The sequence below is a fragment of the Mycolicibacillus koreensis genome, assembly GCF_002104795.1.
In the GTDB taxonomy this organism is placed as follows: domain Bacteria; phylum Actinomycetota; class Actinomycetes; order Mycobacteriales; family Mycobacteriaceae; genus Mycobacterium; species Mycobacterium koreense.
In genome coordinates, this window is sequence record NZ_NCXO01000021.1 from 1 (window position 1) to 56449 (window position 56449).

The following is a 56449-nucleotide window of genomic DNA, read 5'->3' on the forward strand; positions in this document are numbered from 1 at the left end:
GGCCAGCGACCGCACCACCGCCAGCTGGTCGCTCAGCTGCGCGTCGTCGACCCCCGACGAGATCGCGGCGTTGCTGCAGGTGGAGCATCTGCTCGACCAGCGCTGGGGGGAGACCCAGATCGAGCCGAGCCTGACCCGCATCAACGCCCTGCTGGATCTGCTCGGATCGCCGCAGCACACCTACCCGTCGATCCACATCGGCGGCACCAACGGCAAAACCTCGGTCGCGCGGATGGTCGATGCCCTGCTCACCGCGCTGCACCGGCGCACCGGCCGGTTCACCAGCCCACATCTGCAGTCCGCGGTCGAGCGGATCTGCATCGACGGCGCGCCGATCAGCCCGGCCGGGTATGTGGCCGCCTACACCGAGATCGAGCCGTTCGTCCAGATGGTCGACGAGTCCTCGCGGGCCGCCGGGGGACCCGCGCTCAGCAAGTTCGAGGTGCTCACGGCGATGGCGTTCGCCGCGTTCGCCGACGCTCCCGTCGAGGTGGCCGTCATCGAGGTCGGGATGGGTGGGCGCTGGGACGCCACCAACGTCGTCGCCGCGCCGGTGGTGGCGATCACCCCGATCGGGATCGATCACGTCGACTACCTCGGCCCCGAGCTCACCGGGATCGCCGCGGAGAAGGCCGGCATCATCCACCGCGCCGGCGAGCAGCAGCAGGTGGAGACCGTCGCGGTGATCGCCCGCCAGCACCCCGAGGCGATGGCGGTGCTGATGGACCAGGCGATGCGCACCGAGACCGCCGTCGCCCGCGAGGGCTCCGAGTTCGCGGTGCTGGACCGCGCCGTCGCCGTCGGCGGGCAACTGGTGACCCTGCAGGGGCTCGGCGGCGTCTACGACGAGGTGTTCTTGCCGCTGCACGGCGAACACCAGGCCCACAACGCGGCGGTGGCGCTCGCGGCGGTCGAGGCCTTCTTCGGCGCCGGCAAGGATCGCCAACTCGACCTCGACGCGGTGCGCGCCGGGTTCGCCGCGGTGCGCAGCCCGGGCCGGTTGGAGCGGGTGCGCGCCGCACCGACGGTGTTCCTCGACGCCGCCCACAACCCGGCCGGGGCGGCGGCCCTCGCCCAAGCGCTGAGCAGCGAATTCGACTTCCGCACCCTCGTCGGGGTGATCGCGGTGCTCGCCGACAAAGACGTCGACGGCATCATCGCGGCGCTGGAACCGGTGTTCGACCAGGTGGTCGTGACCCAGAACGGCTCGCCGCGCGCCCTCGACGTCGAGGAGTTGAGCCTGGCCGCCCAGCAGCGGTTCGGCCCGGACCGGGTCACCGCCGCGGCGACCCTCGCCGATGCGATCGAAGTGGCCACCGCGATCGTCGAGGACGCCGGCGGGGACGGGACACTGGCGGGGGCCGGCATCGTGATCACCGGGTCGGTGGTCACCGCCGGCGCCGCCCGCACCCTATTCGGAGGTGAACCGCAATGACCGCGCAGCCGGCCGACCCGTGGAAGAGTTTCCGCGGGGTGATGGCCGCCACGTTGATCCTGGAGGCCATCGTGGTGCTGCTGGCGATCCCGGTCGTGGCGATGGTCGGCGGCGGGCTGACCGCCGGGTCGCTGAGCTATTTGCTCGCGGTGGCGGCGGTGCTGATCGTGCTCACCGGCCTGCAGGGCCGGCCGTGGGCGATCTGGGTGAACCTGGCCGTGCAGATGGCGCTGGTGATGGGGTTTGCCGTCTACCCCGGGGTGGGGTTCATCGGGGTGCTGTTCGTGTTGGTGTGGGTGCTCATCGCGTACTTCCGCGCGGAGGTCCTGCGCCGGCAGCGTCGCGGCCTGCTGCCGGGTCAGCGCGCCGATCCCGGCCCGGCGGACGGCGCCGCCTGAGCGGGCGGCCGCGTCGGTTACGCTGTGCGCCGTGACGCGGCCGCGACCAGCGCAGCGCGTCGGGGGAAGACCTGCTTTGTGGGGGAGAAGGAGTGGCGCACAGTGACTGAGCGGACCCTGGTGTTGATCAAACCCGACGGGGTGCAGCGCCGACTGGTGGGTGAGATTCTCCGCCGGATCGAGAACAAGGGCCTGACGCTGGCCGCGGTCGAGCTGAAGAACGTCTCCGACGAGGTGGCCCGGCGCCACTACGCCGAGCACGACGGAAAGCCGTTCTTCGCGTCGCTGCTGGAGTTCATCACCTCCGGGCCGCTGGTGGCCGCGGTGGTCGAGGGGCCCCGCGCGATCGCCGCGTTCCGGCAACTCGCCGGCAGCACCGATCCGGTCGAGGGCGCGGCGCCGGGAACGATCCGCGGTGATTTCGGGCTGGAAATCCAGTCCAACCTGGTGCACGGCTCCGATTCGGTGGAGTCGGCGCGCCGCGAGATCGACCTCTGGTTCCCCGGGTTGTAGCGCCGGGTTGGTCGTCTTGGTCCGGTCCCGCGCCGCAGTGTGGGATACTGGACCCCGGTGAACGACGCCGAACCGGTGTCTGACACCCGGATGACGGCTTGGACAAGCGCGACCACCGCGACCCGCGATGCGGCGCCCCCTGTCGAAGTAATCATTCAGCCCAGGCACTGAGTGGGTTCCACCCGAGCCGCTCGGAGCGAGACCACCACAAGCCCGGGATGTGACCCGGGTACATAAACGGAAGCCCCCGTGCAGGCCGCGTTGACACACGCGCCCGGGGGCTCAAGGAGACTTACGTGACCGATGATGTTCAATCCGCAGACACCTCCGAAAACCCGCAGCCGGGAGAGCTCCCCGAAAAGCTGAGGGTGCATTCCCTGGCCCGCGTGCTGGGGACCACCAGCCGCCGCGTACTCGAGGCGCTCGCCGAACTCGACGGTCGGATGCGCAGCGCCCACTCCAGCGTCGACCGCGTCGACGCGGTCCGGGTGCGTGACTTGCTGGACGCCGCCGCCGAGGCCGCCCCCGAGACCCCCGAGACCCCCGGGGTTGCACCCGAGAGCCCCGAGGCCGCACCCGAGAGCCCTGAGGTCGCCGAGCCGGAATCGCGGTTGATGCTGGAGACCCCACCGCCGACCCCGGCGGGCGAGCAGCCCGGATACATGCCGCTGTTCGTGGCGCCGCAGCCGGTCGAACCGGCCCGGCGCGCCGACACCGACAGCGCTGAGGACAGCGACAGCGCCGACCCCGGCACCGACCGCGACGGCGACAGTGACACCGACGGCGACGACGCCGACCGTCCCTCGGGTCGGCGCCGCCGCCGCGGCCGTCGTGGCCGGGGCCGCGGCCGCGGGGAGCAGAACGGCGACGACGACGGCGCCGAGGACTCCGACAGCGGGGAGACCACCGGCACGGGCGGTGCGCCCAGCGGCGGGGACGCCGACGGCGCCGAGGACTCCGACGGCGGTGACGGATCCGACGACAACGGCGGTTCGGACCCCGGCAACCGGCGCCGCCGCCGGCGCCGCCGCCGCAAGAACGGCTCCGGGGACGGCGGCGACGAACCGTCGGCCGACGACCCGCCGAACACCGTCGTCCACGAGCGCGCCCCCCGCAGCGCCTCCAAGGACTCCGAGATCCAGGGCATCAACGGCTCCACCCGCCTGGAGGCCAAACGGCAGCGCCGCCGCGACGGCCGCGACGCCGGGCGCCGCCGGCCCCCGGTGCTCTCCGAGGCCGAATTCCTGGCCCGCCGCGAAGCGGTGCAGCGCACCATGGTGGTCCGCGACAAGGTGCGCACCGAACCGCCGCACGAAGGGTCCCGCTACACCCAGATCGCGGTGCTCGAAGACGGCATCGTCGTCGAACACTTCGTCACCTCCGCGGCGTCGGCCTCCCTGGTGGGCAACATCTACCTGGGGATCGTGCAGAACGTGCTGCCGTCGATGGAGGCCGCGTTCGTCGACATCGGCCGCGGCCGCAACGGTGTGCTCTACGCCGGCGAGGTGAACTGGGAAGCCGCCGGGCTCGGCGGGGCGAATCGCAAGATCGAGCAGGCCCTCAAACCCGGCGACTACGTGGTGGTGCAGGTCAGCAAGGACCCGGTGGGGCACAAGGGGGCGCGGCTGACCACCCAGGTGTCGCTCGCCGGCCGCTACCTGGTCTACGTGCCCGGCGCGTCCTCGACCGGGATCAGCCGCAAACTGCCCGACACCGAACGTCAGCGGCTCAAGCAGATCCTGCGCGAGGTGGTCCCGCCGGAGGCCGGGGTGATCATCCGCACCGCGTCGGAGGGCATCAAAGAAGACGACATCCGCGCCGACGTCACCCGTCTGCAGGAGCGCTGGAGTCAGATCGACGCGACCGCGGCGCAGACCAAAAAGAAGGCCGCCGGGGCGGCGGTCAGCCTCTATGAGGAACCCGACGTGCTGGTCAAGGTCATCCGCGACCTGTTCAACGAGGACTTCTCCGAGCTGATTGTCTCCGGCGACGATGCCTGGACCACGATCACCGACTATGTCAACGCCGTCGCGCCGGAACTCATCGACAAGGTCACCCGCTACGCCCCGCCGACCGGACCCGAGGGCCAGCCCGGCCCGGACGTGTTCGCGGTGCACCGCATCGACGAACAGCTCACCAAGGCGATGGACCGCAAGGTGTGGCTGCCGTCGGGGGGCACCCTGGTGATCGACCGCACCGAGGCGATGACCGTCGTCGACGTCAACACCGGCAAATTCACCGGCGCCGGCGGCAACCTCGAGGAGACCGTCACCAAAAACAACCTCGAGGCGGCCGAGGAGATCGTGCGCCAGCTGCGGCTGCGCGACATCGGCGGGATCGTGGTCATCGACTTCATCGACATGGTGCTGGAGTCCAACCGCGACCTGGTGCTGCGGCGGCTCACCGAGGCGTTGGCCCGGGACCGCACCCGCCACCAGGTCTCCGAGGTGACCTCGCTGGGCCTGGTGCAACTGACCCGCAAACGGCTCGGCACCGGGCTCATCGAAGCGTTCTCCACCTCGTGTCCGCACTGCGCCGGCCGCGGCATCACCGTGCACGCCGACCCGGTGGACTCCGCCCCCTCCTCCGGGGGACGCGGATCGGGTTCCGGCGGGCGGCGCAACCGGCGGTCCCGCAAGGGCCGCTCCGACGAGCCGGTGGTGGCCAAGGTCCCGGCGCACACCGCCGGGGACCACCCGATGTTCAAGGCGATGGCCGCCGCCAGCCAGGCGGACGAGACCGACGAGGACACCACCGAGCAGCAGGGTGAATCCGCGACCGCCGCCCGCGCCCGGCGGGAGGCCGACGCCGCGGTCGGCGACGTCGACGAGGCCGCCGCGCAGGCCGGCGACACCGCCGCCGACCGCACCCCGCCCGCGGCGTTCCCCGAGGAATACACCGACGAGGATCCCGACGACGACTACGAGGATGCCGACGACGATGCCGACGACGAGACCGACGAGGACGAGGAGGAGTTCGACGAGGACTACTCCAGCGACTTCGACGACCTCGAGGACGACACCGACGACGACACCGAGGACGACTCCGACGACTCCGAGGACTCCGACGACGCCGACGACGCCGAGGATTACGACGAGCAGGACGAGGACGATTTCCCGCCGGCGCGGCCCCGGCGGCGTCGCGCCGCGGCCCGTCCCGCCGGCCCCCCGGCGCACGACGGGTGACCCCCTACCGGTTTGACCCCGTCCGCGCTGGTCACGTACCCTTGAGCAGTTGTCGCCAGGCCCGTCCGACGAGGGGCACCGTGGCCGGCACATCCCAGACCCCGCCCGCGCACCCCCGGGTTGCGCGCGCACCGATGAGCGAAGCAGAGGAACACACACGATGGCGACGTACGCAATCGTCAAGACCGGCGGCAAGCAGTACAAGGTCGCCGTCGGGGACGTGGTCAAGGTCGAGAAGCTCGACGCCGAGGCCGGCAAGTCGGTCTCGCTGCCGGTCGCGCTCGTCGTCGACGGCGCCACCGTCACCACCGACGCGAAGGCGCTGGAGAAGGTCGCGGTCACCGGTGAGGTCCTCGAGCACAAGAAGGGCCCCAAGGTGCGCATCCACAAGTTCAAGAACAAGACCGGCTACCACAAGCGGCAGGGCCACCGTCAGCAGCTGACCGTGCTCAAGGTCACCGGAATCAAGTAGCAGGAGTCAACGACATGGCACACAAGAAGGGTGCGTCCAGCTCACGGAACGGGCGGGACTCCAATGCCCAGCGCCTCGGGGTGAAACGCTTCGGCGGCCAGGTGGTCAAGGCCGGCGAGATCCTCGTCCGCCAGCGCGGCACCAAATTCCACCCCGGCGTCAACGTCGGGCGCGGCGGCGACGACACGCTGTTCGCCACCTCCGCCGGTGCGGTGGAGTTCGGCGTCAAGCGCGGCCGCAAAACCGTCAACATCGTTCCGGCCGGTACCGCCGACTGACGTCGGGAGCGCCGCGAGCGTGCACCCACGGCGACCCTCGGCGCTGACCGTCGCCGTGCGGACACACTCGACGCACGAGAGGTAGTGTCCGATGCCCCGCTTCGTTGACCGTGTGGTCATCCATGCGCGGGCCGGTTCCGGCGGCAACGGATGCGCCTCGGTGCACCGGGAGAAATTCAAACCGCTCGGCGGGCCCGACGGCGGCAACGGGGGCCGCGGCGGCAGCATCGTGCTGGTCGTCGACCCGCAGGTGCACACCCTGCTGGACTTCCATTTCCGGCCGCACGTGGTCGCCGCGTCGGGCAAACAGGGCATGGGCGGCAACCGGGACGGTGCTGCCGGTGCCGACCTGGAGGTCGCGGTGCCCGACGGCACCGTCGTGCTCGACGAGCACGGCACCCTGCTGGCCGACCTGGTCGGCGCCGGCACCCGCTTCGAAGCGGCCGCCGGCGGGCGCGGCGGGCTGGGCAACGCCGCGTTGGCCTCCCGCGCCCGCAAGGCGCCCGGGTTCGCCCTGCTCGGCGAGCAGGGCCAGACCCGCGACCTGACCCTGGAGCTGAAAACCGTCGCCGATGTGGGCCTGATCGGGTTCCCCTCGGCGGGGAAATCGTCGCTGGTGGCGGCCATCTCGGCGGCCAAACCCAAGATCGCCGACTACCCGTTCACCACCCTGGCGCCCAACCTCGGTGTCGTCTCCGCCGGTGGGCAGACGTTCACCGTCGCCGACGTGCCGGGGCTGATCCCCGGCGCGGCGAGCGGACGCGGACTCGGCCTGGACTTTCTGCGGCACATCGAACGCTGCGCGGTGCTGGTGCACGTGGTCGACTGCGCCACCCTGGAACCGGGCCGTGATCCGGTCTCCGACATCGACGCACTGGAGGCCGAACTGGCCGCCTACACCCCCACGCTGCAGGGGGATTCGACGCTGGGGGATCTGGCCGAGCGGCCCCGCGCGGTCATCCTGAACAAGATCGACGTTCCCGAGGCCCGCGAGTTGGCCGAGTTCGTCCACGACGACGTCGCCGCGCGTGGCTGGCCGGTGTTTTCGGTGTCGACCGCGACCCATGAGGGGCTGCGCCCGTTGACGTTCGCGCTGGCCGAGATGATCAGCGCCTATCGGGCGGCGCAACCGCCGGTGGTGCCGCGGCGCCCGGTCATCCGTCCGGTGCCGGTCGACGACTCCGGGTTCACCGTCACCGCCGCCGGGCCGGGCCGGTTCGCGGTGCGCGGCGCGCGCCCGGAGCGCTGGATCCGCCAGACCGACTTCGACAACGACGAAGCCGTCGGCTACCTCGCCGACCGGCTGGCCCGCCTCGGGGTGGAGGACGAACTGGTGCGCCTGGGCGCCCAGCCGGGCGCGGAGGTGACGATCGGGGAGATGACCTTCGACTGGGAGCCGACCACCGCCGCCGGGGTCGACGTGCCGCTGGGTGGGCGCGGCAGCGACCCGCGGCTGGAATCCACCGACCGGGTGGGCGCCGCCGAACGCAAGGCGGCGCGGCGGGCTCGCCGGGAGCCGGGCCGGTGAGCGAGGCCCGCGCGCTCATCCGCGACGCCCGCAGCGTGGTGGTCAAGATCGGCACCACGGCGTTGACCGGAACCAACGGGATGTTCGACGCCGGTCGGCTGGCCGCGCTCGTCGACGCGATCGAGGCCCGGATGGCCGCCGGATCCGACGTGGTGATCGTGTCCTCCGGGGCGATCGCCGCCGGACTCGAGCCGCTCGGGCTGACCCGCCGCCCCGGCGATCTGGCCACCAAGCAGGCCGCCGCCAGCGTCGGGCAGGTGGCGCTGGTCAACGCGTGGAACGCCGCGTTCGCCCGCTACGGACGCACCGTCGGACAGGTGCTGCTCACCGCCCACGACATCGCCCGGCGCACCTCGCACACCAACGCCCAGCGCACCCTCGACCGGTTGCGCGCGCTGCACGCGGTCGCCATCGTCAACGAGAACGACACGGTGGCCACCACCGAGATCCGCTTCGGTGACAACGACCGGCTCTCGGCGCTGGTGGCCCATCTCGTCGGTGCCGACGCGCTGGTGCTGCTCTCCGACGTCGACGGCCTCTACGACGCCGACCCCCGGCGATCCGACGCCCGGTTCATCGCCGAGGTGAGCGGCCCGGCGGATCTGGCCGGGGTGGTCGCCGGGGAGGGCAGCTCGCTGGGCACCGGCGGCATGGCCTCGAAACTGTCCTCCGCGCTGCTGGCCGCCGACGCCGGGGTGCCGGTGCTGCTGGCCGGGGCGGCCCACGCCGCCACCGCGCTGACCGACGCGTCGGTGGGCACCGTGTTCACCGCGCGGGGCAACCGGATGTCGGCACGCAAATTCTGGGTGCGCTACGCCGCCGACACCGCCGGGGCGCTGCGGCTCGACGCCGGGGCGGTGACCGCGGTGACCGAGCGGCGTGGATCGCTGCTGGCGGCCGGGATCACCGCGGTGACCGGTGCGTTCAGCGGCGGCGACGTCGTCGAACTGTGCGGGCCCGACGGTGCGGTGGTGGCGCGCGGCGTCGTCGGCTACGACGCCGCCGAGCTGGCCGAGATGGCCGGGCGCTCCACCTCCGAGCTACCCGCCGAGCTGCGGCGGCCGGCCGTGCACGCCGACGACCTGGTCGCGCTCTAGGGACGGGACCGGCGCGTAGAGCGCCCCACGGACGATCGTGGTCAGCGCCTGGGCCAGCGCGGCGTCGTACTCCGGCGGGCGGTTGGGCAGCTCCTGCTGGCAGGTGCGCTCCACCATCCAGGTCAGCGCGCCGGCGGTCACCTCCGCCGGCAGTGCGGCGTCGATGGATCCGTCGTCCTGTCCGGCGACGATCACCGAGGTCAACTCCCCGGCGATCCCGGTCAGCAGCCCCCGATACGTCGCGGCGACCTGCGGGTCGTAGCCGGACATCTCGCTGAGTGCGATCAACAGCCGTTGGTGGCGCCGGTAACCGGCGACGATGCCGGTCATGCCGCGGTGGATGTCGGCGGGGTCGTTGCGCCACGCCACCCGCCACCAACTCTGCGCCGCCTCGGTCAGATCCCCCAGGACGTGGGTGGCCAGACGGCGCAGCAGCTCACCCTTGTCCGTGAAGTAGATGTAGAAACTGGCCCGCGAGATCCCGGCCTCGGCCGACAGCCGTTCCACGCTGAGCTCGGTGAAACTGGCGCCGCGGCTCATCAGCCGCTCGGTGGCGGCAAGCATGCGCTGCTCGATGCGGCCGCGGCGGGCCTGCCGGCCCGCCTGCGGTTTACGGGTCACCGAGGTCATGGATTGAGCCTAACGCCGGATGCGACATCTTGACTAGACACTGTGTCTAGTCATAGCGTCGGTGTGGTCCCCGTCACGATGCCTGGAGGTTTGTATGGCCGCCGCACCCGCCGCCGAGCGCGACTACGATCCGATCGACCTGTCCTCGCAGGCGTTCTGGTCGATGACCGCCGCCGACCGGGAACGGTCCTTCGCGGTACTGCGCGCCGAGCGTCCGGTCAGCTGGCATCGGCCGGTCGACGGGTCGATGTTGGAGGATCCGGGCGACCCCGGATTCTGGGCGATCACCCGCCACGCCGACATCGTCGAGGTGAGCCGCACCAACGAGGTGTTCCTGTCCGGTAAGGGGGTGATGTTCGAGAACTTCCCGGAGGAGACGCTGGAGACCACCCAGTCGTTTCTGGCGATGGATCCGCCCCGACACACCATGCTGCGCAAACTGGCCACCGCGGCGTTCACCCCGCGGCAGGTCCGCCGCATCGAGAGCGCCATCCACGACAGCGCCAAAGACATCGTCGCCGAACTGCGCGCCGCCGGCAGCGGCGCCGATTTCGTCGAACACTGCGCCAAGGAGTTGCCGCTGCGCACACTGTCGGCGATGGTGGGCATCCCCGAGTCCGACCGCGAGCAGGTGGCCCGCGCCGCGGATGCGTTGGTCTCCACCAACGACCCCATCTTCCTCGACGGGCGCAACCCGCTGGAGGTGATGATGGAGAACATCGTCTACCTGCACCAGGTGGCCGGCCGGCTGGCCGCCGAGCGCCGCGAGCACCCCACCGACGACCTGGTCAGCGGCCTGGTCAACGCCGAAGTCGACGGTGATCGCCTCACCGACGCCGACGTCGCCGCCTACTTCGTGTTGTTGTGTGTGGCCGGCAACGACACCACCCGCCAGACCACCAGCCACGCGCTCAAGGCGCTCACCGATTTTCCGGAGCAACGCGCCTGGCTGATGGACGATTTCGACAACCGGATCGGCACCGCCGTCGAAGAGTTCATTCGCTGGGCGACTCCGGTGATGACGTTCCGGCGAACCGCCGCGGTCGACTATCAGCTCGGCGGACAGCAGATTTCAGCCGGAGAGAAGGTGGCGATGTTCTACTCCTCCGGCAACCGCGACGCGACGGTGTTCGATCAGCCCGAACGGTTCGATCTGAGCCGCGACCCCAACCCGCATGTCGGATTCGGCGGCGGGGGAGCCCACTACTGTTTGGGCACGCACGTGGCGCGGGCTCAGCTGCGCGCCATCTTCGGCGAGCTGCTGCACCAGCTGCCCGACATCGCCGCCGGTGAGCCCGCGTATCTGGCGGGCAACTTCATCCACGGCATCCGCACCATGGCCTGCACGTTCTGACGGCGGTCAGGTCGGTGGTGCGGCGTCGGCCGCCGGTGCGGCGCCGAACTCCCGCCCGGTGGCGTCCTTGCCGACCGCGGCCAGCAGCACCACGATCAGCAGCACCGGCACGATCGTGACGGTCAGCGCGAACGGATAGCCGCGGGAGGCGGCCAGATGCTCCTGGATGGGCAGGTTCAACGACGCGAACAAATTGCCGAGCTGATAGGTCACGCCCGGGTAGAGGCCGCGGATCGCGTCCGGCGACATCTCGTTGAGGTGCGCGGGGATCACCCCCCAGGCGCCGACCACGAAGACCTGGATCAAAAACGCGCCCAGGCACAGCAGCGCCGCGTTCGGGGAGAACGCGAACAACGGCACAATCGGCAGGCCCAGTGCGGCGCAATAGATGATCGTGTTCCGGCGCCCGTACCGTCCGGACAGCGCGCCGAAAAGCACCCCGCCGATCATCCCGCCGATGCTGTAGATCACCACGATCCACTTCGCGGTGGTGCTCGACAGCGCCGCTCCGCCGTGCTCGGTGGCCTGCAAGAAGGTCGGGTACACGTCCTGGGTGCCGTGGCTCATCCAGGTGAACGCCGTCATCAGCACCACCAGGTAACCGAACCGGCGGATCGCCGCTGCGTTGGCCAGCACGTCCCGGATCCGGGTGTGGGTCAACTCCATCCGGTCGTGGGTGGCCTCCCACGCCTCGGACTCCTTGACCCGATACCTGATGATCAGACTGATCGCGGCCGGGGCGATGCTCAACGCGAACAGCCAGCGCCAGGTCAACTCCAGCCAGTCCAGCATCAGTAACGCCGCCAGGGTGGCCAGCAGGTAGCCGACCAGATAGCCCTGCTGCAGCAGCCCGGAGAAGAAACCGCGGCGTTCGGTGGGCACCTTCTCCATCGCCAGGGCGGCGCCCAGGCCCCACTCGCCGCCCATGCCGATACCGAAGAGCATCCGAAGGATCACCAGCACCGTGAAATTCGGTGCGAACGCGCACAGAAACCCCGCGACCGAGTAGAACACCACGTTGACCATCAGCGGCAGCCGCCGGCCCACCCGGTCGGCCCACAGCCCGAACAGCAGCGCCCCGACGGGGCGCATCACCAGGGTGGCGGTGGTCAGAAACGCCACCGTGGTCTTGGAGTGCCCGAAGCTCGCGGCGATGTCGGCGTAGACGAACACCACGATGAAGTAGTCGAACGCATCCATCGTCCAGCCCAGAAACGCCGCGACGAACGCATTGCGCTGATCGGGGGTCAGTCGTTGCCGGGGCACTGCAGCATCGTGCCACGACACCGGGCGGGCGAGCCGATACGCTCGACTCGACCCGCCACGGAGCCGAAGGGACCCCCCGATGCCCACCGCCGCTGACCACGAGGCCGCCCGGCGCACGCGGGCGTTCGCGCGGGTGATCGGCCCGTTCCTCGCCGTGGTGGCAGCGGTCGTCGCGGTCCGGGCCCCGGATCTGGCCGACCAGCTCGACAGTTTCGCCGCCGACCCCATGTGGCCGTGGGTGCTGGGGGCTCTGCTGTTCGGCCTCGGCCTGGGGATCGTGGCGTTCCACCAGTACTGGCACGGTCTCGCCGCCGTGCTGATCTCGCTGTTCGGATGGTTTCTGCTGCTGCGGGGTCTGGGACTGCTGGTGGCGCCGGGACTGATCACCGAGGCGGCGCAGTCCGCCAGTGTGGGTGCGGTGCGTGCCGGTTTCGGTCTGCTCGCGGCCTGTGGGCTGTATCTGAGCTACGTCGGATGGCGGCGCCAACGCGACTGAGTCACCGCGGTCGGCCGGTCGCCGACAGCGTCGACGGTGCGTCGGCGGCGGTCATTTCACCGGCGAGCAGTGTCAACAGCGGCGAGCAGCCCCCGTCGACCTTCACCGTCGCCAGTGCATCGCCGCGGGTGGGGCCGCGGTTGACGATCGCGACCGGGATGCCGCGGGCGGCGGCGTGGCGGACGAACCGGTATCCGGAGAACACCGTGAGACTCGATCCGGCGACCAACAGCGCCTCGGCCTCGTCGATGAGGCAATACGCTTGCCGGACGCGGTCTTTGGGGACATTCTCACCGAAATAGACGATGTCGGGTTTCAGGATCCCGTCGCAGCGTGGGCAGTCCAGAAAGCGGAACGTGGCCGTGTCGGCGACGACGGCGTCGGCGTCGGGGGCCACCGCGATCCCGCCGACCTGCTCGGCGGACTCGAGGAACCCCGGGTTGAGGTTCTCGAGGCGCTCGGCGAGGGTGGCACGGCTCAGCGTGTATCCGCATCCCAGGCACACCACCTGCGCGTAGCTGCCGTGCAGGTTGATCACCGCCCGGCTTCCGGCCTTGGTGTGCAACAGGTCCACATTCTGGGTGATCACCCCGCTGACCACCCCGGCGCGCTCCAGGGCCGCCAGCGCGCGATGCCCGGCGTTGGGTGCGGTGTCGGCCATGTGCCGCCACCCGACGTGATTGCGGGCCCAGTAGCGTTGCCGAAACACCGCGTCGGCGGTGAACTGACCGATCGTCATCGGGTTGGCCGGCGGTGAGTCCGGCCCGCGATAGTCCGGGATGCCGGAGTCGGTGGAGATCCCGGCGCCGGTGAGCACGGCGATGCGCCGGCCGGCGAGCAGTGAAACCAACTCCGGGGACTGCGCTGCGGTGCTCACCGTGTCGAGGGTAGGCGCTCGTCGAGGCAGTGCGCCGCGCTCGTCAGCGACGCTGCCATGTTGCGGCGCATCATCTCCAGCGCCGCGCGCGCCAACCCGGCATCGATGTGGGCGACGGCGTCGGTGGGTACCACCACGTCGAGATGGCGCACATAGGCGTCCAGCGCGCTGTAGAGGATGCACTGCTCGGTGACCTGACCGGTCACGATGACCCGCGACGTCGCACCCCGGTCGAGCAGATACGCCAACGGGGTGGAGTAGAACGCGCTGTGGCGCACCTTGGTGATCACCGCGTCGTGCTCTTCGGGCACGATCGGTTCGACCAGATCCGGGCGTCGCCCATCCAGTGCCGCGTCGACGAGATCGGCGAAACCGGCGGTGAAATTCCCGTAGTTGTCGTTGACGTAGATCACCTGGACGTCGTCGCGCCGCCGCGCCCGCCCCACCAGGTCGGTCAACGGACCCAGGATCTGCGCCACATGCGGTATCAGCAGGTCGGCGTCGGGATGGCGGTAGGCGTTGACCATGTCGATGACCAGCACAGCGGTGTCGCACATGGTTGTCTGATACCCAATGGCTCCGCGACCACACCGCCGGGGGGAGAATACCGACACGATGAGCTTCCAGAACGCGAGCTTCTACAACGCCTACCGGCACGGTTTCGTCCGTGTGGCCGCAGCGACGACCGTCACCGCGTTGGGCGACCCGGCCGCCAACGCGGCGGCCGTGCTCGAGGTGGCCCGGGACTGCCACGACGACGGGGTGGCGTTGGCCGTGTTCCCGGAGCTGACCCTGTCGGGCTATTCCCTCGACGACATCACCGTGCAGGACACGTTGTTGACCGCGGTCACCGCGGCGCTGGAGACGGTGCTCGCCGGGTCGGCGGACCTGCTGCCGGTGCTCATCGTCGGCGCCCCATTGGTGCACCGCAACCGGGTGTACAACACCGCGGTGGTCATCCATCGCGGGGTGGTGCTCGGCGTGGTCCCCAAGTCGTATCTGCCCGGCTATCGGGAGTTCTACGAGCCCCGCCAGTTCGCCGCCGGCGCCGGCGAGCACGGCACGATCCGCCTCGGCGAGCGTGACGTGCCGTTCGGCGCGGATCTGCTGTTCGCGGCGGTCGATGTGCCCGGGTTCGTGACGCACGTCGAGATCTGTGAGGACATGTTCGTCCCGGTGCCGCCGAGCGCGCCGGCCGCTCTGGCCGGGGCCACCGTGCTGGCGAACCTGTCGTCGAGCCCGGTCACCATCGGGCGCGCCGACGAACGCCGTCTGCTGGCCCGCTCCGCGTCGGCGCGATGTGTGGCCGCCTATCTCTACGCCGCAGCCGGGGCGGGGGAGTCCAGCACCGACTTGGCGTGGGACGGCCAGACCGGGATCTTCGAGAACGGTGCCGTGCTCGCCGAAAGCGAACGGTTCCCCGACCGGGCCCGCTGCAGCGTCGCCGACATCGATGTGGCGCTGCTACGGGCGGAACGGCTGCGGGTCAACACCTTCGATGACAACCGGATCCATCGAAGCCCCGAACCGTTCCGGCGCATCGATTTTCGGTTGCGTCCCCCCGACGGCGATCTGGGTCTGCGCCGTGTCGTCGAGCGTTTCCCGTTCGTTCCCGCCGATCCGGCACGGCTGCAACAGGACTGCTATGAGGCCTACAACATCCAGGTGGCCGGCCTGGAGCAGCGACTGCGCGCACTCAACCACCCGAAGATCGTCCTCGGGGTCTCCGGCGGCCTGGACTCGACGCATGCACTGATCGTCGCTGCGCGGGCGATGGACCGGGAGAACCGGCCCCGCAGCGACATCCTGGCGTTCACGATGCCGGGTTTCGCGACGTCGACGCAGACCAAGGACAATGCGCGTGCGCTCAGTGAGGCACTGGGGGTCACGTTCGAAGAGATCGACATCCGCGCCACCGCCCGGCTGATGCTCACCGAGATGGGGCACCCGTTCGCCCGCGGGCAGGAGGTCTACGACGTCACGTTCGAGAACGTCCAGGCCGGTCTGCGCACCGACTACCTGTTCCGTATCGCCAACCAGCGCGGCGGGATCGTGCTGGGCACCGGGGATCTCTCCGAGTTGGCGTTGGGCTGGGCCACCTACGGGGTCGGCGACCACATGTCGCACTACAACGTCAACGGCGGTGTGCCGAAAACCCTGATCCAACACCTGATCCGGTGGGTGATCTCCTCGGCGCAATTCCCCGCCGACGTCTGCCGGGTGCTGGCTTCGGTGCTGGACACCGAGATCAGCCCGGAGTTGGTGCCGTCCACCGATGAGCAGGCTTTGCAACGCAGCGAAGACACCGTCGGGCCGTACGCGCTGCAGGATTTCTCGCTGTTCTACGCGTTGCGCCACGGATTCGGGCCCGCCAAGATCGCCTTTTTGGCCTGGCACGCGTGGCGCGACGCCGGGGCCGGACGCTGGCCGCCCGGCTATCCCGACGCCGACCGCAACGCCTACACACTGGCCGAGATCCGGCACTGGCTGACGGTGTTCGTGCGCCGGTTCTACGCGTTCAGCCAGTTCAAACGCTCGGCGCTGCCCAACGGCCCCAAGGTGTCCGCCGGGGGATCGCTGTCCCCGCGCGGCGACTGGCGCGCACCGTCGGACTTGTCGGCGCAGATCTGGCTTGCCGAGATCGACCGGGAGGTCCCCGGGGGCTGAGGCCACCAGGTCAGCGGCCGGGGTCAGCGGTGATCGGCGGCCACCGTCGCCGGGTCCTCGCCGGCGAGCACCCGATCGACCGCCGCCGCCGACGGCGCACACCCACCCGCCCCGGGAACCAGGGTGGCCAGCGCCGCGGCCGCGACGGCGCGGCGCAGCGCCGGTTCTGCTCCGCCGGTCCACCAGGCGGCCAGCACCCCGGCGAACACGTCGCCGGCCCCGGCGGTGTCGACCGGGGTGAGCCTCGGAGCCGGCACCGAAAGGCCCGTCGCCGCGCCGCGGTAGCGCGCCCCGGCCGCGCCGGCGGTGACGACCCGATGGGCCACCGGGTGATGCCAGTGCCGCGACTCGGGTTCGTTGACCACCACCACGTCGACACGGCCGGCCAACTCGGCCACCGCGTCGCTGTCGCCGTCGCTGCGCGGCAGCGGGGAGGCGTTGAGGATCACCACGGCCCCGGCGGCACGGGCCCATTCGGCGGCGGTGATCGCGGTGGCCACCGGAATCTCCAACTGCAGCAACAGCACCGAGCAGTCGCCCAGCGCGGTGCGCAGCTCCGCCGACGGAACCACCTGGTCGTTGGCGCCCGGTGCCACGACGATCGTGTTCTCCCCGGAGTCCTCCACCAGGACCACAGCGGTGCCGCTGGGCCCGGACACGGTGGCCAGGGCGGTGACGTCGACGTCGTGCTCGCCCAGATGGGCTCGCAGCAACCGGCCGGCGGCGTCGTCGCCGACGGCACCGACGAAACGCACCCCGGCGCCGGCGCGGGCCGCGGCCACGGCCTGGTTGCCGCCCTTGCCGCCGGGGTTCTGACCGGCGGCGGTGGCCATCACCGTCTCACCGGGCGCGGGCAACCGGCGCACCGACAGCACGGTGTCCAGGTTGACGCTGCCCACCACACAGACCCGGTCGGCGCCCATCACCGAAGGTTAGAACACGATCGTCTGGTTGCCGTGCGCCACGATGCGGTCCTCGCAGTGCCACTGCACCGCCCGCGACAACACGGCGCGCTCCACGTCGGCGCCGACGCGCACCAGGTCGGGCAGGGTGTGGGTGTGGGAGACCCGCACCACGTCCTGTTCGATGATCGGCCCCTCGTCGAGGTCCTCGGTGACGTAGTGCGCGGTCGCGCCGATGAGCTTCACCCCGCGCTGCTGGGCCTGCTGGTAGGGGTTGGCGCCGATGAACGCCGGCAGAAACGAGTGGTGCACGTTGATCAGCGGGCAGCCCAGCCGGCGCAGAAAATCCGGGGTGAGGATCTGCATGTAGCGCGCCAGCACCACCAGATCGACGTTGCCGGTGAGCAACTCCAGTTGACGCTGCTCGGCCTCGGCCCGGTTGGCCGCCGAGGCCGGGATGTGCACGAACGGGATGCCGAACGGGCGGACCCGGTCGGCGAGGTCGGGATGGTTGGAGATCACCAGCACCACCGACATGTCCAGCTCGCCGCGCTGGTTGCGCCACAGCAAATCCAGCAGACAGTGGTCGGTTTTCGACGCCATGATCGCCACCCGTTTGCGGTGGGCGGCCTCGGTGAGTCGGTAGTCGATGGCGAACTCGGCGGCGACGGTCGCACCGAACTCCGCGGCCAGCGCGTCGCGCGCGGCGGCCAGCCCCGGCAGGTAGAACAGGGTGCGCTGCAGCAGCGTCCCGCCGACCGGCTGGGTCGAATGCTGGTCGAGGGAGACGATGTTCGCCCCGGCGCGGGTCAGAAACGTGCTGACCGCCGAGACGATGCCGGCCCGGTCCGGGCAGCTCAGCAGCAGCCGACCCATGTCGTGGGCCGGCAGGGACTGCTGTGGCGTTGCGGCAGCAGGGGGGCCGCCCATCGCATCCGCCTCACGTCGTCAAGCCGAGTTCTCTGCGCGGTAGCTTACGGCAGCAGCCGGGCCGCACGGTCAGGTGCGGGACCGGGGCCCGGCGACGCCGGATATCCTGGACCGATGAGTGTGGACGCCGTGCCGAGCAGTGCATCGACCTCGCCGCAGCAACCCGACCTGCGTCAGCAAGTCCATGACGCGGCCCGTCGGGCCCGGGTGGCCGCCCGGGTGCTGGCGTCGCTGCCCACCGCGGTCAAAGACCAGGCGTTGCGGGCGGCGGCCGCGGCCATCGAAGACCACGCCGAGAAGATCCTGGCGGCCAACGCCGAGGACGTCGACGCCGCCCGCGCCGCCGGCACCCCCGAGGCGATCATCGACCGGCTGGCGCTGACCCCGCAGCGCATCGACGGTATCGCCGCGGGGCTGCGTCAGGTGGCCGGGCTGCCCGACCCGGTCGGCGAGGTGCTGCGCGGCTACACCCTGCCCAACGGGCTGATGCTGCGCCAGCAGCGGGTGCCGCTCGGGGTGGTCGGCATGGTCTACGAGGGCCGGCCCAACGTCACCGTCGACGCGTTCGGGCTGACCCTGAAATCCGGCAACGCCGCGCTGCTGCGCGGCAGCTCCTCGGCCGCGCAATCCAATCAGGCGCTCGTCGACGTGCTGCGGGAGGCGCTGATCGGCGAGGACCTGCCCGCCGATGCGGTGCAGCTTCTCGACAGCACCGATCGAATCAGCGTCACCCACCTGATCCAGGCCCGCGGCCTGGTCGACGTGGTCATCCCGCGCGGCGGGGCGGGGCTGATCGAGGCGGTGGTGCGTGACGCGCAGGTGCCGACCATCGAGACCGGGGTGGGCAACTGTCACGTCTACATCCACCAGGCCGCCGATCTGGACTTGGCCGAACAGGTCGTGATGAACTCCAAGACCCGCCGGCCCAGCGTCTGCAACGCCGCCGAATCGCTGCTGGTCGACGCGGCGATCGCCGAGCGTGCGGTGCCGCGGCTGGTCGACGCGCTCACCGCCGCCGGGGTGCGTGTCCACGGCTCGGACGGCGCGGTCGACGACGAGCAGCTCCGGGCGGAGTTCTTGTCGATGGACATCGCGCTGAAGGTCGTCGACGGCATCGACGCGGCGATCGCCCACGTCAACGAATACGGCACCGGGCACACCGAGGCGATCGTCACCGCCGACATGGCGGCGGCGCGCCGATTCACCGACCAGGTCGACGCCGCCGCGGTGATGGTCAACGCCTCCACCGCGTTCACCGACGGGGAACAGTTCGGGTTCGGCGCCGAGATCGGGATCTCCACCCAGAAACTGCACGCCCGCGGCCCGATGGGGCTGCCGGAGCTGACGTCGACCAAATGGATCGTGTGGGGTGACGGCCACACCCGCCCGGCCTGATCGCGTGAGGAGCCTGCCATCGTGAGCCTGCCCGCCCGTCCCGAGGCGCCGCTGTTCGCCGACATCGACGACGTCGCCGCCCGACTGGCCGCCACCGGGTACCTGCCCGACACCGCCACCGCCACCGCGGTCTATCTCGCCGATCGCCTCGGCAAGCCGCTGCTGGTGGAGGGGCCGGCCGGGGTCGGCAAAACCGAGCTGGCCCGGTCGGTGGCCCAGGCCACCGGGTCGGGGCTGGTGCGGCTGCAGTGCTACGAGGGGGTCGACGAGGCCCGGGCGCTGTACGAGTGGAACCACGCCAAACAGATCCTGCGCATCCAGACCGAGTCCGGCGATTGGGACGCCACCAAATCCGACGTGTTCTCCGAGGAGTTCCTGCTGTCGCGGCCGTTGTTGACCGCGATCCGGCGCACCGACCCGACGGTGCTTCTCATCGACGAGACCGACAAGGCCGACATCGAGATCGAGGGTCTGCTGCTGGAGGTGCTCTCCGACTTCGCGGTCACCGTGCCCGAACTGGGCACCATCACCGCCTCCCAGACCCCGTTCGTGGTGTTGACCTCCAACGCCACCCGCGAACTGTCCGAGGCGCTCAAACGGCGCTGCCTGTTTCTGCACATCGACTTCCCCGACCCGGATCTGGAGCGGCGCATCCTGCTGTCGCGGGTCCCGGAGCTGCCCGAGCACCTGGCCGCCGAACTGGTGCGCATCATCGGGGTGCTGCGCGGGATGCAGCTCAAGAAGCTGCCGTCGGTCGCCGAGACCATCGACTGGGGGCGCACGGTGCTCGCCCTCGGCCTCGACACGATCGACGACGCGATGATCGCCGCGACCCTCGGCGTGGTGCTCAAACACCAATCCGACCAGGTTCGCGCCGCCGGCGAACTGCACCTGAACTGAGCCGACGATGGCCTCCCGCCGCATCCGGCCCCCGCAACCGCTGGCCCCGCACGGCATCCCGGGGCATGTGGTGGGCTTCGTCGGCGCGCTGCGCGAACACGGCATCGCGGTGGGACCGTCGGAGACCGTCGACGCCGGTCGGGTGCTCACCGTGCTCGGCCTCGGTGACCGCGAGGCGCTGCGGGAGGGGCTGGCGTGTGCGGTGCTGCGTCGCCCCGACCACCGCGACACCTACGACGCGCTGTTCGACCTGTGGTTCCCGGCCGCGCTCGGCGGGCGCACCGTCATCGCCGACGCCGACGCCGACGCCGACGCCGACGCCGACGCCGCCGGTGCCGTGGTCCCCCCGGACGACGCCGAGGCGATGCGGGCGATGCTCGCCGATCTGCTGGCCGCCAACGAGGATCTGGCGGACCTCGACGAGCGGCTGGTCGCGATGATCGCCCAGATCGTCCAGGCCTACGGGCGCTACACCTCCAGCCGCGGCCCGTCGTACTCGGCGTATCAGGCGCTCAAGGCGATGGCGCTCGACGACCTCGAGGGCCGGCTGCTGGCCGGGCTGCTGGCCCCCTACGGCGACGAACCGACCCCCACCCAGGAGCAGATCGCCAAAGCGGTCGCCGCCGAGCGCATCACCCGGCTGCGCAGCCTGGTGGAGCAGGAGACCAAACGCCGCACCGCCGAGCAGCTCGGCCGTGACCACGTGCAGATGTACGGCATCCCGCAGCTCGCCGAGAACGTCGAGTTCCTGCGTGCCTCCGGTGATCAGCTCAAACAGATGCGCCGCGTGGTGGCCCCGCTGGTGCGCACGCTGGCCACCCGGCTGGCGGCCCGGCGCCGCCGCGCCCGAGCGGGGGCGATCGACCTGCGCAAAACGCTGCGCAAATCGATGTCGACCGGCGGGGTGCCGATCGACGTGGTGCTGCGCAAGCCGCGCCCGGCACGCCCCGAACTGGTGGTGCTGTGCGACGTGTCCGGCTCGGTGGCCGGGTTCAGCCACTTCACCCTGCTGCTGGTGCATGCGCTGCGCCAACAGTTCTCCCGGGTGCGGGTGTTCGCGTTCATCGACACCACCGACGAGGTGACCCACCTGTTCGGGCCGGACGCCGACCTGGCGGTCGCGATCCAGCGCGTCACCCGCGAAGCCGAGGTGTACACCATCGACGGGCACTCCGACTACGGGCACGCGCTGACCTCGTTCGCCGAGAACTTCCCGCACGTGCTGTCGCCGCGCAGCGCGCTGCTGGTGCTCGGCGACGGCCGCAACAACTACCGGGACCCCGCCCTGGGCATGCTGGCGCAACTGGTCAGCGCCAGCCGCCACGCCCACTGGCTCAACCCCGAGCCGCGCCACCTGTGGGGTAGTGGGGACTCGGTCGCGCCGCGCTACGCGGAGCTGATCGCCATGCACGAATGCCGCTCGGCAAAACAGTTGGCGGGTGTCATCGATCACCTGCTGCCGGTCTGAGCCGCTGACGTAAGCTTGCCGGGCTGGCCGGGCCGGCCGGGCCGGCCGACATCCGCGACACGGGCGGCGACACCCGCCGCCTTCAGCCGAGGGGGCACCGACGTGACGACCATCGACCCGCAGGCCCCGGTGCTGGTCACCGGCGCCAGCGGCTACATCGCCAGCTGGATCGTGCGCTACCTGCTCGAGGACGGCCGCCGGGTGCGGGCCACCGTGCGCGACCCGGACAAGCCGCGCGGCCTGGAGCACCTGCACGCGCTGGAGCGCGCCCACCCGGGGCAGCTGAGCCTGCACCGCGCGGATCTGCTGGAGCCGGGCAGCTTCACCGCCGCGATGGCCGGCTGCCAGCTGGTCATCCACACCGCCTCCCCGTTCCTGCTGGGCGACGTCGACGACCCGCAGCGTCAACTGGTGCGCCCCGCGCTGGAGGGCACCCGCAACGTGCTGACCAGCGTCAACGACACCGACTCGGTGACCCGCGTGGTGCTGACCAGCAGCGTCGTCGCGATCTACGGCGACAACGCCGACATGGAAGGCAAGGACTGTTTCACCGAGGCGGACTGGAACACCACCAGCAGCCTCGACCACCAGCCCTACCCGTACTCCAAGACCGTCGCCGAACGCGAGGCCCGCACCATCCAGCAGGCCCAGGACCGCTGGGACCTGGTCACCATCCACCCGTCGCTGGTGTTGGGTCCGGCGCTGACGACCGCCAGCGCCTCGGGCAGCATGACCACCATGCGCCACTTCGTGGACCTGTCGATGGCCGCCGGCGCACCGGCCCTGCAGATGGGTGTGGTCGACGTGCGCGACGTGGCCCGCGCCCACATCGCCGCGGGCTTCACCCCGGCGGCGCACGGGCGCTATGTGGTCAACTCCGCGGTGGTCAGCATGCTCGACCTTGCCACGATGCTGCGGCGCCGCTTCGGCCGCCGGCTGGGCTTCCCGGCGTGGGAGCTGCCCAAGTTCGTCGTGCGGCTGGCCGCCCCGGCCGCCGGGCTCACCCGCGCCTACGTCGACCGCAACGTCGGCTGGCCGCTGTGTCTGGACGGCACCCGGGCCGAAACCGAGCTCGGTGTCGCGTTCCGTCCCGTGCAGGAGTCCGTCGTCGAGCACTTCCAACAGATGATCGACGACGGGTTGGCTCGGCGCTGACCCCGCGCCCGCAGCGGCGGATCCGGGCGGTTGTGACTCCAGTAAGCTGGCCAATCGTGCACACGCGACGTCGGCTGGGGGTGATGGGCGGCACCTTCGACCCCATCCACAACGGTCACCTGGTCGCCGCCAGTGAGGTGGCCGACCGGTTCGCCCTCGACGAGGTGCTGTTCGTCCCGACCGGGCAGCCGTGGCAGAAGAGCCGGCACGTCACCGCCGCCGAGGACCGCTACCTGATGACGGTGATCGCCACCGCCGCCAACCCGCGCTTCTCGGTCAGCCGCGTCGACATCGACCGCCGGGGCGCCACCTACACCAAGGACACCCTGCGCGACCTGCACGCGGCCAACCCCGACGCCGAGCTGTACTTCATCACCGGCGCCGACGCGTTGGCGTCGATCCTGTCGTGGCAGGACTGGGAGGACCTGTTTGCCGTCGCCCGGTTCGTCGGGGTCAGCCGCCCCGGCTACGACCTCAACGGCGATCACCTCGGTGACGTGTTGACCACGCTGCCCGCCGATGCGCTGACCCTCATCGAGGTTCCGGCGCTGGCGATCTCGTCCACCGACTGCCGTCGCCGCGCCGCCGACGGCCGGCCGATCTGGTATCTGGTGCCCGACGGCGTGGTCCAATACGTCGCCAAACGCCGGCTCTACAGCGATCACGCCGGCCACGCCGAGGGGGTGCGCCGATGACCGCCACCACCGAGGCCATGGCGTTGGCCGGGATCGCCGCGGAGGCCGCCGCCGCCAAACTCGCCACCGACGTGGTCATCATCGACGTCTCCGACCAGCTGGCCATCACCGACTGTTTCGTGCTCGCCTCGGCCGCCAACGAACGCCAGGTCGGCGCGATCGTCGACGAGGTCGAGGAGAGGATGCGCCGCGCCGACGCCAAACCGGCCCGGCGCGAAGGCACCCGGGAGGGACGCTGGGTCCTGCTGGACTACGTCGACGTCGTGGTGCACATCCAGCACCGCGACGAGCGGGACTTCTATGCGCTGGACCGGTTGTGGCGCGACTGCCCCATCACCCACGTCGACACCGGCCCGCCCCCGGAGGCCGCGCCGTGAGGGTTCGTCGGCTGGTGATGCTGCGCCACGGGCAGACCGAGTTCAACGCCGACAGCCGGATGCAGGGCCAGCTCGACACCGAGTTGAGTGATCTGGGCCGCGCCCAGGCCGTCGCCGCCGCCGACGTGCTCGCCAAACGCCGGCCGCTGCTGATCGTCTCCTCGGACCTGCGGCGCGCCTACGACACCGCGGTGACCCTCGGCGACAAGGCCAATGAGCCGGTGCGTGTCGACGCCCGGCTGCGGGAAACCCACCTGGGCGACTGGCAGGGGCTGAGCCACACCGAGGTCGACGCCAGCGCGCCGGGTGCGCGGCTGGCGTGGCGCGACGACGCCACCTGGGCCCCGCACGGCGGGGAGTCACGGATCGACGTCGCCGACCGCAGCGTGCCGCTGGTCGAGGAACTGCTCGCCGAACAGCCCGACTGGGGTGTCGACGATGCGCAGCGTCCGGTGGTACTGGTCGCCCACGGCGGGCTGATCGCGGCGCTGACCGCCGCGCTGCTGGGGCTCCCGGTCGCCAACTGGCCGGCACTCGGCGGGCTCGCCAACGCCAGCTGGGTGCAGCTCAGCCGTCACGGCGGCGCCGACCGGCCGGCCGGCTGGCGCCTCGATGTCTGGAACGCCTCGGCACAGGTGGCCAACGATGTCCTCTGACGCGCCGCAGCGGCCGACACTGCTGATCTTCGCCGACTCGCTGTCCTACTACGGGCCCAGCGGTGGGCTGCCCGCCGACGATCCGCGCATCTGGCCGAACCTGGTGGCCGCCCAACTGGGCTGGGATGTCGAGCTGATCGGCCGGATCGGTTGGACCAGCCGCGACGTGTGGTGGGCGGCGACCCAGGACCCGCGGGCCTGGGCGGCGCTGCCGCGCGCCGGGGCGGTGATCTTCGCGACCAGTGGGATGGACTCGCTGCCGTCGGTGCTGCCGACCGCGCTGCGTGAGTTCATCCGTTACCTGCGGCCTCCCACGCTGCGCCGCTGGGCCCGGGACGGCTACGGCTGGCTGCAACCGCGGTTGTCGCCCGTCGCCCGATCCGCGTTGCCCCCGCGGCTGACGGTGGAGTATCTCGAACAGACCCGTGGCGCACTGGATTTCAACCGCCCCGGGCTTCCGATCGTGGCATCGCTGCCGTCGGTGCACATCGCCGACACCTACGGGCGTGCCCACCATGGTCGCGACGGCACCGTAGCGGCGATCACCGAATGGGCCGGTTCACACCAGATTCCGCTGGTCGACCTGAAGGCCGCGGTGGCCGAGCACATCATGGCCGGCCGCGGCAACCCCGATGGCATCCACTGGAACTTCGAAGGCCACCAGGCGGTGGCCGAGTTGATGCTCAAGGCGCTTGCCGAGGCCGGCGTGACCGGGGCCGCCGTCGACGGCGAGTCCCCTTCGTGACCGTTGTGGTGGTCACCGACTCCGCGGCCCGAATTCCCCGGGAACTGCGGCAGCGGTGGGGCATACGGCAGGTTCCGTTGCACATCCTCATCGACGGCGCCGACCTGCGTGACGACGTCGATGAGCTGCCCGAGGATCTGCTGCAGCGCCGCGAGCTGACCACAGCCGCGGCCAGCCCCGAGGAGTTGCGCGCCAGCTACCGGGAAGCGTTGGCCGCCAGCGGCGGCGACGGGGTGGTCGCGGTGCACGTATCGGCAGGTCTGTCGGGGATGTTCGCGGCCGCGGAGGTCGCAGCCGCCGACACCGACCCGCGGATCCGGGTCGTCGACTCCCGCTCGACGGCGATGGGAACCGGGTTCGTCGCACTGGCCGCCGCCCGCGCCGCCGGCGCCGGTGGGGACGTTGACGCGGTGCGCGACGCCGCGGTGGCCGCCGTCGATCGTGTGCACACCTACGTGGTGGTGCAGCGCCTGGACAGTCTGCGCCGCAGTGGACGCATCAGCGGCGCCGGCGCCTGGCTGGGCACCGCGCTGGCACTCAAACCGCTGCTGCACATCGACGAGGGAAAACTGGTTCTGGCCCAACGGGTCCGCACCTCCGGGCGTGCGGTCACCGCGATGGTCGACAAGATCGTCGCCACGGTCGGGCAGCACCCGGCGACGGTGGCGGTTCATCACGTCGCCAACCCCGACGGGGCCGCCGAGGTGGCCGAGCGACTGACTCAGCAGCTCGCGCTGTGTGACGCTCCGATCGTGGCCGAACTGGCTCCGGTGCTGGCGCTGCACGTCGGCGCCGGTGCGCTCGGGGTCTGCGTCGACGTGGGCCGAACGGGCCCGCATGACGGTGCCGAAGCGACCGCCTAGCCGGCGAAGCGGCCGGTGATCGGCGGCAGATCGGCCAGCGTGACGATCCCGGGTGCGGCGGCCACCACCGCCGGCACCGCATTGGTGACCGGCATCGCGGTGTAAATGGAGCCGAGGCCCTCGAAACTCGGTTCGTCCCAGTCCTTCGGCGGCAGACAGTGCAGCACGGTACGCATATTGGGAACCCCGAAGACCTGGATGACGTGACCGTGGGCGAGCGGCTTGGGTGGGGTGACCTGATCACCCATGGTCCAGTTGAAGCCGACACTGACGACGTTGCGGTCCCCGACCCAGCCGCGGTGGTAGCCGTAGACACTTGCCACCGTGCCGGCCGGGATCGCCATGAACCCCAGGTCGCTGTCGCCGGTGGCCGCGGTGAACTGCACGTCGAAGGTGATGGTGTCCAGACGCGCGCCGATCGCGTGGGCCATCATCGCCGCGGACTCCGCGAAGACCTCACTTTCGACGCGGACACTCTCGGCCAGCCCCGGGGTGTCGGGGTCGCGACCGAATCCCATCGCCGCCATGGTGTCGGCCGATTCGTAGGTGGAGCAGTCCACCGACTCGGTGATGCGGATCTCGTCGACCCGCTGACACGCCCCCGACAGGGCCATCCCGATCAGGTTCGTCATGCCCGGGTGGGCCCCACTGCCGAACATCGTCGACCCGCCGGCGCGGCAGGCCTCGCCGATACGGTCCAGGTCGGCCGGCGACTGTTTGCCGCCGGTGATCCAGGCTGCGCTGGCACACACGTTGATCCCCGCGGACAACAGCGTAACCAGCTCATCGATGTTGGGCCACAACGGGTTATAGCAGCAGGCGTCGGGACGCAACGCCACGAGCTCGGCGATGTCGTTGGTGGCGGCGACCCCGGTCGGGCGCGGCCAGCCCGCCAGTTCGGCGGCGTCGACGCCGACCTTCTCGGCGCTGTGCGCATACACCCCGACCAACTCCATGTCGGGGCGTTCGAGAATGGCGTACAACGAACGCCGGCCGATGTTGCCGGTCGTCCACTGGATCACCCGCAGGGGTGTGCTCATCGCGGTCTCCTGGGTCGGTGTCGATCGGTGAGGATCGCCCTTTGCGGGGCCCTCCTTTGCGGGGCCCTACAGTGCGGCGACGTCGTAGTCCCCGACCTGGCCGGCCAACACCTGCAGCTGATCGGAGGCCGACCCGAGGCTGTGCTCGATCGCGGTGAGCCGTGCGGAGTAGTGCCCGACCGGGTATTCGGCGGTCATCCCGATACCGCCGTGCAACTGGATGGCCTCCTGGGCGATGTGACGACCCGCCCGGTCGATCTGCAGTTTGGCTCGCGCCGCGACCACCGGGTCGACGGTGCCCGCGGCGATCGACATCGCCGCGTACAGATTCATGCTGCGGGCCAGCTCCAGCGACACGTACATGTCCGCGGCACGTTGGGTCAGGGTCTGAAACGTGTTGAGCGTCACCCCGAACTGTTTGCGCGTGGTCAGATACTCGGTGGTCGCGCGCAGCGCCTCCTCCATCACCCCGACCGCTTCGGCGCAGAGCGCGGAGGTCCAGCGCACCAGTGCCGCGGTGATCGTCGCGGTGGCGTCGGTGGCCCCGTCGCCGAGCGGCTGCGCGGCGGCGGCGTCCAGATCGATCTGGGCGCCGTGCAGCCCGTCGAACATCCGGTAGGCGTGCCGGTCGACCGCCTCGCCGTCGACCAGGAACAGCCCTGTCCCGCCGTCGGGCAGGGCGGCGCTGACCACCAGGGTCTGTGCGCAGTGCCCGGCCGGCACCGGGTTTTTGCAGCCGGTCAGCACCCACTGGTCACCGTCTCGGGTGGCGGTGGTGCTCACCGTCGCGGTCGGCGCCCGCATGCCGGGCTCGGTGTGGGCGAACGCCAGCAGCCGCGACCCGCCGGCGACCTCGTCGAGCAGGGCGCGTTGATCCTGGGTGCCGTGTTCGGCGATGAGCGCGCCGGGCCCCAGTGCCCCCGTCCACACCGGTTCGGGGGCCAGGGTGCGGCCGATCTCGGTGAGCACCACCATGATCTCCAGCTGGCCGCCGGAGTCGGCGTCGAACCCCAACCCGAGGATCCCGGTCTCGGCGAGCTGCTGCCACACCGCCGGGGTGTAGCCCGGCTCGGAGTCGACGACCCGGTTGCGGGTCTCGGTGTCGTATGCGCGTGTCAGTAGGTTGCGCGTGGTGTCACGCAGCAGGGTCTGCTCGTCGTCGAGCTGAAAGTCCATGGCTGCCTCACAATCCCAGAATGGTCGACGCGATGATGCTGCGCTGCACTTCGTTGCTGCCGCCGTAGATCGAGGTCTTGCGGTAGTTGAGGTAGTGCGGTGCGCTGCGCTGAGCCCAGGCCGGCGACGCGATTTCCTCGCCGGCGTCAACCGGCAGCGCATCGGCGCCGGCGACCTCGACCAGCAGCTCGGTGGCGGTCTGCTGCAGCTGGCTTCCGCGCAGCTTCAGCACCGACGACGCCGGGTTGGGCTTGCCGTCAGCGGAGTCCGACGTCACCCGCATCTGAGTGAGTTCCAAGGCCAGAACATCGTTTTCAGCCTCGGCCAGACGCGCGGCGAACAACGGATCGTCGAGCAGCCCGGTTGAGCGGGCGCGTTGTTTGACCTCGGCGAGGCGAACCTTGGTACGGCCGATCTGGGCGATTCCGGTGCGTTCGTTGCCGAGGAGGAACTTCGCGTACGTCCAGCCCTGGTTCTCCTCACCGACGAGCTGATCGGCGGGAACCCGCACGTCTTCGAAGAACACCTCGTTGACCTCCACACCGCCGTCGATCAGCTTGATGGGGCGCATCGTGATGCCGGGGGTGTCGAGGTCCATCAACAGAAATGAGATGCCGGCCTGCTTCTTGGGGGCCTGAGGATCGGTGCGCACCAGACAGAAGATCCAGTCGGCGTACTGGCCCAGCGTCGTCCACGTCTTCTGTCCGTTGACCACGTAGCTGTCGCCGTCACGGATCGCGGTGGTGCGCAGTGACGCCAGATCCGAACCGGCCTCCGGCTCCGAGAAGCCCTGGCACCACCAGATGTCGAGGCTCGCCGTCGGCGGCAGGAACCGCTGTTTGGTCTCCTCGGAACCGAACTCGGCGATCACCGGCCCCACCATGCGGGCGTTGAACGTCAGCGGCTCGGGCACACCGGCCAGTTGCATCTCATCCTGCCAGATCTGATGCTGGGTGGCGGTCCAGTCCTTGCCGCCCCACTGCACCGGCCAGTTGGGGACCGCCAAGCCGTGCTCGTGCTGGATCTTGTGGCTGGTCGCGATGTCGTCGCGGTGATGGCCCGACCCCAGCCGGGTGCGTTCCCGGATGTCGGCGGGGATCTCGGTGGTGAAAAAGCGGCGCATCTCATCGCGGAACGCGGCTTCCTCGTCGCTGAGCGCCAGTTGCATGCCGGCCTCCTTCGGTGGGGGATCGCTGCGAAGCACCATAACGCGCCGGGGCGCGCCGTCGTGGTGCTTGGTCGCGGCCCGGTCATCCCCAGTTGCCCGACGCTCCCCAGTTGGGTGCCCGGCGCCGGTCGCTGCCCCGGCGACGGACACCGCGGCCGGTTAGCGTCGCGGCCATGCGAGCGGAGCTACCCACCGAACGACTCCATCGACGGCTTCTCGGGGCCGCGACGGCCACCGGCCGCGCCGACGAGCCGCCCGGGGACGGCGCCGGGGACAGCGCCGGGGACACCGCCGGGGACAGCGTCGGGAGCGACGGTTGCGAGCAGCGCGATCCGGGCTCGGTGCTGGGGCGCTGGCAGCCGCCGGTGCAGCAGGGCTGGGCCGAGCGGGTGCGCGCCGATCCCGGCCGCGCCGGGGTCGCCTTGTTGACACTGATCGCCGCGGTGGCGGTGATGATCACGGTGTTCACCATGCTGCGGGATGGCGCCGAGCCGGTGGCGGCGGTGCCGTTGCCGCCGGTGCAGATGGCGACCTCGGCGACGGCGGCGCCCGCCGGGTCGGCGGGGTCGGTCCCGCCCCCGGAGTCGGGGCCGCCGGACCGGTCCGCCGGCCCGGCCGCCGACGACGGGGCGCTGGTGGTCAGCGTGGTCGGCCTGGTGCGCACACCGGGGCTGGTGACGCTGGCGCCGGGGGCCCGGATCGCCGATGCGCTGCACGCCGCCGGCGACCCCCTCGACGGTGCCGACACGGTCGGGTTGAATCTGGCGCGCCGCGTCGCCGACGGCGAACAGATCGTGGTCGCCGCGCCGCCGCCACCGGGGGCAGCGCCGCCGGCGGGCAGCTCGGTGAGCCCCGGGGCGGCCGGACCGGCTGAGCCGCCCGCCGCCCCCGGCACCTCGGCCGCACCGTCTGTGGCGGTCGACCTGAACACCGCCACGGTCGCGCAACTCGACGCCCTGCCCGGTGTCGGGCCGGTGACCGCGGCGGCGATCGTCGCCTGGCGCGACAGCCACGGCCGGTTCACCAGCGTCGACCAACTCGGCGAGGTCGATGGGATCGGCCCGGCCCGGCTGGCCCGGCTGCGCCCGCTGGTCCACGTCTGAGCCGATGGCCCACCTGGCCCGCCCCGGTGCCGTCGACGATCCGGGCCCCCTGGATCTACGGCTGGTCCCGGCGGCGCTGACCGCCTGGGGTGTCAGCGTGCTGGCCATCCTGTGGCCGGCCACCGCCCGCCCGATGGTGCTGATCGCCGCCGGGGCCGCGCTCGCGGCGCTGCGGGCGCGTCGCCGGGGTGTGCCCGGCGCGCTGGTCACCGGGGTGTGCGCGGTGGCGGTGGTCGCCGCCGGGTTCGCGGTGAGCGTGGGGCTGCGCAGCCACGCGGTGGCCCACCATCCGCTGGCCGGTGCGCAGGGGACGACCGTGACGGTCACGGTCATCCCGACCGAGAGTGCGGTGGCGGTGGGCAGCACCCGGGAGATGTTTCGCGCCACCCTGCAGGAACTCGACGGGCGGCGGGCATTCGGGCGGGTGGTGGTGTTCGCCGCCGGCCCCGACGTCGACGCGGTGATGGTCGGCCGGCCGCTCACGTTTGCGGCGCGGGCGAGCCGCCCGCGCCGCCACGATCTCACCGTCGCGGTGCTCACGGCCACCGGGGCACCGGTGGCCGGCCGGGCCGGACCGGTCGCTCGGGCCGCCCACGCCCTGCGCCACCGGTTCGTCGATGCCGCCCGCCGGGAACTGCCCGCGCGGCAGGCCGCCCTGCTGCCCGGGCTGGTGCTCGGTGACACCACCGCGGTCCCGGCGGGGACCGCGCGGGAATTCCGGGCCGCCGGGCTGACCCACCTGATGGCGGTGTCGGGCGCCAACGTGACCATCGTGTGCGGCGCCGTGCTGCTGTCGGCGCGGCTGGTGGGCCCACGCGGCGCGGTCGGGCTGGCCGCGGTCGCGCTGGCCGGACTGGTCGTCGTGGTGCAGCCCACGGCCAGTGTGCTGCGTGCCGCGGTGATGGGCGCGATCGCGCTGCTGGGGGTGGTCGCGGCGCGGCAGCGCCAGGCGATTCCGAGCCTGGCGTCGGCGGTGCTGCTGCTGTTGGCGCTGGCCCCGCAGTTGGCCGTCGACATCGGGTTCGCGCTGTCGGTGGCGGCCACCGCCGCGTTGGTGGTGGTGGCTCCGCGCTGGTCGGCGCGGCTGGTCGGGCGGGGCTGGCCGAAACCGCTCGCCGACGCCACCGCGATCGCGCTGGCCGCCCACCTGGTGACCGCCCCGCTGATCGCCGGTATCTCCGGGCGGGTCAGCCTGGTCGCCGCGGTGGCCAACCTCGCGGTGGCCGCGGTCATCGCCCCGGTGACCGTGCTCGGCAGCGCCGCCGCGGTGCTGTGCGGGCTGTGCCCGGTGGCCGCGGCGGTGCTGATCCGGTTCACCGGTCCGGAAGTGTCCTGGGTGGGCGCGGTCGCGCACACCGCCGGGTCGGTGCCCGGGGCGACCCTGCCGGTGCCGGACGGTCCCGCCGGGGCGATCGCGGCGCTGTCCTGGTCGCTGGCCGGGCTGCTGGGCGGGTGAGGGTGTCGCGGCGTCGGTGCGCCGTGACACGATGCAGGCGTGGGCGAATCGCAGTCGGCGCTGCATCTGGTGTTGGGTGACGAGGAGCTGCTGGTCGAGCGCGCCGTCGCCGCCGTCCTGCGGTCGGTGCGTCAGCAGGCCGGCGGCAGCGGTGAGGCGGTGCCGGTCAACCGGATGCGTGCCGGTGACGTCAGCGCCAGCGAACTCGCCGAACTGCTCAGCCCGTCGCTGTTCGCCGACGAGCGGGTCGTGGTCCTCGAGGCCGCCGGGGAGGCCGGCAAGGAGGCGGCCGCGATGGTCGCCGACGCCGCCGCCGACATCCCGCCGGGCATGGTGCTGGTGGTGGTGCACTCCGGGGGCGGGCGCGCGAAGTCCCTCGCCGATCAGCTGCGCAAACTCGGGGCCCGCGTGCACCCGTGCGCGCGGATCGTCAAACCCGCCGAGCGGGCGCGGTTCGTGCGCGACGAGTTCGCCGCGCTGCGCGCCCGCGTCGATGAGGACACGGTGACCGCGCTGCTCGACGCGGTCGGCTCCGATGTGCGCGAACTCGCCGCCACCTGCTCGCAGCTGGTCGCCGACACCGCCGGGCAGGTCGACGTGGCCGCGGTGCAGCGCTACCACAGCGGCAAAGCGGAGGTGAAGGGCTACGAGATCGCCGAGAAGGCGGTCTGTGGGGATGTGGCCGGGGCGCTGGAGACGCTGCGCTGGGCCATGCTGCGGGGCGAACCGCACGTCGTGCTCGCCGACGCGCTCGCCGAGGCGGTGCACACCATTGGGCGGGTCGCCCCGCTGTCCGGGGACGCCAACCGGCTGGCCGGCGAGTTGAGGATGCCGCCGTGGCGGGTGCAGAAGGTGCAGCGGCAGGCCCGGCGCTGGTCGCGGGAGACCGTGGCGGCGGCGATGGTGACGGTGGCGGCGCTCAACGCCGACGTGAAGGGCGCGGCCGCCGACCCGGACTACGCGCTGGAGGCGGCGGTGCGCACGGTGGCCGAACTGGCCGACCGGTAGGCCCCGAAAGCGAGTTCCGAGCTCCGGTCAGAGCTTGTTCAGGGCGCGGGCCAGCGCCGACTTCTTGTTGGCCGCCTGGTTCTTGTGGATGACGCCCTTGCTGGCGGCCTTGTCGAGCTTGCGGCTCGTCGCCGTCAGCAGCTCACCGGCTTTGTCCTTGTCGCCGGCGGCAGCGGCCTCGCGGAATCCGCGGATCGCGGTACGCAGCGACGACTTGACCGACTGGTTGCGCAGTCGGGCGCGCTCGTTGGTGCGATTGCGCTTCTGCTGCGACTTGATGTTGGCCACGCGTCGGATCCTTCGTACATTCTCGGCTGGGAAGTGTGGTGGCTGCGCAGCGCGATGCGCCGCGGCAGCGACTGCTCAGGTTACCAGCAGCCGCGCCGATCCCCCAAAGCGGTGACCTGCGCCGCACCGCCGTCCACCGGCTAGCCGGGGCCGCCGACGACCACCCGGTGCAGGTCGTCGCCGCATTCGATGCGCCCGGCGAACTCGGTGGCCGCCAGCGCCCGCCACTGGTCGTAGCACCCCGGCGCCGGTGCGGGCACATAGTGGGTCAACACCAGGGTGTCGACCCCGGCGCGCGCCGCGGTGGCGCCGGCCTGCTGCACCGACGAGTGATAGTCGCAGATGTCGACGATGCGCTGGGCGGGCAGTTGACCGATCAGATCGGGGCGGATCACCGTGTGCACCAGCGCGTCGGCGCCGGCGGCCAGCCGATCGAGCCCCGGGCACGGCACGGTGTCGCCGGCCAGCACCACCGCGGAGCCGGCGTGGTCGACGCGGAACCCGATCGTCGGGGCCACCGGACGGTGATCGGTGGGTGCCACCGCGATGCGCACGCCGCCGCGCTCCCAGACCGGACCGTCGGTGTATTCGTGCACCGTGACCGGCGGTGGCGCGGTCAGATCCGCGTGGTGGGCGATGCGGTAGCCGATGTCGGGGCCGAACGCCCGCAGCGTGGCCTCCACCACCGCGGCGGTGCCCGGCGGGCCGAGGATCGGCAGCGCCGGTGGATCCGGATCGAACGTGGTCACCCACCGGGTGATGAGCACGTCGCCGAGGTCGGCGATGTGGTCGCTGTGCAGGTGGGTCAGCAGCAGCGCGGTGAGACCGCTGGCGGCGGCGCCCGCGGCGGCCAACCGTTGCAGCACCCCGCGCCCGCAGTCGGTGAGGAAAACCTGGTCGCCGGCGCGCACCAGGGTCGCCGGTCCGGCGCGGTGCGGGTCGGGGATCGGGCTGCCGGTGCCCAGCAGGGTGATCTCGATGCTCATCCCTCAGATATGCCAGACATCGGCCGCGCTCGTCGCGCATTGGCGCAATGACCCGGGCACGACCCGCGCAACGGCCCGCCCGGTTGGCGGTCCCGCCGCGCCGCGGCGCGATCCGCGCTAGGCTGATGTGACGTTGCTCACACGCGACTGGAGGGCGTCATGCAGATAGCGGATGTGCTGCGCAACAAGGGCTCGGCGGTGGCCACGATCACCCCGGATGCGACGGTCCGGGATCTGCTGGCCGGGCTCGCCGAACACAACATCGGGGCGATGGTGGTGGCCGACGGCGACCGGGTGCACGGCATCGCCTCCGAGCGCGACGTGGCGCGCCAGCTGCACCAATGCGGTGCCGCGCTGCTCGACCGCCCGGTGGCCGAGATCATGACCGCCCTGGTGGCCACCTGTGCCCCCGGCGACCAGATCGACGACCTCAGCGAGCTGATGACCGAGAAGCGGGTCCGCCACATCCCGGTGCTCGACGACGGACGCCTGGCCGGGATCGTCAGCATCGGCGACGTGGTGAAAACCCGGATGGAGGAGCTGCACAACGAGCGCGAACAGCTCCACGCCTACATCACCGGCGGCTGACGCCGGCACTCACCGCCACGAATAATCGGCCCGCAGCCGCGCGGCCACCACGTCGAAGACCTCCCGGTCGACGACCGCACCCTGACGCCGGATGCTCTCCTCGGGCACGTCGAGCACCCGGTCGATGCGCACCCAGTGCAGCTGCTCATCGAGATCCCAGTCGGCGGCGTCGATGCGCACCCAGTTCGGGTCGCCGCGGCGGTCGGCGCCCGACAGCATCAGCGCCAGCAGGGTGTGCCGGTCCCGCCCGACCACCAGCACCGGCCAATCCTGGCCGCGGCTGGGGTCGTCGTCGACGACCACCCAGGTCCACACCACCTCGCCGGGGTCGGCGCGTCCGGCCAGGTCCGGGCCGTAGCGCACCGGTCGGGCCCGCTGGGCGGTCGGTGCGCTGGTGTCGGTGACCGGCCGGCCCGCCGGGATCTGCGGGCGCGGCTCCGCCGGGGCGCCGACCACCAGATCGAGCCCGAGTTGCAGACCCCGTTGCAGGCCGTGCTGCAGCGTCTGCGACTGGCCCACGGCCCGGACAACCTTGGGGGCCTCGTTGAACACCAGGTTCTCGGCGAAGCGCCGCCAGAGTTGCCAGGGTGTCTTCCGCGGGGAAGCCATGCTCGCCAGCTTAGGTCAAACCGATACGCTGGGAGCCGCGCCACGGTGTCGCCGGCGCCCCGACCACCCTTCGTGACCAGGAGATTCCCATCAGCAGCTTTGCCGACCGGACTTTCACAGCGCCGGCGCAGATCCGGAACTTCTGCATCATCGCCCACATCGACCACGGCAAGTCGACGTTGGCCGACCGGATGCTGCAGCTGACCGGTGTGGTCGACGAACGGTCGATGCGGGCCCAATACCTCGACCGGATGGACATCGAGCGCGAGCGGGGCATCACGATCAAGGCGCAGAACGTGCGGCTGCCGTGGACCGTCGGTGGGGGGCCGAACGGCGAGGGCCCGAACAACGAGTATGTGCTGCACCTGATCGACACCCCCGGCCACGTCGACTTCACCTACGAGGTGTCGCGGGCCCTGGAGGCCTGCGAGGGGGCGATCCTGCTGGTCGACGCCGCCCAGGGCATCGAGGCGCAGACCCTGGCCAACCTGTATCTGGCGATGGACCGGGACCTGGAGATCATCCCGGTGCTCAACAAGATCGACCTGCCCGCCGCCGACCCGGACCGCTACGCCGCCGAGGTCGCCCACATCATCGACTGCGACCCCGCCGACGTGCTGCGGGTCTCCGGCAAAACCGGGGAGGGGGTCGCCGAACTGCTCGACGTGGTGGTGACCAAGGTGCCGCCGCCGACCGGCGACCCGGACGCGCCCGCCCGGGCGATGATCTTCGACTCTGTCTATGACATCTACCGCGGCGTGGTCACCTACGTGCGTGTCGTCGACGGCAAGATCACCCCGCGGGAAAAGATCGTGATGATGTCCACCGGCGCCACCCACGAGCTGCTCGAGGTCGGCATCGTCTCCCCGGAGCCGAAGGCGACCGCCGGGCTGGGCGTCGGGGAGGTCGGCTACCTGATCACCGGGGTCAAAGACGTGCGCCAGTCGAAGGTCGGTGACACCGTGACCACCGCCCGCCGTGGCGCCACCGAGGCGCTGACCGGCTACCGCGAACCCAAGCCGATGGTGTACTCCGGGCTGTACCCGGTGGACGGCTCGGATTACCCGAACCTGCGCGACGCCCTGGACAAGCTGCAGCTCAACGACGCCGCACTGACCTACGAGCCGGAGACGTCGGTGGCGTTGGGCTTCGGTTTCCGCTGCGGCTTCCTGGGGCTGCTGCACATGGAGATCACCCGTGAGCGCCTGGAGCGCGAATTCGATCTCGGGCTGATCTCCACCTCACCGAACGTGGTCTACCGGGTGGTGCGCGAGGCCAAGGGCGGCCACGCCGAGGAGCTGGTGGTGACCAATCCGTCGGACTGGCCCGAGGGCAAGGTGCGCACTGTCTACGAGCCGGTGGTCAAGGTGACGATCATCGCGCCGAGCGAATTCGTCGGCCCCATCATGGAGCTGTGCCAGTCGCGCCGCGGCGAACTCGGCGGCATGGACTACCTCTCGCCCGAGCGCGTCGAGCTGCGCTACACGATGCCGCTCGGCGAGATCATCTTCGACTTCTTCGACGCGTTGAAGTCCCGCACCCGCGGCTACGCCAGCCTCGACTACGAGGAGGCCGGCGAATCCGAGGCCGACCTGGTCAAGGTCGACATCCTGTTGCAGGGTGAGGCCGTCGACGCGTTCAGCGCGATCGTGCACAAGGACGCGGCGTCGGCCTACGGCAACAAGATGACCACCAAACTCAAAGAACTGATCCCACGCCAGCAGTTCGAGGTGCCGGTGCAGGCGGCGATCGGGTCGAAAATCATTGCCCGCGAAAACATTCGCGCCATCCGCAAAGACGTCCTCTCCAAGTGCTACGGCGGGGACATCTCGCGGAAGCGCAAACTGCTGGAGAAGCAGAAAGAGGGCAAGAAGCGGATGAAGACGATCGGTCGCGTCGACGTGCCGCAGGAGGCGTTCGTCGCGGCGCTGTCGACCGACAGCGCCGCCGACAAACCCAAGAAGTAGCGCGCGGGAACGGCCGGGCTACATCGGCGCGTTCGCCGGCTGGAAGTCGCCGGTGCTGTCGGACTCCTCCTCGGCGCGGATGACGTGCACCACCGCGTTGATCAACGCCAGATGGGTGAACGCCTGCGGGAAGTTGCCCAGATGCCGGCCGGTGCGCGGTTCGATCTCCTCGGCGTAGAGGTGCAGCGGGCTGGCGAACGACAGCAGCCGCTCGCACAGGTGTTTGGCGCGGCTGATCTCCCCGATCTCCACCAGCGCGGAGACCAGCCAGAACGAGCAGATCGTGAACGCGCCTTCCTCGCCGGTCAGACCGTCGTCGGTCTCCTCGACCCGGTAGCGCAGCACCAGCCCGTCGACGGTGAGCTCGTCGGCGATCGCCAGCACCGTGTTGCGGATCCGCGGATCGTCCGGCGGCAGGAACCGGGTCAACACCGCCAGCAGCAGCGACGCGTCCAGGGCGTCGTCGCCGTAGCGCTGGGTGAGCACCCCGCGGTCGTCGACGCCGTGCTCGAGTACATCGGCCTTGATCTCCTCGGCGATCGCCCGCCACTGCTGGGCGTAGCTCTTCTCGCCCTGGACCTCGGCGAGCTTGGAGCCGCGATCCAGCGCCACCCAGCACATGATCTTCGAGGAGGTGAAGTGCTGGGGTTCGCCGCGCACCTCCCAGATGCCGCGGTCGGGTTCCCGCCAGTGTTTGATGGCCTCCTCGACCTGCTGTTTGAGCACCGGCCACAGCGCCTCGGGGATCTGTTCTCGCGACCGCGCGTGCAGATACACCGAGTCGAGCATGGTGCCCCAGATGTCATGCTGACGCTGGTTGTAGGCGCCGTTGCCGATGCGCACCGGACGGGCGTTGTCGTAGCCGGACAGGTGATGCAGCTCGTCTTCCTCCAGGTGGCGCTCCCCGCCGACGCCGTACATCACCTGCAGGGGGTGGCGTTCACCGTTGTTGGCCCCGGACACATCGGCGATGAACGCGAAGAAGTCGTCGGCCTCCCGGTCCAGGCCCAGCGTGTACAGGCCCCACAACGCAAACGTGGAATCCCGGATCCAGGCGTAGCGGTAGTCCCAGTTGCGTTCCCCCTGCGGGGTCTCCGGCAGCGACGTGGTGCTCGCCGCCAGCAGCGCCCCGGTCGGCGAGTAGGTCAACCCCTTCAACGTCAGCGCACTGCGCTGCAGATACGACCGCCACGGGTGGTCGGGGAAGTCACCGATGTTGATCCACTGGCGCCAACACTCGGTGGTGTTCCACAGTTTCTCGGCGGCCTCCTCGTAGGTCTGCGGGGCCGGGTGCTTGCTCCAACTCAACGCCACGAAGACGTTGTCGCCCTCCTTGAGCCGGGTGCGGGCGCGCGCCTCCCGGCCCTCCAGCCCGATCCGCAGGTTGGTGGTCAGCCGCAGCATCGGATGGGCGTCGGGGTTGGTCTTCGCCCGGGCCACCGCCTCCCCGTAGGCACTGGCCGAGTACTCCCAGCACGCCCCGATCCGGTGGTAGTCGAACGCCGGTTCGCAGCTCATCATCAACTCGACGGTGCCGCTGACACAGCGCACGCTGCGCAGAAGGATGTGTTCGGCGTCCCAGTCCATCGGGGTGCGCCGGTGCGTGCGCGACCGGGTCTCGATGTCATGCCACGGGCCCATCACCAGCGCGTCGCGCACGATCAGCCAGCCGGTGTGGGTCTGCCAGGTGGTCTCCAGGATGAGGCTGCCCGGCAGGTAGCGCCGCGCCGAGGGCACCGACACCCCGTAGGGGCCGATCCGGAAATGCCCGGCGCTGCGGTCGAGCATCGCGCCGAACACGCTGGGGGAGTCCGGACGGGGCACACACAGCCACTCCACCGATCCGGCGGCCGAGATCAGGCAGGTCGTCTCACAGTCGGAGAGGAACGCATAGTCGGCGATCGGGGGGAACGGGTTGCGCAGTCCGGCGCCGGCGTAGGGGACCGGTTCGGTGACCGTGTGCGGCGCGGGCGGGGCGTCGTCGGCGGGCTGAACGTGGGTGACCATGCCGCCATCATCATCTGTGGCCCGGCCCCGCGTCCACCCGTTCACCGGCCCGGCGGTCAGCCGATATCCACTCGAGACCGTGGGGGCCGCCGCACCGGGGCCCACCGGTGCTTAAGGTGGGGGCGTGGACGGCTTCCTGAATTGGTGGGACGGTGTGGAGCTGTGGCTGTCCGGGCTGGGGTTCGCGCTGCAAACCGTGCTGGTGATGCCGGTCGTCCTGCTGATCTCCTACGGGCTGGCGATCGTGCTCGACGGGGTGTTGGGCAACGGGATCCGGCTGATGCATCGCCACCGGAACCCCGACGAGGCGGACACCGGATCGTGAAACCGATGCCGCGGTCGCGGGTGACGCTCATCCTGGTCATTTTGATCCTGTTGGTGGTCGGCACCTGGCTGCTCGCCCGCTGACGCGGCGGGGCAACGTCGCCGGTCGATTCTGTTAGGCTTCCCGCCATGTACGCAGCGTCTGGCCTCGCGCCGTGCCCGGTGGCGGCGCCAGCCACCCCGGCCCGCTGTGTCGCCGCGCACTGTTGTCGCTGACCGGCAGCCCCGTTCGCGGTCTGATGGTCCGGGCCCGGCGCGCCCCTTTCTGATCCGCGCCGCCGCTCCTGGCACCCCGCCGCGTACCTCCCTCCCGACGCCACCCGGAAAGGCCATCGATGTACGCGTCCCGGATCACCGCACTCGCCCTCACCGGTGCCTTGCTCGCGGCCTGCGGCGGCGGTCCCAGCGACGAGGTGGGCGCCAAGGCGCGCAGCGACGCCGAGACGGGGATCACCCTGGTCACCTACGCGGTGACCGAACCCGGCTGGAGCACGGTGATCCCGGCGTTCCACGATTCCGAATTCGGTGAGGGCGTCGAGGTGACCGCCTCCTACGGCGCGTCCGCCGACCAGTCGCGCGGCGTCGCCGACGGCAAACCCGCCGATGTGGTGAACTTCTCGGTGGAGCCCGACATCACGCGCCTGGTGGATGCGGGAAAGGTCTCGTCGTCGTGGAATGACGATGCCACCAAAGGCATCCCGTTCGGGTCGGTGGTGACGCTGGTGGTACGCAAAGGCAACCCGTTGAACATCCGAAGCTGGGACGACCTGCTGCGTCCCGGCCTGGAGGTCATCACTCCCAACCCGTTGAGTTCGGGTTCAGCGAAGTGGAACCTGCTGGCCCCGTATGCCGCCACAAGCGACGGCGGGAAAAACCCGCAGGCCGGCCTGGATTTCATCACCAAGCTGGTCAACGACCATGTGCGGCTGCGGCCGGGTTCCGGCCGGGAAGCCACCGACGTGTTCACCCAGGGCTCCGGTGATGTGCTGATCAGCTACGAGAATGAGGCGATCGCCGCCGAACACCAGGGCAAGGACGTCGAGCACGTTGTGCCGGAGCGGACCTTCCGGATCGACAACCCGGTGGCCGTGGTCACCACCACCCGGCATCTGGACGCGGCGACCGCGTTCAAGAATTTCCTGTACCTGCCGCAGACCCAGCGGCTGTGGGCGCAGGCCGGGTTCCGGCCGGTGGACCCGGCGGTGCGGACCGAGTTCGCCGCGACCTTCCCGACGCCGCGCACCCTGTACACCATCGACGACCTCGGCGGGTGGGACGCCGTCGACCCGCACCTGTTCGCCAAGAGCACCGGCGCGATCACCCACATCTATCTGGAGGCCACCGGATGAGCGCCCCGGCGCCCGCGGTGTCGCGCGGTCTGCCCGACCGCCGCCACGGCGGCACCGGGTTGCGTGTCGGCATGGCCACCGGATGGCTGTCGGTGATCGTGCTGCTGCCGTTGGCGGCGATCGTCTGGCAGGCCGGCGGTGCCGGCGCGGACAGCTTCGTCGCGGCGGTCGCCTCGCGCGCCGCGGTGGAGTCCTTCCGGGTCACCGTGACCCTGGCGGTGGCGGTCACCGTGCTCAACCTGGTGTTCGGGCTGCTCATCGCCTGGGTGCTGGTGCGCGACGAGTTCGTCGGCAAACGGCTGGTCGAGGCGATCATCGACCTGCCGTTCGCGCTGCCCACCATCGTCGCGAGCCTGGTGATGCTGGCGCTGTACGGTCCGCAGAGCCCGGTCGGGCTGCACCTGCAGCACACCGGTTGGGGGGTGGCGCTGGCGCTGGCGTTCGTCACCTGCCCGTTCGTGGTGCGCACCGTGCAACCGGTGCTGTTGGAGATCGACCACGAGGCCGAGGAGGCCGCGGCGTCACTGGGGGCGACCAACCTCACCGTGTTCCGCCGCATCGTGCTGCCGTCGCTGATCCCGGCGCTGTTCACCGGTGCCGGGCTCGCGTTCTCCCGCGCGATCGGTGAGTTCGGCTCGGTGGTGCTCATCGGCGGTGCGGTGCCGGGCAAGACCGAGGTGTCCTCACAGTGGATCCGCACCCTGATCGAGAACGACGACCGAGCCGGGGCAGCGGCGATCTCGATCGTGCTGCTGGCGATCTCGTTCTCGGTGCTGGTGGTGCTGCGCCTCGTCGGCGGCCGGGTCGCCAAACTCGAGGAGCAGCAGCCGTGAGCCCCTCACCGGCGGTGCGGCGGTTGCTGCGCGGTGTGGCCTTGGCTTACATCGCAGTGCTGCTGGTGGTGCCGGTCGGGTTGATCCTGTGGCGGACCTTCGCGCCGGGATTTCCCCAGTTCATCGCCTACATCAGCACTCCGGCGGCGATCGCCGCGCTGGATCTGTCGCTGCTCGTGGTCGCGATCGTGGTGCCGCTGAACGTGCTGTTCGGTGTGCCGACCGCGTTGGTGTTGGCCCGCAACCGCTTTCGCGGCAAAGGCCTGTTGCAGGCGCTGATCGACCTTCCGTTCGCGGTGTCGCCGGTCATCGTCGGCGTTGCACTGATCGTGTTGTGGGGCTCGGCCGGTGCGCTCGGCTTCGTCGAGAACAACCTGGGATTCAAGATCATCTTCGGGCTGCCCGGCATCGTGTTGGCCAGCATCTTCGTCACCTGCCCGTTCGTGGTGCGTGAGGTCGAACCGGTGCTGCGCGAAATCGGCACCGACCAGGAGGAGGCGGCCGCCACGCTGGGTGCCACGTCGTGGCAGACGTTCTGGCGCATCACGCTGCCGTCGATCCGGTGGGGCCTGACCTACGGCATCGTCTTGACGGTGGCGCGCACCCTCGGTGAATACGGGGCGGTGCTGATGGTGTCGTCGAACCTTCCGGGCACGTCGCAGACCCTGACGCTGTTGGTCTCCGACCGCTACAGCCGCGGTGAGGAGTACGGCGCCTACGCGCTGTCGACGTTGCTGATGGCGGTGGCCGTTCTCGTGCTCATCGCCCAGGTGATCCTCGATGCCCGTCGCACCCGGGTGGCCCAATGACCGAGCAAGAGAAGGAGACGGCGGTGGACACCGCGATCACCGTGCGCGGGGCCAGCAAACGCTACGGCGATTTCGTCGCCCTCGACAACGTCGATTTCACCGTTCCGGCAGGATCGTTGACCGCGTTGCTCGGGCCCAGCGGGTCCGGGAAATCGACGTTGCTGCGTGCGATCGCCGGACTCGATCACCCCGACAGCGGGACCATCACCATCCACGGCCGCGATGTCACAGGGGTGCCGCCGCAGCAGCGGGGGATCGGGTTCGTGTTCCAGCATTACGCGGCCTTCAAGCACATGACGGTGCGAGACAACGTGGCCTTCGGTCTGAAGATCCGCCACCGCCCCAAGACCGAGATCGCCGCGAAGGTCGACAACCTGCTGGAGGTTGTGGGGCTCAGCGGATTCCAGACCCGCTACCCCAACCAGCTCTCCGGTGGGCAGCGTCAGCGGATGGCGCTGGCCCGGGCGCTGGCGGTGGACCCGCAGGTGCTGCTGCTCGACGAACCCTTCGGCGCCCTCGATGCGAAGGTCCGCGACGATCTGCGGGTGTGGTTGCGGCGTTTGCACGACGAAACCCACGTCACCACGGTGCTGGTCACCCACGACCAGGCCGAGGCGCTCGACGTGGCCGGACGCATCGCGGTGCTCAACAACGGGCGCATCGAACAGATCGGCACCCCCGATGAGGTCTACGACGAGCCCGCGAACGCGTTCGTGATGTCGTTTCTGGGCCCGGTGTCCTCGCTCAACGGCACCCTGGTGCGTCCGCACGACATCCGGGTGGGCCGCAATCCGGAGATGGCGGTCGCCGACACCGATTCGACCGCCACGGCAGCGGTGCTGCGCGCAACGGTCAACCGTGTGGTCATGCTCGGATTCGAGGTGCGGGTGGAGTTGACCAACGCCGCGACCGGGCATGCGTTCACCGCCCAGATCACCCGCGGTGACGCCGAGGCGCTGCAACTGGTCGCCGGTGACACCGTTTACGTGCGCGCCACCCAGGTCTCGACCCTGACCGCCTCGACACCGACCGCCTCGACACCGACCGCCGGTCCCGGCTGATCCGGCCCCGCGGACGCACCGGTAGCGGCGTGCGGCTGGGCGTTCGGTCAGGCCGCGACCCGGCCGGCCAGCACCTCTTCGACCCGGTCGAGCACGGTGGCGGCGACCAACCGGTGGGCTCCGAGGGGTTCGGCCATCGCGAGATCGCGGCGGGCGGCGAACTCGGCGACCCTGTCGGTGATGCGGCCGTGCGCGAGGAACCATGGTGCGACCACCACGCGGGTGATGCCGCGGGCGTAGAGGCGGTCGGCGGCGGCGTCGAGCGAGGCGGCCGGCCCGGTGGCGAACCCGACCTCCGCACCGGCCCAGCGCGTTCCGCGGGTCAACCGTTCGGCGATCTGCGCGGTCCGGGCATTGGCCTGCGGGTGCGAGGAGCCGACAGCCACCACCAGCACGCCGAGTTCGGCGTCGAAGCGGGAGACCCCCGACTCGCCGAGGCGCTGACGCATCACCTGCAGCAGCCGATCGTCTTCACCGAGCACGGCGGCTTGGCGCACCTTTGTCCCGGACTCGGATGTCCCGGACTCGGAGATGAGCGCCGGGATGTCGGTGTGGGCGTGATAGGCGCCGGCCAACAGGAACGGCGCCACGATCACGTCGTCGTGCACCCCGCGCAGTGCGGTGCTCAGGTTCGGCGTGTTGTGTTCGCAGAACGCCACGCGCACATCGAATTCCGGTGCCACCCGGCGTAGATGCCCGGCGATCGCCCGGGTGTTGGCCGGCGAGCGGGAATCCGCGCTGCCGTGCGCGGTCAACAACAGCGTGGTCACGAGGCGTGCAGCCCGCACTCGATCTTGGCGTTGCCCGCCCAGCGCCCGCTGCGCGGATCGGCGCCGGCGACCGGTTTGGCCGTGCACGGCGCGCACCCGATCGACGGATAGCCCTCGTCGATGAGCGGGTTGACCAGCACGTCGTGCTCGGCGATGTAGGCCGCCATGTCCTCGTCGGTCCAGGCGGCCAGCGGGTTCACCTTCACCAGCCCGAACGTCTCGTCGAAGCTGATCAGCGGTGCGTTGGCCCGGGTCGGTGCCTCCACACGCCGGATCCCGGTCACCCAGGCGCCGTAGCCGCGCAGGGTCCGGGTGAGTGGTTCGACTTTGCGCAGCCGGCAGCACAGGCCCGGGTCGCGGGCGAACAGGTCCTTGCCGTGGGCGGCGTCCTGTTCGGCGACGGTCTGCTCCGGGGTCACGTTGAGGATGCGGACGTCGTAGACCGTCGCCACCGCGTCGCGGGTGCCGATCGTCTCGGCGAAGTGGTAGCCGGTGTCCAAGAACAGCACCGGCACGCCGGGGCGCACCGCGGCGGCCAGGTCCACCAGCACCGCGTCGGCCATGTTGGAGGCCACCACATAGTCGGGCTCACCGGCCCCGCCGAAGTGTTCGTCGGTCCAGGTCAACAGTTCGGTGGCGTCGGCGCCGTCGAGTTCAGCCGCACCGCGGGCCGCCAACTTCCGCAACTGCGCTTCGGTCCGGGCGCTCATCGCAGATCGTCCTCCTCGGCGCGAACGGCCCACTGCGCGAAGCGTTCCCCGTCGGTGCGCTGTTTGATGAAGTTGCGCACCAACCGCTCGATGTAATCGCCGAGCTCGTCGCTGGTGACCTTGTGCTGACGCAGCTTGCGTCCGAATCCGCTGTCGGCGCCGAGACTGCCGCCCAGGTGCACCTGGAAACCGGGCACCGGGTTGCCGTCGCCGTCGTCGATCATCTGGCCCTTGAACCCGATGTCGGCGACCTGGATGCGCGCGCAGGAGTTCGGGCAGCCGTTGAGGTTGACCGTGACCGGCACATCCAGCAGCGCGTTGAGGTCCTCGAGGCGCTGCTCGAGCTCCGGCACCAGCCCCTGGGCGCGCACCCGGGTCTCGACGAACGACAACTTGCAGAACTCCAGACCGGTGCAGGCCATCAGGTTGCGGCGCCACGGCGACGGGTTGGCCGGCAAGCCGAGGGCCTCCAGCCCGGCGAGCAGGTCCTCGAGGCGGTCGTCGGCGACGTCGAGGATGATCAGCTTCTGGTACGGGGTGAACCGGGCGCGGTCGGATCCGGCCTGCTCCATCAGCTCGGCGACCTTGGTCAGCGTGGTGCCCGACACCCGGCCGGAGACCGGGGCCACGCCGACGGCGTTGAGGCCGTTGCGGGTCTTCTGCACGCCGACGTGGTCGATGGTGGCGGTCGGCTGCACCGGCGCCGGGCCGTCGACGAGGCGGCGGCCCAGGTACTCGGATTCGAGGACCTCGCGGAATTTCTCCACCCCCCAGTCCTTGACCAGGAACTTCAGCCGGGCCTTGGAGCGCAGCCGGCGGTAGCCGTAGTCGCGGAAGAGCTTGGTGACCGCCTCCCACACCTCGGGCACCTCGTCCAGCGGCACCCAGGCGCCGAGGCGTTGGGCCAGCATCGGGTTGGTGGACAACCCGCCGCCGACCCACAGGTCCAGGCCCGGGCCGTGCTCGGGGTGCTCGACCCCGATGAACGACACGTCGTTGACCTCGTGGGCGACGTCCTGCAGCCCGGAGATCGCGGTCTTGTACTTGCGGGGCAGGTTGGCGTATTCGGGGTCGCCGACGTAGCGGCGCACGATCTCGTCGAGCGCGGGCGTGGGGTCGAGCACCTCGTCGAGGGATTCCCCGGCCAGCGGCGAGCCGAGCATGCCGCGCGGGCAGTCGCCGCACGCCTCGGTGGTCTGCAGGCCCACGGCGGCCAGCCGGTCCCAGATCTGCGGGACGTTCTCGATCTCGATCCAGTGGTACTGCAGGTTCATCCGGTCGGAGATGTCGGCGGTGTCGCGGGCGAATTCGGTGGAGATCGCGCCCAGGGTGCGCATCGCGGCCACCGACAGCGGCTTGCCGTCGCAGCGCACCCGCATCATGAAGTAGGGGGCTTCGAGCAGGTCGGCGTTCTCGTCGCCGGTGAACGTGCCGTCGTAGCCCTGGGTGCGCTGGGTGTAGAGGCCCATCCAGCGGAACCGGCCCCGCAGATCGGTCTTGTCGATCGAGTCGAAGCCCTGCTTGGAGTAGGTGTCGAGGATCCGGGCCCGCACGTTCAACGCCGGGTCGTCGCGCTTGAGCTCCTCGTTGGGGTTGAGCGGGTCGACGCTGCCCAGCGCCCACTGGCCCTCATCGCGGGTCTTCTTCGGCCGCGATTTCGGCGCGGCGGTCGAGGTGGTGGTCATCGGGTTGCTCCTTCGTCGCGGAGCCGCCGGATAGTGCGCAGGCCAGCAGGGCTGCCCGGTCGCGCAGATCCGGCGGCCAGCTGGGGATGATCAGTGGGCGGGTCTACGGCGTCAAGGCAGACAACAACAGCTGCAGACGCGCTTGAAATCGACGTGGCGCCGCGCCACCAGGGCGATGTCGAACGGGGTGCGGCGAGCAACAGTCACGCTGGCCATTGTGCCATGCGAACCCGAAAACGCCCTAACCGGGTGAAATTTCTGCTCACGGTGAGTAAAAGTCGCCCCGGTCGGTCCTGAACGGTCGCTGTGCGGATCGCTGAGAGTCTGCCGGACGTCGCCGCACCGGGCCGTGTCGCGCAGCCCGTCCCACCGGCGTCGGGGTGACGATTCGCCTATCGCGCAGCCGCAGGGACTCGCAGCCAGGGAGACGCCCGACGATGTCTGAGACACCCGCCCCGCCCACCGCAACCCATCGGATGAGCCTGCCGTGGCGCCCGCGCCTCGCCGCGGCGGTGATCGTTCTGTTGCTGGCGGTGGTGGCCTACGGCGGCTGGCAGGCATATCAGCGCCACCGCACCGACGCCGCCGCCGCCGAGGCCCGGGCCGCCGCCGAGCGTTACGTGCTGACACTGACCACCATCGACGGCGGCGACCCCGCACGGTACTTCGCCGCGGCCCGTGACGGTGCCACCGGGATGCTGCAGGACATGTATACCACCTCGACACCACGCCTGACGCGGTTGCTCGCCGACAAAGCGGTGGTGGCCCACGGCAGGGTGATCGACTCCGCGGTCAAATCCGCCCGCCCCACCCACGTCACCGTGTTGTTGTTCGTCGACCAGGCGGTCACCAACTCCGATGACCCCGAGCCCCACCTCGACCGCAGCCGCGTCGACATCACCATGGACAAGGTCGACGGCCGCTGGCTGGCCAGCCGGATGGAGACCCCGTGAGCGCCCGCCGCGCGACGGCGGCCCTGCTGGCCGGCGCCGTCCTGGTGGCGCCGGCCAGCAGGGCCGTCGGGGACGCCGTCAACTGGGAGGCGGTCGCCCACTGCGAGGTCTGGCGGCAACTGGTCGGCCGACACCGGCAACGGCGATTTCGGCGGGTTGCAGATCAGCGAGAGCACCTGGCGGGCCAACGGCGGCACCGCGATGGCCGCCAACCCCGCTCAGGCCAGCCCCGCCGAACAGGTCGACGTCGCCAAACGCATCCTGGCCCGGCAGGGCCCGGACGCCTGGCCGCGCTGCCTGTCGGCCAGCCGCGACGCCGCCCCGGCCGGTTCGCTGAGCCACCTGATCACCGAATTGTGGAACGACGCCGGTGGCTACCGCGGGCCGCGGTGAGCCGACGCGCTTAGAGTCGACGGCATGGCGCCGTCCGCGCTGCCGACCCTGCAGCTTCGCCCCGACACCCCGTTCGGGCTGTATCTGCATGTGCCGTTCTGCCTGACCCGCTGCGGGTACTGCGACTTCAACACCTACACGCCCGCCGAATTGGGCGGAGTCAACCCGGACGCCTGGCTGGCGGCGCTGTGCGCGGAGCTGACGATGGCCGCCGAGCAACTCGGCGGGCCGGTCGTCGACACCGTGTTCGTCGGTGGGGGCACGCCGTCGCTGCTGGGCGGGACCCGGATGCGGGTGATGCTCGACGCGGTGCGCGACAGTTTCGGGCTGGCGCCGCAGGCGGAGGTCACCACCGAGGCGAACCCGGAATCGACTTCCCCGGAGTTCTTCGACGAGATCCGCGCGGCCGGCTACACCCGGGTGTCGCTGGGCATGCAGTCGGTGGCGCCCCGGGTGTTGGCGACGCTGGACCGGGTGCACTCACCGGGCCGGGCACAGGTCGCGGCCGCCGAGGCGTTCGCCGCGGGATTCGAGCACGTCAGCCTGGATCTGATCTACGGCACCCCGGGGGAGCGCGACGACGACCTGCGCGCCTCGGTGGAGGCCGCCCTGGCCGCCGGGGTCGACCACGTCTCGGCCTACGCGCTGATCGTCGAAGACGGCACCGCGTTGGCCCGCCGGGTTCGCCGCGGGGAGCTGCCCGCCCCCGACGACGATGTGCTCGCCGCCCGCTACGAGATCGTCGACGCGATGCTCTCGGCGGGCGGCCTGCACTGGTATGAGGTGTCCAACTGGAGCCGCGGAGGCGGACAGTGCCGCCACAACCTCGGCTACTGGGACGGTGGTCAATGGTGGGGGGCGGGGCCCGGCGCGCACGGCCACATCGGCGACATCCGATGCTGGAACGTCAAGCACCCCAACGCCTACGCGACCGCCATCGACGAACAACGGTTGCCGGTGGCCGGTTACGAGACGCTCTCGGCGGTCGACCGGCACACCGAAGAGGTCATGCTGGGGCTGCGGCTGCGCCAGGGGCTGGCCACCGCGCTGCTGAACGCCGAGGAACTCCGCCGCGCCCAGACCGCGATCGGCGACGGGCTGCTGATCGCCGAGGGGCAGCGGCTGGTGCTCACCGACCGGGGCCGGCTGCTGGCCGACGCGGTGGTGCGCACCCTTCTGGGCTGAGGTCTTCTGGGCTGGGCTTTCCGGGCTGAGTCTTCTGGGCTGGGTCTTCTGGGCCCAGGACGCCCGGCCCACCGCCATCACCGGCGAGACCCGGCAACCCGGGCCGGTCAGCATCTGCGGAGAAAATAGCATCAAAAACCCGCGCGTGAGATTATTCACCCGTCGAAAAACCGTGAATGCGGAAAAATACCGCTATTGTTTCCGCGGATGCGGAAACGGAGGCGACCGTGTCATGCGGCCATCGCCGCTCGGGCGCGCCCATCCGGCGCGACCGGCGCCACCTCGAGAATCGCCGAGCAAAGGACGGATCTGCCATGGTCACGAGAGCGCCGAGACGGGCACTGCCGGAGAACCGGGTGCACCGAACGGGCAACCGGGTTCTGCTGGTGCTGGGGCGTCAGGAGTGGATGGACCGGCCCAGCTACCGATTCGAGAACATGCTGACGTTCGCGTTCAACGCCTTCGGCGGTGCCCGCGACCGGATCGCCAATCTGCTCAACGGGGTGTGGCTGGGTCATCCGGTGCATCCACCGCTGGCGTCGCTGACCAGCGGGGCGATCGGAACCACGGTCGCCCTCGACGCGCTGAGCATCCTGCCGGGCCGGCCGAAGACCGAGGTGTTCGATGCCTCCCGGTTCGCCCAACGTGCTCTGGGCGTCGGGATCGTCGCCAACCTGGCGTCCGCGGTGACCGGTATCGCCGACTGGCAGCACACCCATGAGCAGGATCGGCGGATCGGCGCGGTGCACGGGATCTTGAACGTGATCGCCACCGGTCTGTACCTCCGATCGTGGCGCGATCGTCGTCGGGGTCGCCACCGGCGGGGGATCGTGACCAGCGCGCTGGCGTACGGAATCACCACCGGCAGCGGATTTTTGGGCGGCTCTTTGGTCTTCGGCTCGGGAATCGGGCTGGACCAGTCGGGAAACCGGCTGCGGATCGGGCAGTGGACTCCGGTCGCGCCGGTGACCGATCTGCCGGCCGGGAAACCCACCCGGGTCGACGTCGACGGGGTGCCGGTGGTGCTCTGCCGCACCGGCGACACCGTGGCCGCGCTGGGCGGGCTCTGCCCGCACCTGGCCGCACCGATGGAGGACGGCTGGCTCGACCGGGGGCGCATCGTCTGCCCCTGGCACGGGTCCCAATTCGACACCGCCACCGGCGAGGTCGTCCGTGGGCCGGCCGCGGCGCCGCTGCCCTGCTATGAGGCGCGGGTGCGCGGCGGCACCGTCGAACTGCGCGACGGTACCGACCATCCGGTCGGCTCGGGGAGACACACCCCGGTGTTCGCGATCACCGATGCCGAAACCACCGAGAAACCCGTCACCGAGGAGGCCGGCCAGCCGTGAGCAACGCCTACGACGTCCTGCGAGACCATCACAACGTGCTGCGTGATCTGGGCACCCGGTTGAAGGCGGCTGCGGTCGGTTCGGCCGAACGCCAGCGCATCCTCGATGAACTGCTGATGGAGTTCGACATCCACATGCGCATCGAGGACGACATCTACTATCCGGCGCTGGCGGCGGCCAGCCGGTTGATCGCGATCGCCCACGCCGAGCACCGGCAGATCTACGACGCGCTGGCCACCGCGCTGCGCACCCCCACCGCCTCACCGGCGTACGAGGACGAGTGGAACTTCTTTCTCACGGTGCTCGAGGCCCACGCCGAGGAGGAGGAGCGCGACCTGATTCCCCCGCCGGCGCCGGTCGCGTTGACCGAGCAGCAGTTGGAGGACCTCGGTGCACAGATGAGCGCACGGATGGCCACGCTGCGCAACTCCCGCTGGCAGCGCTGGCACGTCAAGGGTCGGGCGGCTCTGCTGCGCGCGATGTAGTGCGGCGGCAGCGCCGCTACGGCCACCGGTTGGCGCGCCCGAGCGGGCGCTCACCGTCGCCGGTGCGTTCGACGAGCGCAATATCGCTGCGCCCGGACTGATTCATCGCCCAGCGCAGCCGATCGAGGTGAAACCGGCGCGCGCCCACCACCGTGCGATACGGCAGGTCGGTGAGCACCTCCTGGTCGCGCGCCGGCATCGGAACCGGGTTCTTGCCGGCACCGAGCGCGGCGATCTCGACGGTGCCGCGCGCGTCATCGGCGGTGATCACCACCTGTGAGATCTCGGCCCAGGGCACCAGCGTGGCGCGAAACCGCAGCCCGAGAACATCGCCGATGAACAGCGTGGACGTGGCCAGGTGATAGCCGATACCGGCCACCACCGCGAGCGCCAGCACCAGTTTCAGCCCCTGCCAGCCCCACGTGAGCCCCACGACGCCGGCGAGCTGGCCGGTGGCCCAGATCAGCACGACGCCGCCGACCACGACGGCCAGCAGCCGCAGGCCGGCCAGCCGCACCGCGATGCGGTAGCGCATCTGCCGGATGGCGTTGCGCGCCCCGACGGCCGCGGCCACGGTCACCGCCGCGGCGACGACGACCACCGGGCCCGCCACGGCCACCGAACGGCCGGTGATCACGTACGGCAGCGCCACCAGCAGCGTCAGCGCGGACACCGCGGCCACGACCAGAAACGACTTGTACGGTGTCGCCGCCGCGCGTCGGTGCGCCAGGGCCTCGGCCCGGGTGACGGGCTGCAGCGAATACGCCATGACACAACCCTTTCTGAAGTCCCCTCTGAAGTCGGGGCCGCTTCGGCGGCGGATCCACGATAGGCCGAAGCCGCGCCCGCCCGGCGGGAGCCTCCCGGATGTAACACCGGAGCCGGTATCGACGACAACAGCAGTATCGGAGCGCCACTTCGGTGCCGATACCTCAGCGAAAGGATCTAACCGTGACCGTGAAAACCCTGACCACCGGTGTGGCCGCCGTCGCCGCGATCGGTGCCGCCGCCTTCGGCGTGGGCACCGCGATCGCCCCGGCCCCCGCGTCACACGTCCAGCTCGCCGCCGTGGGTGCTCCGCTGCCGTTGGACCCGGCCGAGGCGCTGCCGACCGCCGACCAGCTGGTCGGCCTGCTCAACAGCCTCGCCGACCCGGCCGTGCCGTTCGCCAACAAGGGCAACCTCATCGAAGGCGGCCTCGGCGGCGCCGAGAGCGCGGTCGCCGACCACAAGCTGCGCAAGGCCGAACGCAAGGGCCAGTTGCCGCTGGCGTTCGCCGTGAACAACATCGCCCCGGCCGGCCCGGGCTCCGCCAGCGCCGATGTCACGGTCTCCGGTCCGCAGCTGGCGGCCCGTACGATGAACCTCACCTTCGTCGACCTGGGCGGATGGGAGCTGTCGCGGGCATCGGTCAACCAGCTGATCCAGGCCACCTCGGCGAGCTGACCAGCGGCCCGGCGACGGGGTGTTTCGCCGAAAGATAGGTTAGGCTACATTTACTAACCGTGACCGAGGTTAGTGTTCAAGCCCCCGTCGCCGCGGCCGATCTGGTGGCGATCCCGGCGGGCTTCGCCCCCGTCGACATCGCCGCCGAACTGGCCGCGGCGCTGCCGGAACGTGACGGCGAGGACTACCAGCTCTACGAGCGTGGCGGCACCTGGACCCTGGCGATCGGGGTGCGGGCCATGGTCGAACTCGACAGCGACGAGTTGCGCCGGGTCGACGACACCGGCGGCGTGCAGCGTCGGCGCTGGTCGGGTCGGCCCGCCGCGGTGCTCGCTGAGGCCGTGGACGCGATGCTGCTCGACGCGGACCAGGCGTTCGGTTGGGTGGCGTTCGAGTTCGCGGCCCACCGCTGGGGACTGCAGGAACGGTTGGATCCGGGCACACCGCTGGCGCGGGTGTTCTGCCCACGCAACCGCATCGTCATCACCGCCGAGCAGGTGCAGATGTTCGGCGCCGACGAGCGTGCACGCTCGGCGCTGGCGGCGCTGTTGGCCCAGGGGCCCTCGCCGCTGCCGGCACCCACCGCCGTCGACGTCGGTCTGGACACCAGCGGGTTCTGCGATCGGGTCGCCGCCGCGATCGCTGAGATCACCGCCGGCCGCTACGAGAAGGTCATCCTGTCGCGCCGGATCCCGTTGCCGTTCGCCGTGGATTTTCCGGCCACCTACCGCCTGGGCCGGCGCAACAACACCCCGGCGCGTTCGTTTCTGCTGCGGCTGGGCGGAATACGGTCGGTGGGCTTCAGCCCCGAACTGGTCGCCGCGGTACGCGCCAACGGTGTGGTCCTCACCGAACCGCTGGCCGGCACCAGGGCGCTGGGACGCGGCGCCGACCCGGACCGTGTGGCCCGCGAGGACCTGGTCTCCGACGCCAAGGAGATCGTCGAACACGCCATCTCGGTGCGCACCTCCATGGAGGAGATGGCCGAGGTCGCCGAACCGGGCACCGCCGGGGTCACCGACTTCATGACGGTGCGCGAGCGCGGCAGCGTCCAACACCTCGGGTCCACGGTGCGCGCCCGCCTGGCGCCGCGATGCAACCGGATGGACGCCCTGGAAGCCTTCTTCCCGGCGGTCACCGCGTCGGGGATCCCGAAAGGCGAAGCCCTCGACGCCATCATGCGCCTCGACGAAGGCCTTCGTGGACTGTATGCGGGCGCCGTGGTGATGTTCGGCGCCGACGGCGAGATGGACGCCGCCTTGACGCTGCGAGCCGCCTACGAGCGCAGCCGGCAGGCGTGGTTGCGGGCCGGTGCAGGTGTGATCGCCGCATCCACCCCGGAACGCGAATTCGAGGAGACCTGCGAGAAACTCGCTACGGTCGCGCCGTATCTGGTGGCCGCCGAACCGCGCGGCGGACCCAGTCAGCCGTGAGCCGGCCGTGCGCCGGCCGTGAGTCAGCCGTGCGGCGGCACCAGGACGTCGCTGAGCAGCGAGCCGACCAAAGATTCGATGGTCGATTCGATCGACGAGGCCAGTGTTGCGGTCACCGAGGCCACCGCCTGGGTGCGGAATCGCACCAGCATCGTGATCAGATCGGCGATCTCGGTGTCCGCCGGCAGCGCCTCGCCCAGGTTGAGGCGACCGAGAACGTGATCAGCGCCGGCGCGCACCAGCAGATCGCTGATGGCGTCGAGGTGCGGCACGATCTGTTCATGCAAGTCGATCAGTGTCTCGATATCGATGCCGTAGTCACTGATCTCCTGAAATGCCGCAATGAGTTTCGGACGGGTGATCGTCGCGGTCATCCCATCGACGCGAATGATCTCCAGAGCCACCAGTCGGGTGAACGCCGCCGGGTTGCCGATCAGTGCTTCGGCGGCGCTGCGCGACATCGTCTCGGGACGCTCGGTGGTCCAGGTCCCCGCGATCGCGGACTCCAGGCCCAGCACGTCGGCGAGGCTTTTGCCGTTCTCCCAGGCGGCGAGCATCTCCTTGACGTGGGCGATGGTGTAGCCGCGGTCGAGCATCGAGGTGATCAGCCGTAGCCGGGTCAGGTGGGTGTCGTTGTACAGCGCGATCCGGCCGACCCGCAGCGGGGCCGGCAGCAGACCCCGGTCCCGGTACACCCGGATGTTGCGGGTGGTGGTCGCCGCCAGCCGGGCCAACTCCTCGACGCGGTACTCCCCGGAGTTCGGCGCGTCCGGGTGGCGGGCGGCGGCGTCGAACAGTTGGCGCACCGCGGCCCCGATCACGTCGCGCGATCCGCGGCGCAGCCGCCGCGGCGCACGGCGCAGGTTCGCCAGGATCCCGGTGACCGTGCCCGGTTCGCCGTGCGGATCGGCCATCACGCCGACACGACGGCGCGGTCGCCGGACTCCCGGGGAACCGCGAGGTAGTCGGTCTTGCGGAACGAACGCATCTGTCGAAGATACTGGGTCGCAAAGCCCGGATACATCGCCGCGTTGAACCCGTCGTCGGTCAGGTACCAGCTGCGGCACCCCGACATCCAGGTCGTTTTCGCCAGGCGGCGCTGCAGCCGGGCGTTGTGGCGGCGTTGAACCTCGCTGCGCACATCGAGATAGCGCAGGTCGTCGCGCACGATCGTGGTGATCGCGCGCACCACGTAGTCCAGTTGACCCTCGACGTAGACCAGCAGGGAATTGTGCCCGGGGCCGGAGTTGGGTCCGGTCATGAAGAACAGGTTGGGATAGCCGTGGGCCTGGATGCTCTTGTAGGCCTGACCGCCGCCGGCCCAGTCGTCGGCCAGGCTGCGCCCGTCGAGACCGGTCACCGGAAACGGCGGCCCGTTCAGGTGCACGTCGTAGCCGGTGGCGAACACGATCGCATCCAGGCGGTGTTCCACGCCGTCGCTGGTGCGGATCCCGGCCGGGCTCAGCGTCGCGATCGGCCAGTCGATCAGTTTGCAGTTGGGACGCTGCAGGGCGGGGTAGTAGTCGCTGGAGAGCAGCATCCGTTTACACCCCGGGGTGAAATCAGGGGTGAGTTGGCGCCGCAGCCACGGATCGGCGACAGCGACCCGCAGGTGGGCGCGGCCCAACCGGGCCACCAGCCCGCTGAGCGGGGTGTCCCACACCAGGGCGGTGGCGGTGACCTCGTGGCCCCAGAAGAGCGCCTGGCGGGCCAGATCCTGGGCGGCCGGCACGCGGGCGAACAGATCCTTGACCGCCGCGGGGATGGGGACGTCCGCACGGGGCAGCACCCACCCGGGGGTGCGTTGGAACACCTTGACGAAATCGGCTCTTTCGACCAGTTCGGGAACGATCTGCACGGCGCTGGCCCCGGTGCCGACGACCGCGACCCGTTTGCCGGTGAAGTCGTAGTCGTCGTCCCAGCGGGCGGAGTGGATGACGTGGCCGGTGTAGCTGTCGAGGCCACGGATGTCGGGAAGGCCGGCAT

The 56449-nt window shown here is 70.7% G+C and carries 57 protein-coding genes (1 of these 57 cut by a window edge); 37 read left to right on the plus strand and 20 right to left on the minus strand.

Annotation, left to right across the window (positions count from 1 at the left end; genetic code table 11):
- The first annotated feature begins 61 nt into the window (after window positions 1-61).
- The 8 genes from folC (at window position 62) to proB (ending at window position 8906) form a co-directional block, all read left to right on the plus strand.
- The gene (gene folC / locus B8W67_RS10590; RefSeq protein WP_085303954.1) at window positions 62-1435 is read left to right on the plus strand and encodes a bifunctional tetrahydrofolate synthase/dihydrofolate synthase; all 1374 of its coding nucleotides are present in this window, start codon (window positions 62-64) and stop codon (window positions 1433-1435) included.
- A complete protein-coding gene (locus B8W67_RS10595; protein ID WP_069393416.1) occupies window positions 1432-1833 on the plus strand; it encodes a DUF4233 domain-containing protein in 402 nt (133 codons plus the stop codon). Before folC ends, B8W67_RS10595 begins: the two co-directional genes overlap by 4 nt.
- Before the next feature lie 102 nt (window positions 1834-1935).
- Window positions 1936-2346, plus strand: coding sequence for a nucleoside-diphosphate kinase (gene ndk / locus B8W67_RS10600; protein ID WP_069393446.1), 411 nt, complete (start codon window positions 1936-1938; stop codon window positions 2344-2346).
- Window positions 2347-2642: 296 nt separating this feature from the next.
- Window positions 2643-5531 (plus strand): ribonuclease E, encoded by a 2889-nt coding sequence (rne, locus tag B8W67_RS10605; RefSeq protein WP_085303919.1) that lies wholly within the window; start codon window positions 2643-2645, stop codon window positions 5529-5531.
- Window positions 5532-5691: 160 nt separating this feature from the next.
- Window positions 5692-6003 carry a 50S ribosomal protein L21 gene (rplU, locus tag B8W67_RS10610; RefSeq protein WP_069393414.1) on the plus strand — a complete coding sequence of 104 codons (312 nt, stop codon included), beginning with the start codon at window positions 5692-5694 and terminating at the stop codon, window positions 6001-6003.
- Between the two features lie 14 nt (window positions 6004-6017).
- The gene (gene rpmA, locus B8W67_RS10615) at window positions 6018-6281 is read left to right on the plus strand and encodes a 50S ribosomal protein L27 (protein ID WP_069393413.1); all 264 of its coding nucleotides are present in this window, start codon (window positions 6018-6020) and stop codon (window positions 6279-6281) included.
- 91 nt (window positions 6282-6372) lie between these two features.
- Window positions 6373-7809, plus strand: coding sequence for a GTPase ObgE (gene obgE, locus B8W67_RS10620; RefSeq protein ID WP_069393412.1), 1437 nt, complete (start codon window positions 6373-6375; stop codon window positions 7807-7809).
- Window positions 7806-8906: a glutamate 5-kinase gene (gene proB, locus B8W67_RS10625; RefSeq protein ID WP_085303920.1), complete on the plus strand. Its 1101-nt coding sequence runs from the start codon at window positions 7806-7808 to the stop codon at window positions 8904-8906. The genes obgE and proB overlap by 4 nt, the downstream gene beginning before the upstream one ends.
- On the opposite strand, the gene B8W67_RS10630 is transcribed toward proB, so the two are convergent.
- Complete coding sequence (locus B8W67_RS10630; protein ID WP_085303921.1) at window positions 8850-9536, minus strand: TetR/AcrR family transcriptional regulator; 687 nt, start codon at window positions 9534-9536, stop codon at window positions 8850-8852. The genes proB and B8W67_RS10630 overlap by 57 nt on opposite strands.
- Before the next feature lie 94 nt (window positions 9537-9630).
- Between B8W67_RS10630 and B8W67_RS10635 the strand changes: the two genes are divergently transcribed.
- Window positions 9631-10890, plus strand: a complete 1260-nt coding sequence (locus tag B8W67_RS10635) for a cytochrome P450 (RefSeq protein WP_069393409.1) — start codon at window positions 9631-9633, stop codon at window positions 10888-10890.
- A 6-nt stretch (window positions 10891-10896) separates the two neighbouring features.
- Here B8W67_RS10635 and B8W67_RS10640 read toward each other — a convergent pair whose 3' ends face one another.
- Window positions 10897-12156, minus strand: a complete 1260-nt coding sequence (locus B8W67_RS10640; RefSeq protein WP_109470189.1) for an MFS transporter — start codon at window positions 12154-12156, stop codon at window positions 10897-10899.
- 79 nt (window positions 12157-12235) lie between these two features.
- Here B8W67_RS10640 and B8W67_RS10645 point away from each other — a divergent pair, with 79 nt between their 5' ends.
- The gene (locus tag B8W67_RS10645) at window positions 12236-12652 is read left to right on the plus strand and encodes a hypothetical protein (RefSeq protein ID WP_085303957.1); all 417 of its coding nucleotides are present in this window, start codon (window positions 12236-12238) and stop codon (window positions 12650-12652) included.
- A 1-nt stretch (window position 12653) separates the two neighbouring features.
- Here B8W67_RS10645 and B8W67_RS10650 read toward each other — a convergent pair whose 3' ends face one another.
- Together B8W67_RS10650 and B8W67_RS10655 are read right to left on the minus strand one after the other, a co-directional pair.
- Window positions 12654-13529: an NAD-dependent protein deacetylase gene (locus B8W67_RS10650; RefSeq protein WP_085303922.1), complete on the minus strand. Its 876-nt coding sequence runs from the start codon at window positions 13527-13529 to the stop codon at window positions 12654-12656.
- Complete coding sequence (locus B8W67_RS10655; protein WP_069393406.1) at window positions 13526-14086, minus strand: cysteine hydrolase family protein; 561 nt, start codon at window positions 14084-14086, stop codon at window positions 13526-13528. Before B8W67_RS10655 ends, B8W67_RS10650 begins: the two co-directional genes overlap by 4 nt.
- Before the next feature lie 58 nt (window positions 14087-14144).
- Here B8W67_RS10655 and B8W67_RS10660 point away from each other — a divergent pair, with 58 nt between their 5' ends.
- A complete protein-coding gene (locus tag B8W67_RS10660; protein ID WP_069393405.1) occupies window positions 14145-16196 on the plus strand; it encodes an NAD(+) synthase in 2052 nt (683 codons plus the stop codon).
- Between the two features lie 23 nt (window positions 16197-16219).
- On the opposite strand, the gene B8W67_RS10665 is transcribed toward B8W67_RS10660, so the two are convergent.
- Together B8W67_RS10665 and purU are read right to left on the minus strand one after the other, a co-directional pair.
- The gene (locus tag B8W67_RS10665) at window positions 16220-17119 is read right to left on the minus strand and encodes a PfkB family carbohydrate kinase (RefSeq protein ID WP_069393404.1); all 900 of its coding nucleotides are present in this window, start codon (window positions 17117-17119) and stop codon (window positions 16220-16222) included.
- Window positions 17120-17128: 9 nt separating this feature from the next.
- Window positions 17129-18028: a formyltetrahydrofolate deformylase gene (purU, locus tag B8W67_RS10670; RefSeq protein WP_069393403.1), complete on the minus strand. Its 900-nt coding sequence runs from the start codon at window positions 18026-18028 to the stop codon at window positions 17129-17131.
- 114 nt (window positions 18029-18142) lie between these two features.
- On the opposite strand from purU, the gene B8W67_RS10675 reads away from it, so the two are divergent.
- The 9 genes from B8W67_RS10675 to B8W67_RS10715 all read left to right on the plus strand — a co-directional run bounded on the left by B8W67_RS10675 (window position 18143) and on the right by B8W67_RS10715 (window position 26282).
- On the plus strand, window positions 18143-19423 hold the full coding sequence (locus B8W67_RS10675; protein WP_069393402.1) for a glutamate-5-semialdehyde dehydrogenase: 1281 nt from the start codon (window positions 18143-18145) through the stop codon (window positions 19421-19423).
- 21 nt (window positions 19424-19444) lie between these two features.
- Window positions 19445-20323: an AAA family ATPase gene (locus B8W67_RS10680; protein WP_069393401.1), complete on the plus strand. Its 879-nt coding sequence runs from the start codon at window positions 19445-19447 to the stop codon at window positions 20321-20323.
- Between the two features lie 7 nt (window positions 20324-20330).
- Window positions 20331-21791 (plus strand): vWA domain-containing protein, encoded by a 1461-nt coding sequence (locus B8W67_RS10685; protein WP_069393400.1) that lies wholly within the window; start codon window positions 20331-20333, stop codon window positions 21789-21791.
- A 102-nt stretch (window positions 21792-21893) separates the two neighbouring features.
- Window positions 21894-22946: an NAD-dependent epimerase/dehydratase family protein gene (locus tag B8W67_RS10690; RefSeq protein WP_069393399.1), complete on the plus strand. Its 1053-nt coding sequence runs from the start codon at window positions 21894-21896 to the stop codon at window positions 22944-22946.
- Window positions 22947-23002: 56 nt separating this feature from the next.
- Window positions 23003-23641, plus strand: a complete 639-nt coding sequence (gene nadD / locus B8W67_RS10695; RefSeq protein WP_084229007.1) for a nicotinate-nucleotide adenylyltransferase — start codon at window positions 23003-23005, stop codon at window positions 23639-23641.
- Window positions 23638-24018: a ribosome silencing factor gene (gene rsfS, locus B8W67_RS10700; protein ID WP_069393397.1), complete on the plus strand. Its 381-nt coding sequence runs from the start codon at window positions 23638-23640 to the stop codon at window positions 24016-24018. Before nadD ends, rsfS begins: the two co-directional genes overlap by 4 nt.
- Window positions 24015-24674 carry a glucosyl-3-phosphoglycerate phosphatase gene (gene gpgP, locus B8W67_RS10705; RefSeq protein ID WP_069393396.1) on the plus strand — a complete coding sequence of 220 codons (660 nt, stop codon included), beginning with the start codon at window positions 24015-24017 and terminating at the stop codon, window positions 24672-24674. Before rsfS ends, gpgP begins: the two co-directional genes overlap by 4 nt.
- Window positions 24664-25419, plus strand: a complete 756-nt coding sequence (octT, locus tag B8W67_RS10710) for a diglucosylglycerate octanoyltransferase (protein ID WP_069393395.1) — start codon at window positions 24664-24666, stop codon at window positions 25417-25419. Before gpgP ends, octT begins: the two co-directional genes overlap by 11 nt.
- Entirely contained in the window at window positions 25416-26282 is an 867-nt protein-coding gene (locus B8W67_RS10715; protein ID WP_069393394.1) for a DegV family protein, read from the plus strand. The genes octT and B8W67_RS10715 overlap by 4 nt, the downstream gene beginning before the upstream one ends.
- Here the strand turns inward: B8W67_RS10715 and B8W67_RS10720 are convergent.
- From B8W67_RS10720 to B8W67_RS10730, 3 genes are all read right to left on the minus strand, one after another.
- Entirely contained in the window at window positions 26279-27322 is a 1044-nt protein-coding gene (locus B8W67_RS10720; RefSeq protein ID WP_085303923.1) for an NAD(P)H-dependent amine dehydrogenase family protein, read from the minus strand. The two genes, B8W67_RS10715 and B8W67_RS10720, sit on opposite strands and share 4 nt — an antisense overlap.
- A gap of 66 nt (window positions 27323-27388) precedes the next feature.
- Window positions 27389-28498 (minus strand): acyl-CoA dehydrogenase family protein, encoded by a 1110-nt coding sequence (locus tag B8W67_RS10725; protein ID WP_069391597.1) that lies wholly within the window; start codon window positions 28496-28498, stop codon window positions 27389-27391.
- Window positions 28499-28505: 7 nt separating this feature from the next.
- Window positions 28506-29666 (minus strand): acyl-CoA dehydrogenase family protein, encoded by a 1161-nt coding sequence (locus tag B8W67_RS10730; protein ID WP_069391614.1) that lies wholly within the window; start codon window positions 29664-29666, stop codon window positions 28506-28508.
- A gap of 173 nt (window positions 29667-29839) precedes the next feature.
- On the opposite strand from B8W67_RS10730, the gene B8W67_RS10735 reads away from it, so the two are divergent.
- Genes B8W67_RS10735 through holA form a run of 3 tightly spaced genes read left to right on the plus strand, consistent with a single transcriptional unit; the run spans window position 29840 to window position 33233 of the window.
- On the plus strand, window positions 29840-30769 hold the full coding sequence (locus tag B8W67_RS10735; RefSeq protein ID WP_085303924.1) for a ComEA family DNA-binding protein: 930 nt from the start codon (window positions 29840-29842) through the stop codon (window positions 30767-30769).
- A 4-nt stretch (window positions 30770-30773) separates the two neighbouring features.
- The gene (locus tag B8W67_RS10740; protein WP_085303959.1) at window positions 30774-32225 is read left to right on the plus strand and encodes a ComEC/Rec2 family competence protein; all 1452 of its coding nucleotides are present in this window, start codon (window positions 30774-30776) and stop codon (window positions 32223-32225) included.
- A 39-nt stretch (window positions 32226-32264) separates the two neighbouring features.
- On the plus strand, window positions 32265-33233 hold the full coding sequence (gene holA, locus B8W67_RS10745) for a DNA polymerase III subunit delta (RefSeq protein WP_069391595.1): 969 nt from the start codon (window positions 32265-32267) through the stop codon (window positions 33231-33233).
- A gap of 27 nt (window positions 33234-33260) precedes the next feature.
- Here the strand turns inward: holA and rpsT are convergent, their stop codons facing one another.
- Complete coding sequence (gene rpsT, locus B8W67_RS10750) at window positions 33261-33521, minus strand: 30S ribosomal protein S20 (protein ID WP_069391594.1); 261 nt, start codon at window positions 33519-33521, stop codon at window positions 33261-33263.
- A 140-nt stretch (window positions 33522-33661) separates the two neighbouring features.
- Window positions 33662-34507: a ribonuclease Z gene (locus B8W67_RS10755; RefSeq protein ID WP_085303925.1), complete on the minus strand. Its 846-nt coding sequence runs from the start codon at window positions 34505-34507 to the stop codon at window positions 33662-33664.
- Between the two features lie 159 nt (window positions 34508-34666).
- On the opposite strand from B8W67_RS10755, the gene B8W67_RS10760 reads away from it, so the two are divergent.
- Window positions 34667-35095, plus strand: coding sequence for a CBS domain-containing protein (locus B8W67_RS10760; RefSeq protein ID WP_085303926.1), 429 nt, complete (start codon window positions 34667-34669; stop codon window positions 35093-35095).
- Between the two features lie 9 nt (window positions 35096-35104).
- Here the strand turns inward: B8W67_RS10760 and B8W67_RS10765 are convergent, their stop codons facing one another.
- On the minus strand, window positions 35105-35704 hold the full coding sequence (locus tag B8W67_RS10765) for a type II toxin-antitoxin system PemK/MazF family toxin (RefSeq protein WP_069391591.1): 600 nt from the start codon (window positions 35702-35704) through the stop codon (window positions 35105-35107).
- 23 nt (window positions 35705-35727) lie between these two features.
- Here B8W67_RS10765 and lepA point away from each other — a divergent pair, with 23 nt between their 5' ends.
- Window positions 35728-37671, plus strand: a complete 1944-nt coding sequence (lepA, locus tag B8W67_RS10770; RefSeq protein WP_085303927.1) for a translation elongation factor 4 — start codon at window positions 35728-35730, stop codon at window positions 37669-37671.
- 18 nt (window positions 37672-37689) lie between these two features.
- On the opposite strand, the gene B8W67_RS10775 is transcribed toward lepA, so the two are convergent.
- Complete coding sequence (locus B8W67_RS10775; protein ID WP_069391589.1) at window positions 37690-39678, minus strand: glycoside hydrolase family 15 protein; 1989 nt, start codon at window positions 39676-39678, stop codon at window positions 37690-37692.
- A gap of 124 nt (window positions 39679-39802) precedes the next feature.
- Between B8W67_RS10775 and B8W67_RS10780 the strand changes: the two genes are divergently transcribed.
- The 5 genes from B8W67_RS10780 (at window position 39803) to B8W67_RS10805 (ending at window position 44054) form a co-directional block, all read left to right on the plus strand.
- The gene (locus tag B8W67_RS10780) at window positions 39803-40003 is read left to right on the plus strand and encodes a hypothetical protein (RefSeq protein ID WP_069391588.1); all 201 of its coding nucleotides are present in this window, start codon (window positions 39803-39805) and stop codon (window positions 40001-40003) included.
- A gap of 334 nt (window positions 40004-40337) precedes the next feature.
- Window positions 40338-41351 carry a sulfate ABC transporter substrate-binding protein gene (locus B8W67_RS10790; protein WP_085303928.1) on the plus strand — a complete coding sequence of 338 codons (1014 nt, stop codon included), beginning with the start codon at window positions 40338-40340 and terminating at the stop codon, window positions 41349-41351.
- Window positions 41348-42184: a sulfate ABC transporter permease subunit CysT gene (cysT, locus tag B8W67_RS10795; RefSeq protein ID WP_085303929.1), complete on the plus strand. Its 837-nt coding sequence runs from the start codon at window positions 41348-41350 to the stop codon at window positions 42182-42184. The genes B8W67_RS10790 and cysT overlap by 4 nt, the downstream gene beginning before the upstream one ends.
- Entirely contained in the window at window positions 42181-42993 is an 813-nt protein-coding gene (gene cysW, locus B8W67_RS10800) for a sulfate ABC transporter permease subunit CysW (protein WP_069391585.1), read from the plus strand. The genes cysT and cysW overlap by 4 nt, the downstream gene beginning before the upstream one ends.
- A complete protein-coding gene (locus B8W67_RS10805) occupies window positions 42990-44054 on the plus strand; it encodes a sulfate/molybdate ABC transporter ATP-binding protein (protein WP_085303931.1) in 1065 nt (354 codons plus the stop codon). Before cysW ends, B8W67_RS10805 begins: the two co-directional genes overlap by 4 nt.
- 47 nt (window positions 44055-44101) lie before the next feature.
- Here the strand turns inward: B8W67_RS10805 and B8W67_RS10810 are convergent, their stop codons facing one another.
- The 4 genes from B8W67_RS10810 to B8W67_RS21675 form a co-directional block, all read right to left on the minus strand.
- A complete protein-coding gene (locus B8W67_RS10810; protein WP_085303933.1) occupies window positions 44102-44842 on the minus strand; it encodes a sirohydrochlorin chelatase in 741 nt (246 codons plus the stop codon).
- On the minus strand, window positions 44821-45534 hold the full coding sequence (locus tag B8W67_RS10815) for a phosphoadenylyl-sulfate reductase (RefSeq protein ID WP_069391582.1): 714 nt from the start codon (window positions 45532-45534) through the stop codon (window positions 44821-44823). The genes B8W67_RS10810 and B8W67_RS10815 overlap by 22 nt, the downstream gene beginning before the upstream one ends.
- On the minus strand, window positions 45531-47219 hold the full coding sequence (locus B8W67_RS10820) for a nitrite/sulfite reductase (protein WP_069391581.1): 1689 nt from the start codon (window positions 47217-47219) through the stop codon (window positions 45531-45533). Before B8W67_RS10820 ends, B8W67_RS10815 begins: the two co-directional genes overlap by 4 nt.
- A gap of 111 nt (window positions 47220-47330) precedes the next feature.
- A complete protein-coding gene (locus tag B8W67_RS21675) occupies window positions 47331-47435 on the minus strand; it encodes an Ms4527A family Cys-rich leader peptide (protein WP_372507479.1) in 105 nt (34 codons plus the stop codon).
- A gap of 221 nt (window positions 47436-47656) precedes the next feature.
- Between B8W67_RS21675 and B8W67_RS10825 the strand changes: the two genes are divergently transcribed.
- The 5 genes from B8W67_RS10825 (at window position 47657) to B8W67_RS10845 (ending at window position 51584) form a co-directional block, all read left to right on the plus strand.
- The gene (locus B8W67_RS10825; protein WP_131814654.1) at window positions 47657-48172 is read left to right on the plus strand and encodes an Rv1363c family protein; all 516 of its coding nucleotides are present in this window, start codon (window positions 47657-47659) and stop codon (window positions 48170-48172) included.
- Window positions 48173-48328: 156 nt separating this feature from the next.
- On the plus strand, window positions 48329-48565 hold the full coding sequence (locus tag B8W67_RS10830; RefSeq protein ID WP_272937727.1) for a transglycosylase family protein: 237 nt from the start codon (window positions 48329-48331) through the stop codon (window positions 48563-48565).
- A 24-nt stretch (window positions 48566-48589) separates the two neighbouring features.
- Entirely contained in the window at window positions 48590-49750 is a 1161-nt protein-coding gene (hemW, locus tag B8W67_RS10835; protein ID WP_085303935.1) for a radical SAM family heme chaperone HemW, read from the plus strand.
- A 407-nt stretch (window positions 49751-50157) separates the two neighbouring features.
- The gene (locus B8W67_RS10840; RefSeq protein ID WP_372507484.1) at window positions 50158-51099 is read left to right on the plus strand and encodes a Rieske (2Fe-2S) protein; all 942 of its coding nucleotides are present in this window, start codon (window positions 50158-50160) and stop codon (window positions 51097-51099) included.
- Window positions 51096-51584 (plus strand): hemerythrin domain-containing protein, encoded by a 489-nt coding sequence (locus B8W67_RS10845; protein WP_069391578.1) that lies wholly within the window; start codon window positions 51096-51098, stop codon window positions 51582-51584. Before B8W67_RS10840 ends, B8W67_RS10845 begins: the two co-directional genes overlap by 4 nt.
- A 16-nt stretch (window positions 51585-51600) precedes the next feature.
- Here the strand turns inward: B8W67_RS10845 and B8W67_RS10850 are convergent, their stop codons facing one another.
- On the minus strand, window positions 51601-52353 hold the full coding sequence (locus B8W67_RS10850; protein ID WP_085303939.1) for a hypothetical protein: 753 nt from the start codon (window positions 52351-52353) through the stop codon (window positions 51601-51603).
- A gap of 182 nt (window positions 52354-52535) precedes the next feature.
- Here B8W67_RS10850 and B8W67_RS10855 point away from each other — a divergent pair, with 182 nt between their 5' ends.
- Both B8W67_RS10855 and B8W67_RS10860 read left to right on the plus strand, forming a co-directional pair.
- Window positions 52536-53030, plus strand: a complete 495-nt coding sequence (locus tag B8W67_RS10855; RefSeq protein WP_085303940.1) for an MTB12 family secreted protein — start codon at window positions 52536-52538, stop codon at window positions 53028-53030.
- A 59-nt stretch (window positions 53031-53089) separates the two neighbouring features.
- Window positions 53090-54463 (plus strand): salicylate synthase, encoded by a 1374-nt coding sequence (locus tag B8W67_RS10860; protein WP_085303942.1) that lies wholly within the window; start codon window positions 53090-53092, stop codon window positions 54461-54463.
- A gap of 23 nt (window positions 54464-54486) precedes the next feature.
- On the opposite strand, the gene B8W67_RS10865 is transcribed toward B8W67_RS10860, so the two are convergent.
- Both B8W67_RS10865 and B8W67_RS10870 read right to left on the minus strand, forming a co-directional pair.
- Complete coding sequence (locus tag B8W67_RS10865; RefSeq protein WP_069391574.1) at window positions 54487-55377, minus strand: MerR family transcriptional regulator; 891 nt, start codon at window positions 55375-55377, stop codon at window positions 54487-54489.
- A protein-coding gene (locus B8W67_RS10870) for a flavin-containing monooxygenase (RefSeq protein ID WP_085303944.1) crosses the window boundary here: on the minus strand, window positions 55377-56449 show its 3' portion. It continues 421 nt past the right edge of the window; only the last 1073 of its 1494 coding nucleotides appear in the window; its start codon lies beyond the right edge, outside the window; its stop codon occupies window positions 55377-55379. The genes B8W67_RS10865 and B8W67_RS10870 overlap by 1 nt, the downstream gene beginning before the upstream one ends.

Coding starts and splice junctions, on each gene's coding strand:
- B8W67_RS10595 (WP_069393416.1), top strand. CDS start 1,432: ATGACCGCGCAGCCGGCCGACCCGTGGAAGAGTTTCCGCGGGGTGATG.
- rplU (WP_069393414.1), top strand. CDS start 5,692: ATGGCGACGTACGCAATCGTCAAGACCGGCGGCAAGCAGTACAAGGTC.
- rpmA (WP_069393413.1), top strand. CDS start 6,018: ATGGCACACAAGAAGGGTGCGTCCAGCTCACGGAACGGGCGGGACTCC.
- obgE (WP_069393412.1), top strand. CDS start 6,373: ATGCCCCGCTTCGTTGACCGTGTGGTCATCCATGCGCGGGCCGGTTCC.
- B8W67_RS10630 (WP_085303921.1), bottom strand. CDS start 9,536: ATGACCTCGGTGACCCGTAAACCGCAGGCGGGCCGGCAGGCCCGCCGC.
- B8W67_RS10635 (WP_069393409.1), top strand. CDS start 9,631: ATGGCCGCCGCACCCGCCGCCGAGCGCGACTACGATCCGATCGACCTG.
- B8W67_RS10645 (WP_085303957.1), top strand. CDS start 12,236: ATGCCCACCGCCGCTGACCACGAGGCCGCCCGGCGCACGCGGGCGTTC.
- B8W67_RS10655 (WP_069393406.1), bottom strand. CDS start 14,086: ATGTGCGACACCGCTGTGCTGGTCATCGACATGGTCAACGCCTACCGC.
- B8W67_RS10660 (WP_069393405.1), top strand. CDS start 14,145: ATGAGCTTCCAGAACGCGAGCTTCTACAACGCCTACCGGCACGGTTTC.
- B8W67_RS10665 (WP_069393404.1), bottom strand. CDS start 17,119: ATGGGCGCCGACCGGGTCTGTGTGGTGGGCAGCGTCAACCTGGACACC.
- purU (WP_069393403.1), bottom strand. CDS start 18,028: ATGGGCGGCCCCCCTGCTGCCGCAACGCCACAGCAGTCCCTGCCGGCC.
- B8W67_RS10675 (WP_069393402.1), top strand. CDS start 18,143: ATGAGTGTGGACGCCGTGCCGAGCAGTGCATCGACCTCGCCGCAGCAA.
- B8W67_RS10685 (WP_069393400.1), top strand. CDS start 20,331: ATGGCCTCCCGCCGCATCCGGCCCCCGCAACCGCTGGCCCCGCACGGC.
- rsfS (WP_069393397.1), top strand. CDS start 23,638: ATGACCGCCACCACCGAGGCCATGGCGTTGGCCGGGATCGCCGCGGAG.
- octT (WP_069393395.1), top strand. CDS start 24,664: ATGTCCTCTGACGCGCCGCAGCGGCCGACACTGCTGATCTTCGCCGAC.
- B8W67_RS10720 (WP_085303923.1), bottom strand. CDS start 27,322: ATGAGCACACCCCTGCGGGTGATCCAGTGGACGACCGGCAACATCGGC.
- B8W67_RS10725 (WP_069391597.1), bottom strand. CDS start 28,498: ATGGACTTTCAGCTCGACGACGAGCAGACCCTGCTGCGTGACACCACG.
- B8W67_RS10730 (WP_069391614.1), bottom strand. CDS start 29,666: ATGCAACTGGCGCTCAGCGACGAGGAAGCCGCGTTCCGCGATGAGATG.
- B8W67_RS10735 (WP_085303924.1), top strand. CDS start 29,840: ATGCGAGCGGAGCTACCCACCGAACGACTCCATCGACGGCTTCTCGGG.
- B8W67_RS10740 (WP_085303959.1), top strand. CDS start 30,774: ATGGCCCACCTGGCCCGCCCCGGTGCCGTCGACGATCCGGGCCCCCTG.
- B8W67_RS10755 (WP_085303925.1), bottom strand. CDS start 34,507: ATGAGCATCGAGATCACCCTGCTGGGCACCGGCAGCCCGATCCCCGAC.
- B8W67_RS10760 (WP_085303926.1), top strand. CDS start 34,667: ATGCAGATAGCGGATGTGCTGCGCAACAAGGGCTCGGCGGTGGCCACG.
- B8W67_RS10765 (WP_069391591.1), bottom strand. CDS start 35,704: ATGGCTTCCCCGCGGAAGACACCCTGGCAACTCTGGCGGCGCTTCGCC.
- B8W67_RS10775 (WP_069391589.1), bottom strand. CDS start 39,678: ATGGTCACCCACGTTCAGCCCGCCGACGACGCCCCGCCCGCGCCGCAC.
- B8W67_RS10790 (WP_085303928.1), top strand. CDS start 40,338: ATGTACGCGTCCCGGATCACCGCACTCGCCCTCACCGGTGCCTTGCTC.
- cysT (WP_085303929.1), top strand. CDS start 41,348: ATGAGCGCCCCGGCGCCCGCGGTGTCGCGCGGTCTGCCCGACCGCCGC.
- B8W67_RS10805 (WP_085303931.1), top strand. CDS start 42,990: ATGACCGAGCAAGAGAAGGAGACGGCGGTGGACACCGCGATCACCGTG.
- B8W67_RS10815 (WP_069391582.1), bottom strand. CDS start 45,534: ATGAGCGCCCGGACCGAAGCGCAGTTGCGGAAGTTGGCGGCCCGCGGT.
- B8W67_RS10820 (WP_069391581.1), bottom strand. CDS start 47,219: ATGACCACCACCTCGACCGCCGCGCCGAAATCGCGGCCGAAGAAGACC.
- B8W67_RS21675 (WP_372507479.1), bottom strand. CDS start 47,435: ATGGCCAGCGTGACTGTTGCTCGCCGCACCCCGTTCGACATCGCCCTG.
- B8W67_RS10825 (WP_131814654.1), top strand. CDS start 47,657: ATGTCTGAGACACCCGCCCCGCCCACCGCAACCCATCGGATGAGCCTG.
- hemW (WP_085303935.1), top strand. CDS start 48,590: ATGGCGCCGTCCGCGCTGCCGACCCTGCAGCTTCGCCCCGACACCCCG.
- B8W67_RS10840 (WP_372507484.1), top strand. CDS start 50,158: ATGGACCGGCCCAGCTACCGATTCGAGAACATGCTGACGTTCGCGTTC.
- B8W67_RS10850 (WP_085303939.1), bottom strand. CDS start 52,353: ATGGCGTATTCGCTGCAGCCCGTCACCCGGGCCGAGGCCCTGGCGCAC.
- B8W67_RS10865 (WP_069391574.1), bottom strand. CDS start 55,377: ATGGCCGATCCGCACGGCGAACCGGGCACGGTCACCGGGATCCTGGCG.